This is a genomic window from Comamonas sp. CMM02 (genome assembly GCF_014851485.1).
Taxonomy (GTDB): domain Bacteria; phylum Pseudomonadota; class Gammaproteobacteria; order Burkholderiales; family Burkholderiaceae_C; genus Comamonas; species Comamonas avium.
Window position 1 is genome coordinate 1 of the sequence record NZ_JACUZW010000007.1, and the last position, 56,762, is coordinate 56,762.

Annotated in this window: 51 protein-coding genes, 1 rRNA gene and 1 pseudogene (1 of these 53 running past the window's edge); 25 read left to right on the forward strand and 28 right to left on the reverse strand. The window is 59.9% G+C overall.

Features of this window, described 5'->3' with window-relative positions; genetic code table 11:
- The first annotated feature begins 188 nt into the window (after positions 1–188).
- Positions 189–301: ribosomal RNA gene (gene rrf, locus IB213_RS17200) — 5S ribosomal RNA — on the forward strand.
- 185 nt (positions 302–486) lie between these two features.
- On the opposite strand, the gene IB213_RS17205 is transcribed toward rrf, so the two are convergent.
- From IB213_RS17205 to IB213_RS17260, 12 genes are all read right to left on the reverse strand, one after another.
- Positions 487–624, reverse strand: coding sequence for a hypothetical protein (locus IB213_RS17205; protein ID WP_191724273.1), 138 nt, complete (start codon positions 622–624; stop codon positions 487–489).
- A gap of 141 nt (positions 625–765) precedes the next feature.
- Complete coding sequence (locus IB213_RS17210) at positions 766–1,827, reverse strand: porin (protein ID WP_192408053.1); 1,062 nt, start codon at positions 1,825–1,827, stop codon at positions 766–768.
- A gap of 242 nt (positions 1,828–2,069) precedes the next feature.
- The gene (locus IB213_RS17215; protein WP_191724271.1) at positions 2,070–3,758 is read right to left on the reverse strand and encodes an MFS transporter; all 1,689 of its coding nucleotides are present in this window, start codon (positions 3,756–3,758) and stop codon (positions 2,070–2,072) included.
- A 206-nt stretch (positions 3,759–3,964) separates the two neighbouring features.
- Positions 3,965–4,606, reverse strand: a complete 642-nt coding sequence (locus IB213_RS17220; RefSeq protein ID WP_192408061.1) for a DsbA family protein — start codon at positions 4,604–4,606, stop codon at positions 3,965–3,967.
- A 25-nt stretch (positions 4,607–4,631) separates the two neighbouring features.
- Positions 4,632–4,892 (reverse strand): DUF1289 domain-containing protein, encoded by a 261-nt coding sequence (locus IB213_RS17225; protein WP_318244933.1) that lies wholly within the window; start codon positions 4,890–4,892, stop codon positions 4,632–4,634.
- Positions 4,893–5,405 (reverse strand): YbaK/EbsC family protein, encoded by a 513-nt coding sequence (locus IB213_RS17230; RefSeq protein ID WP_191724269.1) that lies wholly within the window; start codon positions 5,403–5,405, stop codon positions 4,893–4,895. It lies immediately after the preceding gene.
- 1 nt (position 5,406) lies between these two features.
- Complete coding sequence (locus IB213_RS17235) at positions 5,407–6,336, reverse strand: hydroxymethylglutaryl-CoA lyase (RefSeq protein WP_192408063.1); 930 nt, start codon at positions 6,334–6,336, stop codon at positions 5,407–5,409.
- Positions 6,337–6,368: 32 nt separating this feature from the next.
- A complete protein-coding gene (locus tag IB213_RS17240; protein WP_192408065.1) occupies positions 6,369–7,289 on the reverse strand; it encodes a glyoxylate/hydroxypyruvate reductase A in 921 nt (306 codons plus the stop codon).
- Positions 7,290–7,450: 161 nt separating this feature from the next.
- Entirely contained in the window at positions 7,451–9,490 is a 2,040-nt protein-coding gene (locus IB213_RS17245; protein ID WP_192408067.1) for an acetyl/propionyl/methylcrotonyl-CoA carboxylase subunit alpha, read from the reverse strand.
- Positions 9,491–9,551: 61 nt separating this feature from the next.
- Positions 9,552–10,325 (reverse strand): DUF4126 domain-containing protein, encoded by a 774-nt coding sequence (locus IB213_RS17250; RefSeq protein ID WP_191724265.1) that lies wholly within the window; start codon positions 10,323–10,325, stop codon positions 9,552–9,554.
- A gap of 31 nt (positions 10,326–10,356) precedes the next feature.
- Positions 10,357–11,139 carry an enoyl-CoA hydratase/isomerase family protein gene (locus tag IB213_RS17255; RefSeq protein WP_192408069.1) on the reverse strand — a complete coding sequence of 261 codons (783 nt, stop codon included), beginning with the start codon at positions 11,137–11,139 and terminating at the stop codon, positions 10,357–10,359.
- A 26-nt stretch (positions 11,140–11,165) separates the two neighbouring features.
- A complete protein-coding gene (locus IB213_RS17260) occupies positions 11,166–12,773 on the reverse strand; it encodes a carboxyl transferase domain-containing protein (RefSeq protein WP_191724263.1) in 1,608 nt (535 codons plus the stop codon).
- Between the two features lie 97 nt (positions 12,774–12,870).
- Here IB213_RS17260 and IB213_RS17265 point away from each other — a divergent pair, with 97 nt between their 5' ends.
- From IB213_RS17265 to dbpA, 4 genes are all read left to right on the forward strand, one after another.
- Positions 12,871–14,592, forward strand: a complete 1,722-nt coding sequence (locus IB213_RS17265) for a Na+/H+ antiporter (RefSeq protein ID WP_191724262.1) — start codon at positions 12,871–12,873, stop codon at positions 14,590–14,592.
- 155 nt (positions 14,593–14,747) lie between these two features.
- Positions 14,748–15,791 (forward strand): AraC family transcriptional regulator, encoded by a 1,044-nt coding sequence (locus IB213_RS17270; protein WP_192408071.1) that lies wholly within the window; start codon positions 14,748–14,750, stop codon positions 15,789–15,791.
- 125 nt (positions 15,792–15,916) lie between these two features.
- A complete protein-coding gene (locus IB213_RS17275; protein WP_192408073.1) occupies positions 15,917–16,870 on the forward strand; it encodes a cation diffusion facilitator family transporter in 954 nt (317 codons plus the stop codon).
- Positions 16,871–16,914: 44 nt separating this feature from the next.
- Positions 16,915–18,321, forward strand: a complete 1,407-nt coding sequence (dbpA, locus tag IB213_RS17280; RefSeq protein WP_191724259.1) for an ATP-dependent RNA helicase DbpA — start codon at positions 16,915–16,917, stop codon at positions 18,319–18,321.
- A gap of 494 nt (positions 18,322–18,815) precedes the next feature.
- On the opposite strand, the gene IB213_RS17285 is transcribed toward dbpA, so the two are convergent.
- The 6 genes from IB213_RS17285 to IB213_RS17310 form a co-directional block, all read right to left on the reverse strand.
- The gene (locus tag IB213_RS17285) at positions 18,816–19,310 is read right to left on the reverse strand and encodes a heme-binding protein (protein WP_191724258.1); all 495 of its coding nucleotides are present in this window, start codon (positions 19,308–19,310) and stop codon (positions 18,816–18,818) included.
- Positions 19,311–19,401: 91 nt separating this feature from the next.
- The gene (locus tag IB213_RS17290) at positions 19,402–20,085 is read right to left on the reverse strand and encodes a response regulator transcription factor (RefSeq protein ID WP_191724257.1); all 684 of its coding nucleotides are present in this window, start codon (positions 20,083–20,085) and stop codon (positions 19,402–19,404) included.
- On the reverse strand, positions 20,072–21,583 hold the full coding sequence (locus IB213_RS17295) for a sensor histidine kinase (RefSeq protein ID WP_370551234.1): 1,512 nt from the start codon (positions 21,581–21,583) through the stop codon (positions 20,072–20,074). The genes IB213_RS17290 and IB213_RS17295 overlap by 14 nt, the downstream gene beginning before the upstream one ends.
- 204 nt (positions 21,584–21,787) lie before the next feature.
- Positions 21,788–22,567, reverse strand: coding sequence for a sulfite exporter TauE/SafE family protein (locus IB213_RS17300; protein WP_191724256.1), 780 nt, complete (start codon positions 22,565–22,567; stop codon positions 21,788–21,790).
- 237 nt (positions 22,568–22,804) lie between these two features.
- A complete protein-coding gene (locus IB213_RS17305) occupies positions 22,805–23,113 on the reverse strand; it encodes a hypothetical protein (protein WP_191724255.1) in 309 nt (102 codons plus the stop codon).
- A 23-nt stretch (positions 23,114–23,136) separates the two neighbouring features.
- Positions 23,137–24,039, reverse strand: a complete 903-nt coding sequence (locus tag IB213_RS17310; protein WP_192408075.1) for an MBL fold metallo-hydrolase — start codon at positions 24,037–24,039, stop codon at positions 23,137–23,139.
- A gap of 208 nt (positions 24,040–24,247) precedes the next feature.
- Between IB213_RS17310 and IB213_RS17315 the strand changes: the two genes are divergently transcribed.
- The 5 genes from IB213_RS17315 (at position 24,248) to IB213_RS17335 (ending at position 26,471) form a co-directional block, all read left to right on the forward strand.
- Positions 24,248–24,445, forward strand: coding sequence for a DUF2892 domain-containing protein (locus IB213_RS17315; protein WP_192408077.1), 198 nt, complete (start codon positions 24,248–24,250; stop codon positions 24,443–24,445).
- A 120-nt stretch (positions 24,446–24,565) separates the two neighbouring features.
- Positions 24,566–24,913 (forward strand): helix-turn-helix transcriptional regulator, encoded by a 348-nt coding sequence (locus IB213_RS17320; RefSeq protein ID WP_192408079.1) that lies wholly within the window; start codon positions 24,566–24,568, stop codon positions 24,911–24,913.
- Positions 24,910–25,356 carry a YeeE/YedE family protein gene (locus tag IB213_RS17325; RefSeq protein ID WP_192408080.1) on the forward strand — a complete coding sequence of 149 codons (447 nt, stop codon included), beginning with the start codon at positions 24,910–24,912 and terminating at the stop codon, positions 25,354–25,356. Before IB213_RS17320 ends, IB213_RS17325 begins: the two co-directional genes overlap by 4 nt.
- Positions 25,357–25,358: 2 nt before the next feature.
- Entirely contained in the window at positions 25,359–25,784 is a 426-nt protein-coding gene (locus IB213_RS17330) for a YeeE/YedE family protein (RefSeq protein ID WP_192408081.1), read from the forward strand.
- A gap of 90 nt (positions 25,785–25,874) precedes the next feature.
- Positions 25,875–26,471 (forward strand): DUF599 family protein, encoded by a 597-nt coding sequence (locus tag IB213_RS17335; RefSeq protein ID WP_192408082.1) that lies wholly within the window; start codon positions 25,875–25,877, stop codon positions 26,469–26,471.
- 84 nt (positions 26,472–26,555) lie between these two features.
- On the opposite strand, the gene ybeY is transcribed toward IB213_RS17335, so the two are convergent.
- Both ybeY and IB213_RS17345 read right to left on the reverse strand, forming a co-directional pair.
- Complete coding sequence (gene ybeY, locus IB213_RS17340; protein ID WP_191724250.1) at positions 26,556–27,017, reverse strand: rRNA maturation RNase YbeY; 462 nt, start codon at positions 27,015–27,017, stop codon at positions 26,556–26,558.
- A 64-nt stretch (positions 27,018–27,081) separates the two neighbouring features.
- Entirely contained in the window at positions 27,082–28,029 is a 948-nt protein-coding gene (locus tag IB213_RS17345; RefSeq protein ID WP_191724249.1) for a PhoH family protein, read from the reverse strand.
- 51 nt (positions 28,030–28,080) lie between these two features.
- Here IB213_RS17345 and ruvA point away from each other — a divergent pair, with 51 nt between their 5' ends.
- The 5 genes from ruvA to IB213_RS17370 all read left to right on the forward strand — a co-directional run bounded on the left by ruvA (position 28,081) and on the right by IB213_RS17370 (position 33,108).
- Positions 28,081–28,659 (forward strand): Holliday junction branch migration protein RuvA, encoded by a 579-nt coding sequence (gene ruvA / locus IB213_RS17350; RefSeq protein ID WP_191724248.1) that lies wholly within the window; start codon positions 28,081–28,083, stop codon positions 28,657–28,659.
- Between the two features lie 6 nt (positions 28,660–28,665).
- A complete protein-coding gene (ruvB, locus tag IB213_RS17355) occupies positions 28,666–29,811 on the forward strand; it encodes a Holliday junction branch migration DNA helicase RuvB (RefSeq protein ID WP_191724247.1) in 1,146 nt (381 codons plus the stop codon).
- A 66-nt stretch (positions 29,812–29,877) separates the two neighbouring features.
- Positions 29,878–31,134: an efflux RND transporter periplasmic adaptor subunit gene (locus IB213_RS17360; protein ID WP_192408083.1), complete on the forward strand. Its 1,257-nt coding sequence runs from the start codon at positions 29,878–29,880 to the stop codon at positions 31,132–31,134.
- Positions 31,134–32,363, forward strand: a complete 1,230-nt coding sequence (locus IB213_RS17365) for an ABC transporter permease (protein WP_192408084.1) — start codon at positions 31,134–31,136, stop codon at positions 32,361–32,363. Before IB213_RS17360 ends, IB213_RS17365 begins: the two co-directional genes overlap by 1 nt.
- Before the next feature lie 13 nt (positions 32,364–32,376).
- Complete coding sequence (locus tag IB213_RS17370) at positions 32,377–33,108, forward strand: ABC transporter ATP-binding protein (RefSeq protein WP_192408085.1); 732 nt, start codon at positions 32,377–32,379, stop codon at positions 33,106–33,108.
- Positions 33,109–33,149: 41 nt separating this feature from the next.
- Here the strand turns inward: IB213_RS17370 and IB213_RS17375 are convergent, their stop codons facing one another.
- The gene (locus IB213_RS17375) at positions 33,150–33,848 is read right to left on the reverse strand and encodes a lysoplasmalogenase (RefSeq protein ID WP_192408087.1); all 699 of its coding nucleotides are present in this window, start codon (positions 33,846–33,848) and stop codon (positions 33,150–33,152) included.
- Positions 33,849–34,029: 181 nt separating this feature from the next.
- Here IB213_RS17375 and IB213_RS17380 point away from each other — a divergent pair, with 181 nt between their 5' ends.
- Both IB213_RS17380 and IB213_RS17385 read left to right on the forward strand, forming a co-directional pair.
- The gene (locus tag IB213_RS17380; RefSeq protein ID WP_191724242.1) at positions 34,030–35,658 is read left to right on the forward strand and encodes a peptide chain release factor 3; all 1,629 of its coding nucleotides are present in this window, start codon (positions 34,030–34,032) and stop codon (positions 35,656–35,658) included.
- A 150-nt stretch (positions 35,659–35,808) separates the two neighbouring features.
- A complete protein-coding gene (locus IB213_RS17385; protein WP_192408089.1) occupies positions 35,809–36,603 on the forward strand; it encodes an HAD-IIB family hydrolase in 795 nt (264 codons plus the stop codon).
- A gap of 130 nt (positions 36,604–36,733) precedes the next feature.
- Here IB213_RS17385 and IB213_RS17390 read toward each other — a convergent pair whose 3' ends face one another.
- From IB213_RS17390 to IB213_RS17400, 3 genes are all read right to left on the reverse strand, one after another.
- Positions 36,734–37,723: a tripartite tricarboxylate transporter substrate binding protein gene (locus IB213_RS17390; protein WP_192408091.1), complete on the reverse strand. Its 990-nt coding sequence runs from the start codon at positions 37,721–37,723 to the stop codon at positions 36,734–36,736.
- Between the two features lie 573 nt (positions 37,724–38,296).
- Positions 38,297–44,215 carry an excinuclease ABC subunit UvrA gene (gene uvrA / locus IB213_RS17395; protein ID WP_192408093.1) on the reverse strand — a complete coding sequence of 1,973 codons (5,919 nt, stop codon included), beginning with the start codon at positions 44,213–44,215 and terminating at the stop codon, positions 38,297–38,299.
- A 163-nt stretch (positions 44,216–44,378) separates the two neighbouring features.
- The gene (locus IB213_RS17400; protein ID WP_192408095.1) at positions 44,379–45,710 is read right to left on the reverse strand and encodes an MFS transporter; all 1,332 of its coding nucleotides are present in this window, start codon (positions 45,708–45,710) and stop codon (positions 44,379–44,381) included.
- 421 nt (positions 45,711–46,131) lie between these two features.
- Between IB213_RS17400 and cyoA the strand changes: the two genes are divergently transcribed.
- From cyoA to IB213_RS17425, 5 genes and pseudogenes are all read left to right on the forward strand, one after another.
- On the forward strand, positions 46,132–47,166 hold the full coding sequence (gene cyoA, locus IB213_RS17405) for a ubiquinol oxidase subunit II (protein ID WP_191724237.1): 1,035 nt from the start codon (positions 46,132–46,134) through the stop codon (positions 47,164–47,166).
- Positions 47,167–47,230: 64 nt separating this feature from the next.
- Positions 47,231–49,237, forward strand: a complete 2,007-nt coding sequence (cyoB, locus tag IB213_RS17410; protein ID WP_191724236.1) for a cytochrome o ubiquinol oxidase subunit I — start codon at positions 47,231–47,233, stop codon at positions 49,235–49,237.
- Positions 49,230–49,844, forward strand: coding sequence for a cytochrome o ubiquinol oxidase subunit III (cyoC, locus tag IB213_RS17415; RefSeq protein ID WP_191724235.1), 615 nt, complete (start codon positions 49,230–49,232; stop codon positions 49,842–49,844). The genes cyoB and cyoC overlap by 8 nt, the downstream gene beginning before the upstream one ends.
- A pseudogene (cyoD, locus tag IB213_RS17420) lies at positions 49,845–50,267 on the forward strand (cytochrome o ubiquinol oxidase subunit IV); the annotation flags it as partial. It abuts the gene before it with no gap.
- A gap of 83 nt (positions 50,268–50,350) precedes the next feature.
- Positions 50,351–51,136, forward strand: coding sequence for an SURF1 family protein (locus IB213_RS17425; protein WP_192408141.1), 786 nt, complete (start codon positions 50,351–50,353; stop codon positions 51,134–51,136).
- Between the two features lie 124 nt (positions 51,137–51,260).
- On the opposite strand, the gene cyoE is transcribed toward IB213_RS17425, so the two are convergent.
- The 4 genes from cyoE to IB213_RS17445 all read right to left on the reverse strand — a co-directional run bounded on the left by cyoE (position 51,261) and on the right by IB213_RS17445 (position 54,859).
- The gene (gene cyoE / locus IB213_RS17430) at positions 51,261–52,163 is read right to left on the reverse strand and encodes a heme o synthase (RefSeq protein WP_192408099.1); all 903 of its coding nucleotides are present in this window, start codon (positions 52,161–52,163) and stop codon (positions 51,261–51,263) included.
- On the reverse strand, positions 52,160–53,335 hold the full coding sequence (locus IB213_RS17435; RefSeq protein WP_191724231.1) for a heme A synthase: 1,176 nt from the start codon (positions 53,333–53,335) through the stop codon (positions 52,160–52,162). The genes cyoE and IB213_RS17435 overlap by 4 nt, the downstream gene beginning before the upstream one ends.
- A 378-nt stretch (positions 53,336–53,713) precedes the next feature.
- Positions 53,714–54,394 carry an HAD family phosphatase gene (locus tag IB213_RS17440; RefSeq protein WP_192408101.1) on the reverse strand — a complete coding sequence of 227 codons (681 nt, stop codon included), beginning with the start codon at positions 54,392–54,394 and terminating at the stop codon, positions 53,714–53,716.
- Positions 54,395–54,448: 54 nt separating this feature from the next.
- A complete protein-coding gene (locus tag IB213_RS17445; RefSeq protein WP_192408103.1) occupies positions 54,449–54,859 on the reverse strand; it encodes a YchJ family protein in 411 nt (136 codons plus the stop codon).
- Between the two features lie 105 nt (positions 54,860–54,964).
- Between IB213_RS17445 and IB213_RS17450 the strand changes: the two genes are divergently transcribed.
- The 3 genes from IB213_RS17450 to IB213_RS17460 form a co-directional block, all read left to right on the forward strand.
- Positions 54,965–55,384 (forward strand): MerR family DNA-binding transcriptional regulator, encoded by a 420-nt coding sequence (locus IB213_RS17450; protein ID WP_191724228.1) that lies wholly within the window; start codon positions 54,965–54,967, stop codon positions 55,382–55,384.
- Between the two features lie 68 nt (positions 55,385–55,452).
- The gene (locus IB213_RS17455; protein WP_192408105.1) at positions 55,453–55,896 is read left to right on the forward strand and encodes a PaaI family thioesterase; all 444 of its coding nucleotides are present in this window, start codon (positions 55,453–55,455) and stop codon (positions 55,894–55,896) included.
- A 50-nt stretch (positions 55,897–55,946) separates the two neighbouring features.
- Positions 55,947–56,762 carry the 5' portion of an isovaleryl-CoA dehydrogenase gene (locus tag IB213_RS17460; RefSeq protein ID WP_191724226.1) on the forward strand. Its footprint extends 366 nt past the window's final position, so 816 of the gene's 1,182 nt are visible here — the first part of the coding sequence; its start codon is at positions 55,947–55,949; the stop codon falls past the right edge of the window.

Consider the following 56,762-nt stretch of genomic DNA (forward strand, 5'->3'; position numbering starts at 1 on the left):
CCGAACAGGACAGTGAAACGACTTTGCGCCGATGATAGTGCGGGTTCCCGTGTGAAAGTAGGTCATCGCTAGGCTCTTACAGCTGCAACACCCCCTGACCTTGAAAGAGGCAGGGGGTTTTGTTTTTAGTAAAAGCACAATTTTTAGCTGGGCAGCACCGAAGTGTTGCTGCTTGGCAGACAGTTATGCCTGATGACCATAGCAAGTTGGTCCCACGCCTTCCCATCCCGAACAGGACCGTGAAACGACTTTGCGCCGATGATAGTGCGGACTCCCGTGTGAAAGCAGGTCATCGTCAGGCCCTTACCGTGACAAACCCCTGACCTTGGCAAGAGGCAGGGGTTTTTGTTTTAGCGGTGAGGGAAAGCGTACTTAGTGCTCAAAAGCAAAATCACAAGAAATAAGAGCGCACTGCGTGCGCTCTTATTGAAGTTCAGATAGTTATCTATCTAAAACTAAATGCAGGAACGCGTAGAGCGCTCTTTTTTATTTGGTTTCTGCGGGTGCATGAATGGCATCTGCGCCATGTTTCTCACCGCTCATATCTACTTGGTCGCCAAATTGCATGATCATATAAAGAGAAATGGCCGCAAAAATGGCGAAACCTACAGCAATTTTCCACATATCAGTCTCCTAAATATCGTATTTAAAAATTTGCGAGCAGGCCATAAAAAAAGCCCCAACTCGAAAGAGTTGAGGCTTAAACCTTGGAGCAAGCCCTGCTTGAATTAAACCAAGCAGGCATTGCAGAGAGCTTACGCTCGCTTAGAACAGGTGGCGAACACCCACTGCGATAGAGCGGAAGTTGTCGCCGGCAGTGGGCACGCCATAAGCAGCATCATCACCATTGTTGATTTTGGTGAAGTAGCCGTACACCTTGGTGCGCTTGCTCAGGTTGTAGTTGTAGCCCAGTGTCCACTGGGTAGCAGATGTTTTGGCACCAGACAGATCGCCCTTGTAAGCTTGTGCACGACCAACGTTGGCGTGGAATTCAGAAGCACCCAGGGTGTACATTGCAGCCAGACGGTAAGCGTGGCGCTTGGTGTCCAAGTTGATGCCGGTAGCAGATGCATCAGCCTTGTAGTACTGGTAGTAAGCGCCCAGTGTCAGAGCATTGATGGAGTAGCTGGCACGCAGACCCAGTTGCTGCTCTTTCACATCAAAGGCACCGTCAGTCTTGGCACGGGTGTAGCCCAATCCCAGACCCAAGGGGCCGTTGTTGTAGTTCAAAGATGCATCAAAAGCGCCTTTGTGTTCGCCTGCCACTGCGAGCGTGTTTGTGCCATCGCCAGGCAAGGCTGTATTGCGGTTAGCTTTTTCACCAAAGCCGTAGTTGAATTCTGCAGTCATGCCACCGAATTCAGGCGAGCGGTAAGAGATTTGGTTGCCTTCAGGGAAGACATAGGCATACAGCGCATCAGCCGAAGTACCGGTGTCATGGTTGTGCATGCTGATGTAGTCTGCGGTGGCCAAATAAGAGCCAACGTTGAACTTGCCCAAACGCACGGTACCGAAGTTGCCGGACAGATTGATTTCGGAATGGCGTTGGAAGTTGATGCCTGCGCCAGTGCTGCCTGTGCCATCGTCGGAACCGAAGTTGCCTTCCAGTTGGAAGCCTGCCTTCAAACCGTTGCCAAGATCCTCAGTGCCGCGGAAGCCGATGTACGAGGAATTGCTGTTCATGACCGACTTGCTTTCGTCACCAATTTTTTGGTGCTCAACAGTGGTGTTGATACGGCCATACACGTTTACGCTGCTTTGGGCCAGAGCGGCCGATGTGCCGCAGACGGCCAGAACGGCCAACATCAGGCGAGTTGTCTTCGTCATGTTATTTCCTTGGGTGGGTTTGAAGGTAGCCAGTAACTTGGGTGTTAGACACATTCACCGGGCTAGACAAATTCTAGTTTTGTGCGACCTGATAGGGGTAATTCAAGTGAATATTTGATGACATGTGACGCATTGCAACAACAAAGCTGCTTGGCATGCACCATCAAGATTCAGTGCTATCAATAAAACGCCCCGCTAAAGAGCGGGGCGCACCAAAAAGGTTTGGCTTATGAGGTGACTGATTAGTCGTCAGCGTAGATGTCTACATCCTTGGTGTCACGCAAGAAGAGTGTGCCAACGACGACGGTCACGCCGGCGATGATGATGGGGTACCACAAGCCGTTGTACATATTGCCGGTCTGAGCAACGATGGCAAACGACATAGTCGGCAACAAACCACCAAACCAGCCATTACCAATGTGGTAGGGCATGCTCATGGATGTGTAGCGGATGCGAGTGGGGAACATCTCCACCAGGATGGCAGCGATGGGACCGTAGACCATGGTGACCAGCAGTACCAGGTAGAACAAGATGCCGATCATCAGCGGCTTGTTCATCTTGGCAGGGTCGGCCTTGTCTGGGTAGCCAGCAGCTTTGAGGGTTTCAGAGACGGCTTTGCTGAATTCGGCGCTCTTGGCTTTGACTTCGTCAGGGCTCAAACCGACGATGCTGTAGCTTGGAATGGTGACATCACCAACCTTGACGACCGCAGTGCTGCCTGCCGGTGCATCTTCAGCGTCATACGACACAGAACGGCTTGCCAGGGCTTGCTTGGCCACATCGCAAGAGCTGGTGAATTTGGCTGTGCCAGTGGGGTTGAACTGGAACGAGCATTCAGCAGGGTTGGCAATGATCACAACGTGCGAGTTCACTTGCGCAGCCGCCAGGTCAGGGTTGGCTGCGTGGGTCAGCGCCTTGAACACAGGGAAGTAGGTGAATACAGCCAACGCGCAGCCCAGCATGATGATGGGCTTGCGGCCAATTTTGTCAGACAGGGTACCGAAGACTACGAAGAAAGGCGTGCCCAACAGCAGAGCTGCTGCAATCATCAGGTTGGCTGTGACTGCGTCTACTTTCAGTTGCTGTGTCAGGAAGAACAGCGCGTAGAACTGACCGGTGTACCAGACCACGGCTTGACCAGCCGTCAGACCGACCAAAGCCAGCAGCACAATCTTCAGGTTTTTCCATTGGCCGAAAGATTCGGTCAGAGGAGCCTTGGAGGTCTTGCCCTCGGCCTTCATCTTCTGGAAGGCTGGGGACTCATGCAAGGTCATGCGGATCCATACCGAAATCGCCAGCAGCAAGATGGAGACCAGGAAAGGAATGCGCCAGCCCCAGTCAACAAACTTTTCTTCGCCCAGGCCAGTGCGTACACCCAAAATTACCAGCAGCGACAGGAATAGACCCAAGGTTGCTGTGGTTTGGATCCACGATGTGTAGGCGCCGCGCTTGCCTTGAGGGGCGTGCTCTGCCACATAGGTGGCAGCACCGCCGTACTCACCACCGAGCGCCAAACCTTGCAGCATGCGCAGGGCAATCAGAATCACCGGAGCTGCAACGCCAATGCTGGCGTATGTTGGCAAGATGCCCACGATGAACGTGGAGATACCCATGATCAGGATGGTCACCAAGAAGGTGTACTTGCGACCAATCATGTCACCCAGGCGGCCGAACACCAGCGCACCAAAGGGACGAACGATAAAGCCTGCTGCAAATGCCAGCAGCGCAAAAATGAAGGCGGAGCCTGCATCCAAACCGCTGAAGAACTGCTTGGCAATAATGGCTGCGAGCGAGCCGTAGAGGTAGAAGTCATACCACTCGAACACGGTGCCGAGGGATGAAGCAAAGATCACTTTGCGTTCTTCTGGCGTCATGGGCCGGTGGGCGGCTGCGCCCTTCGGTCCTACGCCGTTTGCAGCGTTGATGGCCATGTTGTTGTCTCCTGAATGTGTTTATGTGAGCCGCTATGTGCGGGCAATCACATTTTTGGAGTCAGTACTGACCGGCTTCTGACGCGAATCCAACATGGGCTTGCGTCAAACTGACGCGGCTCTGACAATTTCAGGTCTAACCCGCGCTTGCCATTTCGCCATGTGGCAAACGGTAAATTGCCTAGAAGCAATGGCCGGATCTGAAATCAGGCCAAACCCGAGGAAATGGTGTTGGCGTTTTCCCATGCCTCGGATTGAAACCAGGGGCTGCCGCTTAAAAAATCGCGCAGCATGGGCAAGCTGTCCAAGCCCCAAAAAATCTGGCCTTTCACCTCGAATGCGGGGACCCCAAAGAGGCCCAGTTCGGAGGCTTTTTCGGTATTGCTGCGCAGCCAGAGTTTGGCTTGTTCTACCGCCTCTGGGGTTGGGGGCAATTGCGCTTGAAGCTGCGCTTGCAGTTGTTGCAAGCGTGCAGTGGCGATGGCATCGTTGCCACCTTCCCAGACATGGCGAAAGATGGTTTCAGTAACAAAACGGTTGGTGCTGCCATCGGTGCTGGTTTGCAGTGCTAAACGCAGCAAGGGCAGGGGATTGAATGGGTGTGCAGCAGGCATTTGCAGGGCAATGCCCATCTGCTGGCCCAGCCATGTTGCATGGCGGTAGGTCCATACACGCTTTGCTGGAATTCCTACGGGGCCTGGATTACCGTGTTGCTGCAGTAAGGCTGCCAACAGTACAGGCCGATACTCCACCCGGTAGCTCACACCCGCCAGGGTCTGTGGCAACTGCTGAAAAGCCAGCCAGGCATAGGGCGACACAAAATCCAAGTACATGGTGATGTGGTGCATGTCGGCATTCCTCTCGGGTAATGGTTCAGACGGTTGGATAACAACGCTCTTTGATCTTCAGCCAGATCTGGCGCTGGGCGCTGGCGTCACTGCTGCCCCAGGCGCGCAGCTCTTCAAGCGTGCGCAGGCAACCTTCGCAATACTGCCGTGCAGCGTCCATGCGGCACACAGAGACGCAGGGCGACGGTGGTGCAACCGTTGCATCGGGTGCAAGCAGGCGGTTCAACTCGACCGTGCGTAGCTTGCGCAGCAATGCTTTGGGCGCAGGGGGGATGGCATGGGACACTTATACAGACTCCACCACAGGGGGTTGCACGATATCGACGATGGGCGCTTGGGTCAGTGATTGCAGATCCTGCAAGCTGAGCGCGAATACGGCATGGGGGTGGCCCGCAGCAGCCCACAGCACATCAAAACGCTCCAATGTGCTGTCAATCAAGGTTAAGGGTGGGTGCAGGTGCGCGACAGGACTGACGCCGCCAATCGAAAAACCTGTTCGTGCTTTCACAAACTCGGCGTCTGCACGACCAATCTTTCCGATCAAGGCTGCCAGCTTCTTTTCGTCCACACGGCGATCACCTGCGGCGATGACCAGTACGTGGGCCCCATCTTCCTTGCGTTTGAAGATGACGCTTTTGGCCACTTGCCCAACCAAAATGCCCAGCTGGTCTGCCGCCTCCTGGGCGGTACGTGCCGCGCCATTGAGCATCCGAGGGCTGTGAGGGTGGCTGGCCGTCTGCAGAAAATACGCAACGCGTTGCACACTGTCAGGCAAAGGATGCACTTCAGAGCCGCACATATCAAACGGTCTCGCACACCGCAGCACTGGTGCGCTTGGCCAGCAAGGCCTTGGCGACACGTGACTGGGTCGGGCGGCCCAGTGCCTGGCTGATGAACTCGCCGGCATCTACCAGCTTGTCTAAATCCACTCCGGTTTCGATACCCATGCCATGCAGCATGTAGACCACATCTTCAGTAGCAACGTTCCCTGTGGCACCCTTGGCGTACGGGCAGCCACCCAAACCTGCCACGGCAGTATCAAACTGCCAGACACCCATGGCCAGTGCTGCCAGGGTATTGGCAACAGCCTGGCCATAGGTGTCGTGGAAATGGCCTGACACGTCATTGATATCAAAGTGCTGCAAAGTGGCTTCCAGGGCTTTGCGCACCTTGATGGGGGTGCCCACGCCAATGGTGTCTGCCACGCCAATATGCTGCACACCGATGTCTTTCATGAGCTTGGCCAGATAGCCCACTTGTGCGGGGGCGACATCGCCTTCGTAAGGGCAGCCTACCGTGCAGCTCATGGCGCCACGCACATAAATGCCTGCAGCACGGGCAGCGGCTACCACTGGCGCAAAGCGTTCAATGCTTTCAGCGATAGAGCAGTTGATGTTTTTTTGACTGAATGCCTCGCTGGCAGCGCCAAACACCACGATTTCATCGGGTCGGGACAGCAGCGCAGCTTCAAAGCCTTTCATGTTGGGCGTCAGTACCGAATAGCGCACATCCGCACGGCGTGTGATGCCTGCCATGACCTCGGCGTTGTCTGCCATCTGAGGCACCCATTTGGGCGAGACAAAGCTGGTCACTTCAATCTCTTTGTGCCCAGCTTCTTGCAGGCGGTGCACCAGCTCAATCTTGACCGCCGCAGATACGGGCTGCTTTTCATTTTGCAGACCGTCGCGGGGGCCCACTTCAACCAGTTTGACGCGGGTGGGGTAGGACATGTGTGTTTCCTCCTGGGTATGCAAAAAAGTGATCAATAGCCGCGTTGGGTATCGACCATGCCCTGCACGGTTTCGCCACGGCTCATGGCAGCCACTTTGCCCACAATTTGCGCAATGCTTTCTTCGCGCAGGGTGCGGGCAGAGGTGTGCGGGGTCATGGTGATTTGCGGCACCTTCCAGAAAGCGTGGTCGGCAGGCAAGGGTTCCTGGCGGAACACATCCAGCAGAGCGCCCGCCACGTGGCCTTCTTCAATCAGAGCGATCAGGTCTGCATCGACCAAATGCGCGCCGCGCGCTACGTTGATGACGTAGGCCCCGGGCATCAGTTGCTGCAGCGTGCTGCGATTGATGACATTTTCGGTGTCTGGTGTCAGGGGCAGCAGATTGACCAAAATACGTGTGCCACGCAAAAACTCGGTAAAGCCCGCTTCGCCGCTGAAGGTGTGCACGCCATCGATCTGCTTGGCCGAACGGCTCCAGCCGCGCACGGGAAACTCAAACACGCCCAGTGCCTTGGCCACGCGCTCGCCCAGCACACCCAGACCCATTACGCCGACGGGAAAGTCAGCACGCATCTGGGGCTTGCGAAAGGCCCAGTTGCCCGCTTTCATATCTGCCTCATAGCCATCCAGTTCGCGGAAATGGCGAATGACCGCTTGCGTCACATACTCAGCCATCTGAACCGACATGCCGGCATCGTCTAACCGCACCACCTTGGCATGGGCAGGTAGCTGCAGTTTGAGCAGTCCATCCACCCCGGCACCGATGTTGAACAGGCCTTTGAGGCCCGGCTGTTCATCCATGAATTGCTGGGGCGGTGCCCAGACCACGGCGTAATCTGCCTGTGGTGCGCCGGGCGCCCAAACGTCAACCTCTGCATGCGGCAAGGCCGTACGCAGTCCCTCCAACCAAGGTTCGGCCTTGGTGCCCGTGCAGCAAAAAGTGACTTTCATGGCCGCTGAGGGTACAGGCTGGTGCGCTCGCCGTCTGTCATGCTGGTTATGGTTTTCAAAAAAAGGAGCTGCTAGCGCTTCTGTTTCAAGCATTTCAGATGTATTTGTATTTGAAGATGGCTGTCATCAAGCGCCAGAAGCTCTCATTTTTTTAAGGACTCTCAGGCGGCTGCGGTGGCTTCAATGCGGATCAGCTCCGCTCCTTCGGTGACTTGGTCGCCAGGGGCGTACAGCAGCTCTTGCACCACACCATCGGCTGGGGCGGCAATGGTGTGCTCCATCTTCATGGCTTCCATCACAGCCAGAGGCTGGCCCTTGGTGACCGTGTCGCCAGCCTGCACGGCAAACGACACCACCTTGCCAGGCATGGGCGCTGTCAGGCGACCGCCTTCGCTGTGGCCTTCGCCGGCGTGGGCCAGCGGGTCTTGCAGCTCCAGCATTACCGCGCCACGGGGCGTAAAGATGTGGCGTGCGTCGCCCGCTACATGTACGTGTGCGCTGGTTCGCTCATCGGCAAACATGACTTGCAATCCGCCGCAGGCATTGTCAGTGGCCGCGCGCCACTGCAAATCACCTCGGGTGGTGTTGCCGCCCTCAGTCACCTGTAGTTGCAATGCGCCGTGGCGGCCATACGTCAGTACCGCAGACACGGTGGCGCTGCCATGCAACCATTCAAAGCCGCGCTGCACGGTGGCGTGCGACTGCCAGCCATCGCGGCGGCTGAACGGGTCATGGCCTTGCAGCGCTTGTTCAGCCTGCAACTGGTGTGCCACGGCCACTGCTGCAGCCAGTGGCAGCGGCAAGGCGGTCTGATCGAACAAGGCGGCTTTCTCGCGCTCGATCAAGGCCGTGTCCAGCTTGGCCTGCGCAAAAGCGTTGCTCTTGACGACATGGCGCAAAAACTGCACGTTGGTGGCCAGACCCACGATCTGCGTGTGTGCCAGTGCAGTGTCCAGTCGTGCCAGTGCCTGCTCACGGGTGTCGCCGCGCACGATGAGCTTGGCAATCATGCTGTCGTAAAACGGGCTGATGGCATCGCCTTCGCGCACACCATCGTCCACGCGCACATCGCTGATGGAAAAACTGCTGCACGCCGGCTTGCGGTACACCTGCAGCGTGCCGGTAGCGGGCAAGAAACCGTTGTCCGGGTTTTCGGCACAAATCCGCGCCTCGATGGCGTGGCCGATGATTTTCAGCTCGGACTGCTGCTTGGGCAGGGCTTGCCCTGCGGCCACGCGCAATTGCCACTCCACCAGGTCTTCGCCAGTGATGGCTTCGGTCACGGGGTGTTCTACCTGCAGCCGCGTGTTCATCTCCATGAAATAAAACTGCATGGCATCGGGCTGGTCGTAGCCGCCGGGCTGCTCAACGATGAATTCCACCGTGCCTGCGCCCACATAGTTCACGGCCTTGGCTGCGGCCACTGCAGCGTTGCCCATTTTCTGGCGCAGCGCTGCGGTCATGCCGGGGGCGGGGGCTTCTTCCAGTACTTTCTGGTGGCGGCGCTGTACTGAGCAATCGCGCTCAAACAGGTACACGCAGTTGCCCTGGGTGTCGCCAAACACCTGAATTTCGATGTGGCGTGGGCGCAGCACGTACTTTTCCACCAGCACCGCGTCGTTGCCGAAACTGTTGATGGCTTCGCGCTGGCAACTGGCCAAGGCTGCGGCAAAGTCCTGACTGTGCTCGACCAGTCGCATGCCCTTGCCACCGCCACCAGCGCTGGCCTTGATCAGCACCGGGTAACCCATGCGGTCGGCCTCACGTTGCAGCAGGGCAGGATCCTGATCGGCTCCGTGGTAGCCGGGCACCAGTGGCACGCCGGCTTTTTCCATCAATTGCTTGGATTCGGCCTTCAGACCCATGGCGCGAATGGCGCTGGCTGGAGGGCCAATGAACACCAGCCCTGCGGCCTGGCAGGCGTTGGCAAAGTCTTCGTTTTCGCTCAGAAAGCCATAACCGGGGTGAATGGCCTGTGCGCCGGTTTGCTGGGCCGCCTGCAAAATGCGCTCCCAGCGCAAATAGCTGTCTTTGGGCGCACTGCCGCCAATGTGCACGGCCTCGTCGCAGGCTGCAACGTGTTTGGCCTGGGCATCGGCGTCGGAATACACCGCTACGGTCTGGATACCCAGACGGCGTGCCGTTGCGGCAACCCGGCAGGCGATTTCACCGCGATTGGCAATCAGAATCTTTTTAAACATGCTTTGTCTCCGTGTATCTGTATTTTTGACCTCTAACGCTGATGTAAAAAAGCGCTAGTAGCTATGTTTTGGGAAGGGCAGGAGGTGGGGGCGAATCGTTCGATCCCATCCAAGCTTTGAGCCTGCGAATGGCAGCTTTGAGAAAGCGCCACAGCAACCAAGTGACGATCCACATGGCAATGACGGTCACCACCAGCAGCACGGCGAACACCGCAGGGCTGGTCAGCGCCAGCCACACCGCGCCGACAGCTGCGGTGTCTTCTGCCAAGCTGGCGCCTACGTTGCTGAAGGGTTCGGGGCTGGTGTTGATAAGGGCGCGGGTGGTGGTCTTGGCCGCCTGGCTGGTAGCAGCCAGCGTGCCGCCCATCAGTGCGGCGAAGGTGGCCATGGTGGCGTTGTCGGCGCCAAATACGCCAGCGGCCAGCGCCGCACCGGCGGGTACGCGCAGCACGCTTTGCAGCAAGTCCCACAGCGAATCTACGCCCGGTATCTTGTCGGCGAAAAACTCCACAAACAACATGCCGCCACTGGCCACCAGCATCAGCGGATGCTCCAGCACATGCAGGCCACCGGGCAACACCATCCACCCCGTTGCACCCAGCATGCCAACGACGAACACCACCACATAGAGGCGAAAGCCACTGGCCCAGCCCAAGGCCGCTGCCAAGGCCAGCAGGCTGGCCACATCCATGCCACTGGCCGCCTGGCCAACGGTGGTTGCCACGTCGCTGGCGCTGTTGAGCACTGCCGTGCCCGCTTGCTCTACGGCTTCGCGGTTGGGGTGCAGGCCCACGCTGTGCAGCCATTGGAGGATGGAGTCCCAGACGTTGTTCATGGGGTGGTGCTCTCAGGCAGTTAGAACGCTTTCACGATAACCAGGCCGGCTTGCGTTTGCCCAGAAAAGCTTGCACACCCTCTTTGCCTTCATTGCTGGCGCGGATGTCGGCAATGCTCTCAACGGTCTGGCGTGTGAGCTGGGGGGTGATCTCGCGCTCTGCTGTCTCCAGCACCAGCTGCTTGCAGGCCCGCACAGCGGCTGGCCCGGCTTGCAGCAGGTTTTTGAGCAGGCTGTCCACCGCGTGGTCCAGCTCGTCTGCGCCTACCACCTCATGTACAAAGCCCATGCGCAGCGCCTCGGCGGCGTCAAAGCGCTCGCCGGTCAAAAAGTAGCGGTGCCCGGCACGCGGGCCCATGGCACGCAACACATAGGGGGCGATGGTGGCTGGGATCAGGCCAATCTTCACTTCGCTCAGGCAGAACTGGGCTGTCTCAACCGCCACAGCCATGTCGCACGCGGCCACCAGACCCATGCCGCCGGCATACACATCGCCTTGCACGCGGGCAATCGTGGGGTGGGGGCAGGTGTAGATGGTGTGCATCATGGCGGCCAGCTTGCCGGCGTCCACTACGTTTTCTTCGCGGCTGTAATCCGCCATGCGGCGCATCCAGTTGAGGTTGGCTCCAGCACAAAAGGCCGGGCCTTCAGCGGCCAGTATCACGGCGCGCACATCAGCATGCTGGGCCACGGTTTCAAAGGCGGCGGTGATTTCGGCAATCACTTCGTCGCTGAACGCATTGCGAATTTCAGGCTGGCTCAGCGTGATAGTGGCAGCGCCAGCGTTGATGGTCAGGGTGACGGGGCGGGTCATGGCTTGCTCCTGGTGGCTGAGGTCTATTACATGCGGAACACGCCAAAACGCGTGTCATCGATAGGCGCATTGCGGCTGGCAGACAACCCCAGCGCCAGCACGCGGCGAGTATCGGCAGGGTCGATCACGCCGTCGTCCCACAGGCGGGCGCTGGCAAAGTAGGGGTGGCCCTGATCTTCGTACTGCTGGCGGATAGGGGCTTTGAAGGCTTCTTCTTCAGCGGCTGACCACTGACCGCCTTTGGCTTCAATGCCGTCACGTTTCACAGTAGCCAGCACGCTGGCGGCCTGCTCGCCACCCATCACGCTGATGCGTGCGTTGGGCCACATCCACAGAAAGCGTGGGCTGAAGGCGCGGCCACACATACCGTAGTTGCCTGCGCCAAAGCTGCCACCAATGATGACGGTGAACTTGGGCACCGCCGCAGTCGCCACCGCCGTCACCAGCTTGGCGCCGTGGCGTGCAATGCCTTCGTTTTCGTACTTGCGGCCCACCATGAAGCCGGTGATGTTTTGCAGGAATACCAGCGGAATCTTGCGCTGGCAGCACAGCTCGATGAAGTGCGCTCCCTTTACGGCTGATTCGCTGAACAGAATGCCGTTGTTGGCAATGATGCCCACTTGCATGCCCTCGATACGGGCAAAGCCGCACACCAGCGTGCTGCCAAAACGGGCCTTGAATTCGTCAAACACGCTGCCGTCAACCACGCGGGCGATGATCTCGCGCACATCAAACGGCTTGCGGGTGTCGGTGGGGATGACACCGTACAGCTCTTGCGCGTCAAATAGTGGCGCTGCTGGAGCATGATCTGATGGGTTGGCAGCCTTGTTCTTGTTCAAATTCTTCACGGCAGTGCGGGCCAGTGCCAGTGCATGCACGTCGTTTTCTGCCAGATGGTCGGCCACGCCGGACAGGCGCGTATGTACATCACCACCGCCCAGGTCTTCGGCACTGACGACCTCGCCAGTGGCTGCTTTCACCAGCGGGGGGCCACCCAAGAAGATGGTGCCCTGGTTTTTGACGATGATGGATTCATCGCTCATGGCTGGAACATAGGCACCACCCGCCGTGCACGAACCCATCACTACGGCAATTTGCGCAATGCCTTGCGCACTCATGTTGGCCTGGTTAAAGAAGATGCGACCAAAGTGGTCACGGTCAGGAAAGACATCATCCTGATTAGGCAGGTTGGCGCCGCCGGAGTCCACCAGATAAATGCACGGCAGCTGATTTTGCTGGGCAATCTCTTGGGCGCGCAGGTGTTTTTTGACCGTCATTGGGTAGTAGGTGCCGCCTTTGACGGTGGCGTCGTTGCACACCACCATGCAGTCCACGCCACTGACGCGGCCAATGCCCGCAATCAGGCCTGCACCCGGAGCATCGTTGCTGTACATGTTCAGCGCAGCCAGCGGAGCCAGTTCCAGAAATGGTGTGCCGGGGTCCAGCAGTTGCTGCACGCGGTCGCGCGGCAGCAGCTTGCCGCGTGCCAGGTGCTTGGCGCGTGCGGCTTCACCGCCGCCTTGTGCAATCTGCGTGCAACGTGCGCGCAATTCATCCACAACGGCCTGCATGGCGCGGGCGTTGGACTGAAAGTCCGCCGAGCGCGGATTGAGTTGGCTGGTCAAAATACTCATGCTGTCTCCTGGTGCTTCCTCGGGTTTACCCGATATTTACCCATGGTCTTTGTGCCCGTCTGACACTGGCGCGCGAGTGCACGCCCAAAAATGTTCTATGCATACTGTTGAAACCGTCTTGCTCGTGCTGATGCTGGGTGCCCTTACGGGCATCGCTGCGCGCTATGTCCGAGCCATACCGCTGCCCCTGATTCAGATTGCCATCGGCGCACTGATCGCCTGGCCCCAAAAGGGTTTGCACATTGCGTTTGATCCTGAGCTGTTCATGCTGCTCTTCATTCCGCCGCTGCTGTTTGCCGATGGCTGGCGCATTCCCAAGCGCGAATTCTTTGCTCTGGCCAAGCCCATCTTGCTGCTGGCACTGGTGCTGGTGCTGTTCACGGTACTCGGTCTGGGCTACCTCATCCACTGGATGATTCCCAGCATGCCGCTGCTGGTGGCGTTTGCACTGGCAGCCGTGGTCTCGCCCACCGATGCGGTGGCCGTATCGGCCATCACGCGTAACCTGGGCATGCCGCACAAGACCATGCACATGCTGGAAGGAGAGTCGCTGCTCAACGATGCCTCGGGTCTGGTGGCCGTGAAGTTCGCCGTGGCGGCGGTGCTCACAGGGGTGTTTTCGTGGAGCAATGTTGCCAAGGACTTTATGTGGATGGCCCTGGGCGGCCTGGGCGTGGGCGCTGCCATGGGCTGGGGTTTCAGCTATGCCCGCGACACCATCACCCGCCGGGTGGGTGATGTGGCGGCAACCCAGATGGTGCTGCTGCTGGTGCTGCTGCCCTTTGCCTCGTACATCGTGGGCGAAAAGATTGGCGTATCGGGTATCTTGGCCGCAGTGGCTGCGGGTATTGCTACCAATTTTGCCGATCTGGATCGCTCCAACTTCATCTCGGAGCGGTTGCAGACCGAGGGCACCTGGAGCATGGTGGAATCCGCTTTCAACGGTGCCATCTTCTTGCTGCTGGGCTTGCAGCTGCCTTCCATCATGGGCACGACCATCTTGCATTCCGGTCATGAATGGTGGGCGCTTCTGGGCTATGTGGCGGCCATTTCGTTCGCGCTGCTGTTTGTGCGCTGGCTGTGGATTACCGTTGGCGTGCAGCGCGCACTGCGCAAGGCGCACCAAGAAGGAAAGATGGCCGAGGCCCCCTCCAAATTGCTCAATCTTGCCACCACCATGGCGGGTATTCGCGGTGCGGTCACGCTGGCTGCGGCCTTGTCTATCCCTGTAGCGCTGAGTGACGGCACCCCGTTTCCCGAGCGTGACTTGCTGATCTTTCTGGCCACTGGCGTGATCTTGTTCACGCTGGTGCTGGGTGCCATCAGCCTGCCCCTGATTTTGCGCTGCATGCCCGCGCATGAAGACACCGAAACGCAGCAAGAAGAGCGCTTTGCGCGCACGGCGGCGTGTAAGGCTGCGATTGTCAGCCTGACGATGACCGAAGAAGACTTGCAGCAGCACGACGAGCAATGGGTGGCCCAGTACCAGGAGGTGGTGGGGCGCATCACGCAGGAATACCGCAACCGCATTCACTTGCTGGATGACACGGGCATCGCCAATTCCACCGAGGCCCAGCGCGATACACCGGAAATGGTGCATGAGCGCCGCCATCGCTATGTGAAAGAGATGGAGCTGCGCCTGCACTGCATTCAGGTGGAGCGTGACACGCTGTATGCCGAGCGACAGGCACATCGCATCAACGATGAAACCTTGCGTGGCATGGTCAGTGAGCTGGACATGTCGGAGGTGTCGCTGCGCAAGCGTCTGGCCGTGTCGCGCAAAGCGGCAGGTATCCCTGCCGCAGATGCGGAGCACTGAGGCGGGGGGCGTAGCCATGACGGGGGCGCTGCACATAAACGGCGGTGTCTCCAGAGGATGGGGCGCAGGTTGCAAAACCTGCCGCCTTTTTTATGCCACCAGCTTAGAGCAAGTCAGGGGGCAGAAGGCGTCGCAAAGGTTGCAATAATTGCCATATGAGCACCCCTTTGCTGATTCCGGAAAGTGCCGGTATCCACCCCGCCGTGACGCCCATGGCCTTTGTGCATGCGGTATTACAGGCATATGCACAGCGCGGCATCGTGCCGGACGCCGCCTTGCAGGCGGCACAGATTGCGCCAGCCGCTTTACAAGACCCGCAGGCGCGCATTACCGCGCTGCAGATGGAGCATTTGTGCGGCACGGCAATGCGCGAGCTCGATGACGAGGGGCTGGGCTGGTTCAGCCGTCGTCTGCCCTGGGGCAGCTATGGACTGCTGGCACGGGCCAGCATCAGCAGTCCGTCGCTGGGGCTGGCGATAGCTCGCTGGTGCCGCCACCATGGTCTGCTGGCTGCCGACATCACCCTGCAGCTGCTGGTGGATGGCAGCCAGGCACGCATCACACTGCGTGAGGAGCGCGATCTGGGGGATTTGCGGGAGTTTTGCGTACTTTCGGTGCTGCGCAATCTGCACGGCTTTGCCAGCTGGCTGGTAGACAAGCATCTGCCAGTGCACCAGGCCAGTTTCCCGTACCCAGCCCCGGGACATGCCGATGTGTATAGGCGGCTGTTTGGGGCTCCGGTGCAGTTTGCTGCCCCAATGGCATGCATTGAGCTGGATGCGCAATGGCTGCAACTGCCCGTAGTGCGCGATGAGGCGGCACTCAACACCATGCTGCAGCGTGCCTTGCCACTGCAGGTACGCCCCTACAAGCCTGCACAACCTTTGGTGCAGCAGGTGCGGCAAGTGCTGGCCGCGCACCCGCAGTGTCTGCATACGGCGGCCAGTGTCTGCGCCCAGCTGCACATCGCGCCGCGCAGCCTGCACCGGCAGTTGCAGGCGCAGGGTAGCAGCCTGCAGCAGCTCAAAGACGATGTGCGCCAGCACCGTGCCCTGCATTTGCTGCAGCGCAGCGACATGCCCATCAAGCGCATTGCCCAGTCCTGCGGTTTTGCAGGAGAGAAAAGTTTTATCCGCGCTTTTCATGGGTGGACGGGGCAAGCCCCGGGTGCTTATCGACAGGCGCAGCGCCGGCGCTGAAGCCTAAGGCCGCCGGCGCTATGCCACACTGGAGGCATTGGCCCCAAAAAAAACCATAGCTGGTAGCAGCCGCTGCACCAGCACCAAAGGTCTGCAAGGCTTTCAAAATATTTGTTTGAGGTTGTATGCCCAACGTTGCCCCTGCCAGCGCTTTCTCCCACTGGCTCACACCGCGTAGCTTGCTGCGCATTTCTGTGGTGGTAGCGCTGATCACCATCGTGCTCAAGATGATGGCCTGGCAGCTCACCGGTTCGGTCGGTTTGCTGTCTGATGCGCTGGAGTCATTTGTGAATCTTGCGGGTGCCATGTTTGCGCTGGCCATGGTCACGATTGCCCAGCGCCCAGCCGATGACGAACACCCTTACGGCCACCACAAAGCCGAATACTTTTCTGCAGGCTTTGAGGGTTTGCTGGTGGTGGGGGCCAGCGTTGCCATCATCTGGGCCAGCGTTGACCGCTGGCTGCACCCTCAGCCGCTGGAGCGTCTGGACTGGGGGCTGGGCCTGTCAATGGTCAGCACAGTACTCAATGGTGGGCTGGCGTGGTTCATGTTTCGCAGTGCGCGTGTGCACCGATCCATGGCTTTGCAGGGAGATGCCAAGCACCTGATGACTGACGTTTACACCTCGGTGGGCGTGGTGCTGGGTTTGGGTCTGGCCCATGTCACAGGCTGGGTCTGGCTGGATGCCGCTGTGGGCTTGCTGGTGGGTCTGAATATTTTGTGGCACGGAGGGCAACTGGTGTGGAATTCCTCGCAGGGGTTGATGGATGTAGCGGTGGAACCTGCGCAGTTACAAGCGATTGAAGCCGTGCTGACACAGGAAGCGGCGGCGGCGCAGGCCGAAACCGGTGAGCAAATTGTGTTTGACAGCCTTACCACCCGGCAGGCGGGTGAGCGCAGCTTTGTTGACCTGCACCTGCACGTGCCCGGGGCATGGAGCTTGTCGTTGGCTGCCCGCTGGCGCGACCGCACTGAGGCAGCGCTGATGGCCCGCGTGCCCGGGCTGCGCGCCCGCATTGAGCTGCTGCCGCGTGGCGTAGACACCGTGTATGAGCGCCAGGAAAGTGCTGCCGATTGACCCAGCCCCAACGCGGCAAGGGCTGCCCCCGGATAATTGCACCCATGACTACATCGACCAGCGCCCCTAGCGCAAACTCCGGCGCATTCTCGGCGCTGACGCTGCTGCCCTCGACCCTGCAAAACCTGCAGGATCTGGGCTACGTGCAGATGACCCCCATTCAGGCTGCCAGCCTGCCCCTGACACTGGCTGGCCGCGATTTGATCGCCCAGGCCAGCACTGGCAGCGGCAAGACCGCCGCCTTTGGCTTGCCCTTGCTGGAGCGACTGAACCAGCGCTGGTTTGCCGTGCAAGGCCTGGTGCTGTGCCCCACGCGCGAGCTGGCTGACCAGGTGGCTACTGAAATCCGCCGTCTGGCGCGGGCGCAAGAAAACATCAAGGTTGTCACCGTTTACGGTGGCGTGCCCTCGCGCAACCAGATCGCCAGTCTGGAAAACGGTGCCCACATTGTGGTGGGTACTCCCGGGCGTGTGATGGACTTGATCGACCGGGGCGCACTCGATATCTCCAACCTGCAAACGCTGGTGCTGGATGAAGCCGATCGCATGCTGGACATGGGCTTTTACGCCGACATCGAAACCGTGGTTGAGCAATGCCCTGAGCAGCGCCAGACCCTGCTGTTCTCGGCCACCTACCCTGATGGCATTGCCTCGCTGGCCAAACGCTTCATGCGCGAGCCTGAGATGGTCAAAGTGGCCGCCCAGCACAGCGCGCACAAGATTGCCCAGCGCTGGTACGAAGTACCAGCCAAGCAAAAGATCGACGTGGTGGTGCAAATGCTGGCGCACTTTCGCCCTGAATCCACCATCGCGTTCTGCAACACCAAACAGCAGTGCCGCGATGTGGTCACTGAGCTGCAAGCACAGGGCATCAGCGCCCTGGCACTGTTTGGTGAGCTGGAACAGCGCGAACGCGACGAAGTGCTGGTGCAGTTTTCTAATAAGAGCTGCAGCGTACTGGTTGCCACCGATGTGGCCGCACGCGGGCTGGACATTGCCAACCTGTCTGCCGTCATCAACGTCGATGTGACGCCGGACGCCGAAATTCACATCCACCGCATCGGCCGCACGGGCCGCGGTGATGCCGAAGGTCTGGCACTGAACCTGGTCTCCATGGACGAGATGGTGTTCGTGTCCAAGATCGAGCAGATGCAAGAGCGTGCCTCGGAGTGGTTCCCGGTGCAAGAGCTGACGCCTGCAGAAGGTGGCCCGTTGCTGCCACCCATGAGCACCATCCAGATCATCGGTGGCCGCAAGGAAAAAATCCGTGCTGGCGACGTCATGGGTGCCATGTGCGCGGACTTCGGCTACAGCCGTGACCAGATCGGCAAGATCAGTGTGAATGACTTTTCCACGTATGTGGCGGTGGATCGACGGATTGCTGCTGCTGCTTGCGACAAGCTCAACAATGGGCGGGTGAAGGGCAAGAGCGTACGTGCTCGGGTGCTGTAAAAATCTTTTCAGGTTTCGCTCGAAGGCTCATAACTTAGGTTGTGAGCCTTTTTTGTTTTATGAGTGTCTTTGAGGTCTGGCGCTTATTTGGCTGTCGCTAGTGGCTCTGTTTTTATTGTTGTTGTGGCATTGCTGTTCGAGGCCGGTAGTCGACCGGCAGCGACCCGGGTTCTTTTGTCTTGCCAAAAGAACCCAGGCAAAGAAAAGGCGCGCCTTGCAGACGGCTTGTCCAGCAGAACCCACTGCGCGCTTGCAGCGCTGCGTTCCGGGTAGAGGTGTGCACTGCTTTTGCTGACTTTTCTTGCGCAAGCAAGAAAAGTCAGTTACCGCCGCGCGATAAGCGGTCAGTAAAATTTAAAACCAGCATAAGAGACAAATCAGCCTCTAATGCTGACGCAGAAAGCGCCGGCTGCTCATAAATCCATGAGCGCTGGCGCTAAGTGTGATTGAGCAAAGCCCCGGCCAAAGTCAGCACAGGGCAGGTGCTGAAAAAATTACTTCAGCAAATCCTGAACCTGCCCCAAAGCTGTCTGACCACATTGGTCATCCAGATGACCACCGGGCGCGCCGGCAATGCCTACGGCGCCGATCACTTCATTGCCCACTTTCACGGGCAAGCCACCTCCTAGCAGCAGATAGCCGGGAATGTGTACCAAGTTGGCGGCGCCGGGGTTTTTCTGGCTGCCTTCCATCATGGCCAGGGTGCTGTTCTTGGCGGAGGCTGAGGTGTATGCCTTCAGGCGGCTGCCTTCCAGGGTGTGGGGGCCAGCGTTGTCGGCGCGCTGCACGGCGCGCACGGTGCCGGCGCGGTCGACCACGGTGGCGGTGACGGCGTAGCCGTTGGCGGTGCAGGCGGCCACGCTGCGGGCGGCGAGGTCGTTGGCCAACTCCAGCGACATGTTCTTTTCAGTGCGCACGGCTTGCGCTTGCGCGGCGGTGCCCAGCAGGCACAGGGTGATGGCGATGGCTGTGGTGGAAATGCGTGGCATGGTAAAGCTTTCTACTAAATGGGGACGCGGGCCGGTTGCAGCGCCTGTGGGGTACTGTAGAAACATTGCGTGCCACGCACCATGCGTGCGGCTACGTGCGGGCTTGCGTAGAACTACGGAGTGGCGACGGCGAAGGGCTGGCGCAGCCGTTGTCAGACAGCGGGGCGTAGCGGCGGATGAGCCAGGCCAGCGATGGGGCCTCCAGCTTGGCAAACAGGTTGGCGCGGTGGGTTTCGACGGTGCGAGGAGAAAGGTCCAGCGCACGGCCAATTTCCTTGTTGGTCAGACCTTGCACGATCAGGGCCAGCACTTCGCACTCGCGTGGGGAGAGCTGGGTGTAGCGCTGCAGGGCGTCGCGGTCGGCCTGCGTTTGGGCGCGCAGGCGTACGTGCTGGCGCACGGCGGTCTGCAGGGCTTCGAGCAGAACTTCATCGTCCACGGGCTTTTCCAGAAACTCCGCTGCTCCGCTTTTGAAAGCGCGGCGGCACATGTCCACCGTGCCGTGGCCGGTGAGCATGAGGATGGGCTGGTCCACCCCCTGTTCCATCAATTGACCCAGCAGGGCCAAGCCGCCTACGCCGGGCATGCGCACATCGAGCACGATGGCACCGATGGACTGGCGGTCAAACTCGGCCGAGAAGGCCAGTGGGTCTGCCCAGGTCTGTACGCGCAGGCCCACGGTGCTGATGAGCAGCGAGAGGCTGTCGCGCACGGCCTGGTCGTCGTCCACCAAGTGAATCAAGGGGGACTGTTGCAGGTTTTCAGGGCTGGGCATGGGAGGTAGGTGCTGCGGTGATGCGGGCAGGCAGGGTCAGCTCAAAGCAGGCACCGCGCAGGGCGGCACGTTCTACGAGCCGCAGGTGCCCGCCCATGGATTCGGCCAAGCTTTCGCTGAGTGTCAGCCCCAGACCCAGCCCTTGGCTGCGTGTGGTGGTGAACGGGGTGAACAGACGATCGCGGATCTCGGGCGCAATGCCAGGGCCATTGTCTTGCACGCGCAGGTACACCCACGGGCCTTGCTGGGCTTGCTCAATTTCCAGCCGCCGCTCTGCAGGCGGAATTTTGTCCATGGCCTGCAGGGCGTTGACCAGCAGATTGTGCAGAATTTGCTGCAGTGCTACGGGGTCGATCTGCAGCGGTGGCAGCGGTGCGGGCACCACGTGCTGCACCTGGATTTGGTGCTTGCGCAGCTCGGCCTCCAGCAGGTACAGGGCATCGTTCACGGCATGCTGCAGCGACAGCTGCTGGGTGTGGGCGGTGGTGTTTGGGCGCTCTACCAGACGCCGCAGCCGGCCTACAACGCCTGAGGCACGCTTGGCCTGCTCTGCCGCCTGTGCCATGGCTTGCCGTGCGGCGTCCAGATCGGGTTCGGTGTCGTCCAGCAGGCGGCGCGCTGCTTGGCTGTTGGAGAGAATGGCGGTTAGCGGTTGGTTCAGTTCATGCGCCATGCCTGCCGCCAGTTCGCCCAGTGTGTTCAGGCGTGCGACATGGCCGTGCTGCAGCAGTTGTTCGGCCCGCAGCCGGGCGGTGCGTTGCTGCCACGCCGCGCGCAGCCCGGCCAGCACCAGTGCACACAGCGCGGCCCAGGCCAGCATGGGCCACCACGGCAGCAGACGGGCGTGCAGCTTGTAGCGTTCGTGCAAGTCCAACGCCTGGCTGGGGGAGGCCAGTGTTTTGGTTTGCGTCCATGCCCAGCCATGGGTTGTGGCTTCAGCCTCGCCCGCCTGAAGAATCAGCGTTTGCTCACCTTGGGTGAGCCAGATGCGCACGGGGCTGCGGCTGGCGGGATAAGGCCATTCTTCAGCAGGAACGGTGGCAGGCAGGTGCAGTTGCAGTGCGTAGCTGGAAGGGGCGCCAGCCTGCACGAGAAACAGCGTGCCTTGTGCCAACTGGCTGGTGTCCATGTGGGCATGGCCGCTGGCACGGGATTGCTGCTCCAGCGTGGAAAGTGTCGCAGGCCAGTGCGCAGGCCAAGGCTGGTCAGGGCGGTGCTGGGCTACGCCCAGAATCTGCGGGTACAGGCGCGCCAGTTCGCTGGTGACAGCATTTGCGCTGGCATCGGCAGTCAGTGGGGGCTGCAGCAGTGCCAAGGTGGCCAAGATGGCGTCGTGCTGCACCATTTGCTGGCTGAGCAGGCGGTGGGCCACCCGGGCATTGGTGGTGAAGGCTTCGTGCAGCGCCTGTAGCCGCTGCTGTGCCAGCCAGCCAGCACCGGCAGCTGCGGTCACGATCCAGGCTAGCAGCCAGCCCTGCCAAGGCTTCATCCATGTCATGGCGGCGATTGTGGCATCACCCGTTGCTGCACATACACAGCGTGGAATTTCGATCGATGAAGGCGGCGTGGCGCAGCGTGTTTAGATCAAGGCTCAGACCCTGCGAATCTTCGATTTGCGGCTGAGATGAGACGCCAATCTGCAGGTTGTACGGGTCGCTGAAAGGGCGAGGTAACGATGTATCAAGCGAGGTGCTGACGGCTCTTAGCCCTTGGCAAAGAACAGGGCTGCCATCACCAGGCCGGTCAGCACAATCGCCCAACGCAGGATGTGTGCGGGAATTTTGCGCGCCACTCGTGCGCCGCCATAGCCACCCGCTGTAGCCGCCACCATCATCAGCAATGCGTGTTTCCACTCGACGATGCCGCCTGCGGCGTAGATAGCCACGGCAATCGCGGTGAGCAGGGCCGAGACCAGATTTTTCATGCCATTCATGGCATTGAGCTGGGTTTGCCCCAGCAGGCCAAACAGTGCCAGGCACAAGATGCCCAAACCACCATTGAAGTAACCGCCATAGAAGGCGACGGCCAGCATGCTCAGCGCGGCTTTGGTGGGGCTGGCGGGGGCATGGGTGGCATTTTTACCTGCGGCCCAGGCACGGATCTGGGGGGCGAAAGCGAATAGCGCAGTAGCGGCCAGCAGCAGCCAGGGTACGACCTTGCGGAAGATGTCGTCGGGGGTAAACAGCAGCAAGGCAGCGCCGGCAGCGCCACCCACCAGCGACAGGGCAATGGATTTGCCCATGGTCAAGCCCGGTGGTGCAGCCATGTCTTCTTTAAAGCCCCAGGCGCTGGCGGCGTAGCCGGGCAGCAGGGCAACGGTGCCAGTCGCGTTGGCGGCTACCGGGGGCATACCGGTAAAGACGAGGGCGGGCAGGGTCAGAAAGCTGCCGCCTCCTGCCACAGCATTGAGTGCGCCGGCCACAAAGGCAGCGGCCAGCAGCAAAGCAATGTGGGTCCAGGGGCCGATGCCTAAGATGTCCATGGGGGTGTCTCTCTCATGTTGTTATGTGTTCGTGAGGCTGACGCACCGATGTGGTGCGGCCATGGCGAGATCTTAGTGGTTGGCATGGGGTGTCTGGCACGCACAAAAAAGCAAAGCACCTGAGACATGAAGGTGCTTAGTGCGGGGAGCGCGAGCTGGCTGAAGGCCTGTGCAAGACGCAGACCTGTGCACGATGGGAAAGCAGCTCAGCCGGGGACTGCAGAGTCCTGTGTGCTTTCAGGAGCGGATGTAATTCCAGCCTTGTGTCTGCCAGCGCGCCAGCGCCAGTACGGCGGGCTCATTGAGCAGGAGCAAGGGAGTGCGGCATTCGCGCTGCAGGTTGGCGAGGGTGTTGGGGCAGACATGCGTCAATGCATCGGCCTGCTCGTGCGGTGTATCCAGCGCGACGGCGACGGCAGCTGCATTGGCAATGATGCGGACCTGGCAGCTAGGATCTGCCCGCAGTGCGTTAACAAGGTTCATGCGGGCGCGTTGCAGACCTTCTGCATCTGGGGCGTGAAGCAGGATATGAAGTGGTGTAGGCATGTGTCTTTGTAACCTGAAACAGCTTATGCCGCAGTCGCTTGGAATACCCCGTCAGGCGCGCCTGCTCCGCGCAGGAAGGCGTTGATTGGTGTTTGCATATAGGTGCGGCCATCGTCTGCCGCGGGGGGCAGTTTGCCCGCTCGCACATTCACTTGTACCGCAGGCAATATGAGGGTGGGCATGTCCAGTGTGGCGTCGCGGGCGGTGCGCATGGTGACGAAATCTGGCTCACTCACACCGGTGCGCACGTGAATACTGTGCTGTTTTTGCTCGGCCACGGTTGACACAAAGGCTGGGCCGCGGCTGGCAGGTGGATAGTCATGGCAGATGAACAGGCGGGTGCTCTCCGGCAGCCTGAGCAGGCGCTGGATGGAGCGGTACAGCTGTGCGGCGTCGCCTCCGGGAAAGTCGGCGCGGGCGGTGCCAACGTCGGGCATGAACAGCGTGTCGCCAGTAAATACGGCGTCTTGCACGTGGTAGGCCATATCGGCAGGCGTATGGCCAGGTACGTGCAGGGCGGTCACGGTCAGCTTGCCCAGCTGAAACTGTTCACCGTCGGTAAACAGGTGGTCAAACTGGCTTCCATCGGGCACAAAAGCATGCTCAAAGTGAAAGATGCTGCGAAACATTTTTTGCACTTCCCGGATGTGCACGCCAATGGCAATCTGACCACCCAGATGGTGGCGAATGTGCTGTGCCCCCGAGAGGTGATCGGCGTGGGCATGTGTCTCCAAAATCCACTGCACCTGCCAGCCTTGGGCGCGCACGTAGTCAATGATGCGGTCGGAGGAGGCGCTGGTCAGCGTGCCTGACTTGGGCTCAAAGTCGAGCACCGGGTCAATCACGGCGACTTGTCCGCTGGCAGGGTCGGCCAGCACATAGCTTACGGTGCCGGTGGTTGCATCAAAAAAAGGTTCGATGTGCATGGCGCTGACTTTCTGGCTGAAGGCTGAGGAATGGATAGAGATGGTGTTCAATGCAGCATTAATTTACTTTTTAATATAATATATAAAAACAGATTGTCTGCTGCGCTTTTTTGTTTTTATCAAACGATCAGACGTGGCAGGCGTGCGCATGGGGCGCAAGCCGTATCTGGGTTCTTGAATCTTGCAATCAGCTCCAAAGGAGAAAACCATGAAAGCTAATGTTGGTGGGATTGACCGCGTACTGCGTATTTTGGTTGGACTGGTGCTGTTGGTGCTGGCCGCATCGGGCACCGTGGGCTGGTGGGGCTGGCTGGGGGTGGTGCCGCTGGTCACAGGGCTGTTGCGCTTTTGCCCGTTGTATTCGCTGCTGGGTTTGCGAACCTGCCCGCTGGAGTTGCGCAAATAAAATCGCGCTGCCTTGAAGGCTTCGCTGCCTGGCGTAGTTGAAAGCAGCGATTTCGGATTTCGCTTTCTTGTCATGGGCTAGCGCATTGTTTGTCTGTCACTTTTTTCTGAATCCATTGTCATGACCTTGCACTCCACTCCAGCTGTCCAGTCTGCTGCCGAGATTGATATGGCCGCCATGCGCGCCCATGCGGGCGAAGCGGTTGCCATGCTCAAGGTGCTGGGCAATGAAGACCGTCTGCTGCTGCTGTGCCAGATTGCCCGGCAGCCCCGCACAGTGGGAGAGCTGGAGCAGCTTACGGGTATTGGACAGCCCACACTGTCGCAGCAGCTGGGAGTGCTGCGGCGCGAGGGTTTGGTGAGCACCGAGCGCGAAGGCAAATTTATTCGCTATCAAGCCGCTGATGCGCGTGCACTGCAGTTGATGCAGGTGGTGCACCAGCTATTTTGTGAAGGAGCTCAGTCATGAGCATTGCGTGGGATGCATTTACGCCCGGGACATCGCTGGCCGGCGGTGTTTTGATTGGCCTGTCTGCCGCAGCAATGGTGGTGCTGCTAGGCCGTATTACCGGTATCAGTGGCATGGTGGGCGGTTTGCTGCAAGCGCAGACGTGGCGCAGCGCTTCGCAGTGGGGCTGGCGGGCCGCATTTGTGATCGGCCTGCTGGCCGCGCCTTGGGTGTGGCAGTGGTTTGCGCCGCTGCCAGAGGTCACCATGCCCGGCAATCCTGTGTTGATCATCGCAGCGGGGTTGCTGGTGGGTTTTGGCACCCGGCTGGGCTCCGGCTGCACCAGCGGTCATGGCGTGTGCGGGCTGTCGCGCCTGTCACTGCGTTCGATGGCCGCCACCCTGGTGTTCATGGCCACGGGTGCTGTCACGGTGTTTGTGGTGCGCCACGTGATGGGAGGGTGAACATGACGGCTTTTGTTGCACTGGCGGCAGGCTTGGTATTTGGCCTGGGACTCATCCTTTCGGGAATGGGCAATCCGGCCAAAGTTCAGAATTTTCTGGATTTTTTTGGAGTGTGGGACCCATCACTGGCGCTGGTTATGGGCGGTGCGATTGCGATCGGTTTGATAGCCTTTACCTGGGCCAAAAAACGCACAACCTCGGTGCTGGGTGCCCCCATGCAACTGCCAACATCCACGGCACTGGATGCCAGATTGCTTAGCGGTGCAGCCATGTTTGGTGTGGGCTGGGGTCTGGCAGGCTTTTGTCCCGGGCCCGCAGTGATGAATCTGCTGACAGGGCACAGCGAGGTCTGGTTGTTTGTGGCAGCAATGCTGGTGGGAATGCTGGCACAGCATGGATGGGCGCGTGCCAGAAAGCAGGCTCAGTGAGGGGTGCTGATGCCGTTTGCATCAGGGCGGTGGGCATAAAAATATGCGACGTAATGAATGTTCGCGGGTGTAAGGATGGAGTGGGCGTCTATGTATGAATCTCTCTGGCCCATGTGGGTTACGCTGGGCTTGGTGCTGGTGTATTTTGTCAAACAGTGGCTGCATCCCGCGCGAGCCACGCGCCTGCATGACCAACTGCGACAGGATTGGCTGCAGGCTGTCTCCAACAGCAAAGGCACAGAAGTGCTGGCCGTGCAGACCATTCGCAATTCACTGATGTCCTGCACCATGACGGCCACCACGGCCACCTTGGGGCTGATGGGTGGCCTCACGCTGCTGCACAGCGGCTGGGGTGATGCGGTGGCCGCAGGCCGTGCCGATGTGCTGCAGTTGCACACGCTGGCGGTGCTGGTGCTGCTGGGGCTGTCGTTTATCAGCGCCATGCTTGCGGCGCGGCAGTGGCACCACGCAGGTTTTGTGGCTGGCATGCCGATTGACAGTCCTCAGCGGTTGCAGTGGCTGGACGTCGGGCAGCGCAGCATTCGCCGTGCGGGGCATTACTACGCGTTGTCAGTGCGTCTTTTGATGTGGTGTGTGCCCGTGCTGCTGGTTGGCATCTCGCCATTGGCAGGGCTGATTGCTGCCGTGGTGCTGCTGATTGTGCTGGCAACCGGCATTGATCGGTGAAAAGTTCTTTGCAGAACTGGCCTTCCGACGCCACCAAAAAAGGACTCCATAGGGAGTCCTTTTTGATGAATGAGAAAACGCTTTTCAGTCTTTGGCGTAGGGGTCCGGGTAACCCAGCTCGGCCATGATGTCGGTTTCATACGCTTCCATCTCGTTGGCGTCTTCTTCACTGGTTTCGTGGTCCCAGCCTTGAGCGTGCAGGGTGCCGTGCACCAGCATGTGGGCGTAGTGCTCTTGCAGTGACTTGTTTTGCTCCTTGGCTTCGCGCTCGATCACGGGGCCGCAGATCACCAGATCGGCCATTACGGTAGGTGCTTGCTGATAGTCAAAGGTCAGCACATTGGTGGCGTAGTCCTTTTTGCGAAACTGCGCATTCAGGGCTTGCCCCTCTTCGGTGCCCACAATGCGAACCGTTATTTCGGCGTCCACAGCCAGAGCGTGTTGAATCCATTTGGTGACGGTAGCGCGGCTAAGCAGGGCGCGGTGCTCGGCCACGTTGTCAAAGCTGCCAAACTGCAAAGAGAGTTCAAGCTTGTTAAGTGTCATTTTTGGCTCTGGCGCCTGTTTACTGAGCGCTGATAGCTATAGGTATTGATGATTTGTGCCTGCCTTAGCGTGCAGAGCGGCCGCCGCTGCTGGCGTCGTAGGCATCCACAATGCGCGCCACCATGGGGTGGCGTACCACGTCGACGCTGGTAAAGCGGTTGATGGAGATGCCATTGACACGCTTGAGCACGCGCTCGGCATCAATGAGTCCGCTCATCGCACCCTTGGGCAGGTCAATCTGGCTGACGTCGCCGGTGATTACAGCCTTGGCACCAAAGCCAATGCGGGTGAGAAACATCTTCATCTGCTCGGGCGTTGTGTTCTGTGCTTCGTCCAGAATGACGAACGCATTGTTCAGTGTCCGTCCACGCATGAAGGCCAGCGGTGCAATTTCCAGCGCATTGCGCTCGAAGGCTTTTTGCACTTTCTCGTAGCCCATCAGATCGTAGAGCGCGTCGTACAGGGGGCGCAGGTAGGGGTCCACCTTCTGGGTTAGGTCGCCGGGAAGAAAGCCCAGGCGTTCTCCGGCCTCTACGGCAGGGCGGGTCAGCACAATGCGCTGCACGGCGCTGCGCTCCAGCGCATCAACCGCGCAGGCCACAGCCAGATAGGTTTTGCCTGTGCCCGCGGGGCCAATGCCAAAGGTAATGTCGTGCGCAGCAATGTTCTGCAGATACAGCGCCTGATTGGGCGTGCGTGCGCGCAGGTCTGTACGGCGGGTGGTGAGCTGGATGGCATCGGGGTTGACCTCGATCATCTCGGCATCACCGGCCAGCATCAGTTGCAGCGTTTCTTCTTTGAGTGGGCGGTCGGCCTGCTCATACAAGGCTTGCAGCAGATCCATGGCTTGCTGGGCCTTGGCTTTGGGGCCGTCCACCTTGAACTGTTCATGGCGGTGTGCAATCTTGACTTGCAGGCCCGTTTCGATGGTGCGCAGGTGCGCATCGGCCGAGCCACAAAGGTTGCTCAGACGAAGGTTGTTGTGCGGTGTAAAGGTGTGGCGCAAGATCACGCTGATAATTCCCTTAAGGAAGACTGCCGCTGCTGGCGGCAAAGGATCGCAATGATAGGCAAATTGACTGGCACTCTGCTCGAGAAGAACCCGCCCCAAGTCCTGGTGGACTGCCATGGTGTGGGCTATGAAGTGCAGGTGCCCATGAGCACGTTTTACAACCTGCCCGGGCTGGGTGACAAGATCAGCCTGCTGACGCACTTTATCGTGCGCGAGGATGCCCAGTTGCTGTATGGGTTTGCTACCCCGCAAGAGCGTCAGACATTCCGCGAGCTGATCAAGGTCAGCGGTGTGGGTCCACGCATGGCGCTGTCGTTGCTGTCGGGCATGGGCATTGACGACTTGGTGCAGGCCATTGCGTTGCAGGAAGTGGCTCGTCTGGTCAAAGTGCCGGGCATTGGCAAGAAAACGGCGGAGCGTCTGCTGCTGGAGCTCAAGGGCAAGCTCGGTGATGCCGTGGTGGGTACGGCAGGCGCGCAGGTCAAGAGCGATGCGCAGTCCGACATCCTGCAAGCGCTGCTGGCGCTGGGTTATTCCGACAAGGAGGCCGCCATCAGCCTCAAAGCCCTGCCCGCCGATGTGGGGGTGAGTGACGGTATCAAACTGGCTCTCAAAGCCCTGGCCAAGTAAGCACCCATGAGCATTCACACCGAAGATTTCGGCGAGGGCTTTGCCGCCGCCCCCCAGCGCAAGCCGCGTGCCAAGGCGCAGCCCGCAGCGGCTGCGCATGATGCCCGTGACACGCCTGAAGCGGCCATGCGCAGCCCGACCATCTCCCCAGCACCTGTCAACAAGCACGAAGAAGTGATGGAGCGCGCACTGCGCCCCAAACTACTGGATGAGTATGTGGGGCAGGCCAAGGCGCGTGAGCAGCTGGAGATCTTTATCGGTGCGGCCAAAAAACGTGGCGAAGCGCTGGACCACGTCTTGCTGTTTGGCCCACCTGGGCTGGGCAAGACCACGCTGAGCCACATCATTGCGGCGGAGCTGGGGGTGAACCTGCGCCAGACCAGTGGACCCGTGCTGGAAAAGCCCAAGGATCTGGCGGCACTGCTGACCAATCTGGAAGCCAACGATGTGCTGTTCATTGATGAAATTCACCGCCTGAGCCCCGTGGTGGAGGAGATTCTCTACCCCGCACTGGAAGATTTTCAGATCGACATCATGATTGGCGAAGGCCCGGCGGCGCGCTCCATCAAGCTGGATTTGCAGCCGTTTACGCTGGTGGGAGCCACCACGCGTGCAGGCATGCTGACCAACCCGTTGCGAGATCGATTTGGCATCGTGGCGCGGCTTGAGTTCTACAACACCGAAGAGCTGGCGCGCATTGTCAAGCGCAGCGCGGGCTTGCTGGGTGCGCCCATTGATGCCGAAGGTGCGCAGGAGGTAGCCAACCGTTCCCGCGGTACGCCGCGCATTGCCAACCGTTTGCTGCGCCGTGTGCGTGACTATGCCGACGTCAAGGGGGACGGCACGATCACGCAGGACATTGCGCAAAAAGCCTTGTCCATGCTGGACGTTGATCCGCGTGGCTTTGATGTGATGGACCGCAAGCTGCTGGAGGCCGTGGTGCACCGTTTTGATGGTGGCCCCGTCGGAGTGGACAACATTGCTGCCAGCATTGGTGAGGACGCGGGCACGATCGAAGACGTGATTGAGCCGTATCTGATCCAGCAAGGCTATCTGCAGCGCACCCCGCGTGGCCGTATTGCCACCAAGGCTGCCTACCAGCATCTGGGGCTGGTCGTGCCGCAAACGGAAGGCCATCTGTTTAACGAATAAAGCGCTTGTCTGGCGTGGGCGCAGCGCTGGCCTGTGCCATGCTGGGTGTGACCCCCAAGGATTTTTGTGAATCAGCCTGCATCACCCCCCACCACCTCATCCGTCACTCGCCGTACAGCTCGGTGGTGGCTGGCGTGCGCTGCCGTGGTGGTACTGGTGGGGGCGGTCTGGGGCGTACAAAAGTGGCGTGGCCCGCAGGTGCCTGCAGTGCAGGTGCATGCCCAGTCACTGGTGCGGACACTGCAGTTTTCGGCGCGGGTGGAGACCCGGTCTCGCGTGGGTGTGGGCAGTACGGTGGTGGGGCGTGTTGAGCGTGTGGCTGTGCGTGAAGGTGACACGGTGGAGGCGGGCCAACTGCTGGTGCAACTGGAGCAGACCGAGCTGCAAGCGGCCCTGCTGCAATCGCAGGCCAGTCTGGAGCAAGCCCAGGCGCAGCTGGCCAATGTGCGCACCAATAGCCGCATTGGCAATCAGGCACAGGTGGCGCAATCGCAGGCTTCGCTCATGCAGGCGCAATCAGACTGGACGCGCAATGAAAAGCTAGTGCAGCAAGGCTTTTTGAGCCAGGCCACGCTGGACGAAAAACGCAAGGCACTGCAAATTGCACAGGCGCAGCTGCAGGCAGCGCAGGCACAGGCAGCAGCATCAGCCGATGGTGGCGCAGAACTCAAGGCGGCACAGGCGCAGGCCGGACAGGCCCAGGCTGCGCTGTCGGTGGCCCGTGCAAAACTCGACCAAACCCGCATCACTGCCCCCAGCCAGGGCAAGGTGTTGCTACGCGATGTGGAGCCGGGGCAAATCGTGCAACCCGGAACGGCGCTGCTGCAGCTGGCGCTGGAGGGCCCTGCCCTGATCGTGGCGCAGGTGGATGAGCGTTTTCTGGATCAGCTGCGTGAGGGACAAAGCGCGCAAGTCGTAGCGGATGCGTTTGCTGATCAGCCATTGGCGGCCCGCGTGGTGTCGATTGCCCCCAGCGTGGATGCGCAGCGCGGCGCGGTAGAGGTCAAGCTGGTGCTGGATGCCGCGCCGCCCGCTTTTTTGCGCGAAGACATGACCTTGTCGGTGGCGGTGGAGACAGGGCGGGCTGATCAGGCGCTGGTGCTGCCGCTGCAAGCCTTGCAAGGTGCGCGTGCAGGCAGTCTGCAAGCGCAGGTTTTGCTGCTGGTGAATGGCAAGGCCACCGCCCAGCCCGTGCAGGTGGGCTTGCGCACCTTGGAGGCGGCAGAAGTAACCCAGGGCTTGAAAGAGGGTGACACGGTCTTGCTGCCGCCGGCCCGAGCAGACCAGCGGGTGCGAGCCCAGCTGCAAGGTGGTGTCGATTGATGGCAGCCGTACCCCTTGGTTTTGAGTGGCGCGTGGCTTTGCGTTTTCTGCGTGAAGGGCGCATGCAAAGTCTGCTGATTGTGGCGGGCGTGGCGGCGGGTGTGGCGGTGATTACCTACATCACGGCCCTCATTCACGGCCTGCAGGCCAACACAATTGCCAAAACGCTGGGCACGCAGGCACACATCAGCTTGCGTGCTCCGGATGACGTGGTCACGCCCATTGCAGCAGACGCCAACTTTGCCGTGGTGCTGAGCGACACCCAGCCCCGTGCACAGCGTCTGCGTTCGGTGGCCAACTGGCAGCTGCTGCTGCCGGTGCTAGAGCGCATGTCCGATGTGGTGGCTGTGTCGCCCATGGTGTCGGGCTCGGGCCTGGCGCTGCGGGGCGAGGCATCGCAGTCCGTGGCATTGATGGGGGTGGAGCTAGAGCGCTACGCGAAAATCGTGAACCTGCGGGACAAGCTGGTCTCGGGTGCATGGAGTCTGGCACCGGGTGAGGCCATGATTGGCATGGAGCTGGCGTCTGACCTGGGAGTGCGTGCAGGCGACCGCTTCACGCTGGATACAGGCCGAACCACCGAAACCTTGCGGGTGAGCGCCTTGCTAGACATGGGGGTGAAAGATTTGAACCGCCGCACAGTGATTGTGCCGCTGCGCAGCGGCCAGAGTCTGCTGGGCGTACCCGGAGGGGCGACGGTGCTGGACATGCAGGTGCGCGATGTCTGGCAGGCCGATGCCCTGACGCAGCAATTGCGTGCCCGCTACGACTACAAGGTGGAAAGCTGGCAGGACAACAATGCCCAACTGGTGTCCGCACTGAAGGCGCAAACCATCAGTACCACCGTGATTCGTGCGGTGGTGCTGGTCGTGGTGATACTGGGTATTGCCAGCGTACTGGTGGTCAGCGTGGTGCAAAAACGCCGTGAGATTGGCATTTTGCGAGCCATGGGTACCACGCGCGGACAGGTGATGCGCGTGTTCCTGCTGCAAGGCGCGGTGGTGGGTGCAGTCGGCTCGGTGATGGGGGTCTTGCTGTCGTGGGTGCTGGTTGCGGTGTTAACGGCGTTTGCCCGCAGCGTACAAGGCGGTGCATTGTTTGAAATTGCCCTGACATGGCAAGACGCACTGACTGCCGCACTGACCGCAACCTGCTGCGGGGTGCTGGCGGCGGTGATCCCCTCGCGCAGTGCGGCAGCGATGGACCCGGCGCAAGCCATTCGGATGTAAGGGCCGCAGCACCATGGCCACGACTTCCCCTGTTTCATCAATCACTCCCAGCTTGCTGGCGCTGCAAAGTGCGCGCAAGTCGTACAACGTGGGGCTGGCAAGCGAGGTAGAAGTGCTGCATGGCATCGATCTGCAATTGCAGGCCGGGGAGTTTGTGGCACTGGTGGGGCCATCTGGTTCGGGCAAAAGTACCTTGCTCAATATTCTGGGTTTGCTGGAGCCGATGACCGCAGGCCGCTACTGCCTGCAAGGCCAAGAAACCAGCCAGCTCAGCGATGAAGGTTTGACGCTGCTGCGCCGTCAGGCGCTGGGTTTTGTGTTCCAGTTCCACCATTTGCTACCGGCATTCACAGCGCTGGAAAACGTTACGCTGCCAGCCTTGATGGCCCATGGAGTGGTTACGGGGCAGGACAAGGCGCGGGCCACTGAGCTGCTCAAAGCCGTAGGCTTGGCGCAAGCGCTGCACAAAAAACCGTCTGAGTTGTCTGGCGGTATGCAGCAGCGTGTGGCGATTGCACGGGCCTTGGTGCATCAGCCACCCTTGGTACTGGCCGATGAGCCTACGGGCAATCTGGATACGCAAGCTTCTCAGGAGGTGTTCACGCTGCTGCGTGACATACACGCCAGCCAAGGCACCGCATTCTTGATCGTGACCCATGACCCGCGCATGGCCGAGCGCTGTGACCGGCTGGTGGAGGTGGTGGACGGGCTGATTGCCCGGGATACGCACACGCCGCATCCCTAGTGTTTGGGGCTGCTAACGCTGACCTGTAAAGCGCTGGCAGCTCATTGCTTGAGTGAAGCTGCGCGCAGGGTTTGCAGCATGCCATGCAAAATCAGGCACTGCGCCAGGTAGTACGTGCCCAGCACCCAGAGGTAGGCGCCCGCAATGGGCTGCACAAACCTGTCCAAGGCCAGAACGGTGTCGCTGACCATGAAACTGACCGCGCCCCACGCTACCGTGCGGGCCGCTGCGGTGTGCAGCACGGTGGCGCGCCCCAGTGCCTGGGCCGCCATCAGGCCAATCACCAGCACGTAGATGGCCACAGGGATGCGCATTGCCGTGGGCAGGCCATGCGTCCACAAATACCCATAGGCAACAGCCCCGGCAGCGATGCATGCGGCAAGGCCCAACCGGCTGGCCAGCCATGGCGCATCGCGCTGAAACAGGGCGATGTAGCAAACGTGGGCCAGTAAAAATGCCACCAGTCCTGCCAGAAAGCCTTGTGGCATGAGCAGGCAGACATCGCCCACCATGCTCAGTGCCAGCCCTGCCAGCAGCAGGTACATGCTTTTCTTCAGCGGGCTGCGGCCTGCGACGACCCCCACGCAGATCAGTGCCAGCACCATGGTCAGCGGTTTGAACAATGCGTAGGCCGAGAAGTAGCCCCAGTGCGCACTGAACATGGCCAGCACGCCGCATGCGGCCATGGCCCATTGCAGGGGATGAATACGGTGGGGGCTGAGCGTTGAGGAGCTGGGCATGTTCTCAGTGTGTGATGACTGTGCTGACATGGGCATTGGTGCCGACCCTGCCCGTTCTGGCAAAGACACTGCACATCGCATTCTCTGGCGCCGGTGCGCTTTCGTGGTTTCCCTTAAAATTGCAGCCCTTCACCCTCTTGCAACGCGCGGCAGCAGTCGCGCCAGAACCGTCCCCCATCCAGTGTCATACGCACCAGAAACACGGCGTCGCCGCACCTTTGCCATCATTTCCCACCCTGACGCGGGTAAGACCACGCTGACGGAAAAGCTGTTGCTGTTCTCGGGAGCGATCCAGATCGCCGGGGCGGTGAAGGGGCGCAAGGCATCGCGCCACGCCACCTCTGACTGGATGGAGATTGAAAAGCAGCGCGGTATCTCGGTGGCCTCATCGGTGATGCAGATGAGCTACCGCGACCACGTGATCAACCTGCTGGACACGCCCGGTCACAAGGACTTCTCGGAAGACACCTACCGTGTGCTGACGGCCGTGGATTCGGCGTTGATGGTGATTGATGCGGCCAACGGTGTGGAATCGCAGACCCGTCGCCTGATTGAGGTGTGCCGCCAGCGCGACACGCCCATCATTACCTTCGTCAACAAGTTTGACCGGGAAGTGCGCGACCCGCTGGACATTCTGGACGAGGTGGAGCGCGAGCTGGGCATGCCTTGCTGCCCTATCACCTGGCCTGTTGGTCAGGGCAAAAGCTTCGGCGGCATCATCAACCTGCGCACGCAGAGCATGACGGTGTTCACCCCTGGCAGCGACCGTGGCCCCAAGGACTTTGAAGTCATTGCTCTGAGCGAAGCCGACCGTCTGCGCGCCCGATTTGGCAAGGCTTTTGACGATGCGCTGGAGTCCATGGAGTTGGCCGTGGGCGCATCGGCAGAGTGGAGCCATGAAGACTTTCTGGCTGGCAGGCTCACGCCCGTGTTCTTCGGCTCCGGTGTGAACAACTTTGGTGTGATGGAAGTGCTGGATGCCGTGGTCGACATGTCGCCCCCGCCTGGCCCGCGCGTGGCTTTCACGGAAGTGAACCGCAACCGCGAAGAAAAAATCATTCACCCTGAAGACAAGAACTTCTCGGGCGTGGTGTTCAAGGTGCAGGCCAATATGGACAGCAACCACCGCGACCGCATTGCCTTTGTGCGCGTGGCCTCGGGCAAGTACACACCGGGCATGAAGATGAAGGTGCAGCGCACCGGCAAGGAATTGCGTCCCACCAGCGTGGTGACCTTCATGAGCCAGCGCCGCGAAGCCGTCGATGAGGCCTACGCAGGCGACATCATTGGTTTCACCATTCACGGCGGTGTGCAGCTGGGCGACTCGATCACCGACGGGCCCAACCTGCAATTTACCGGCCTGCCTTTCTTTGCCCCGGAAATGTTCATGACCGTGGTGCTCAAGAACCCGCTGCGTACCAAGCAGCTGCAGCAAGGTCTGATGCAGCTGGGCGAAGAGGGTGCGATTCAGGTGTTCAAGCCCGACGTTGGCGGCAACATGCTGCTGGGCGCTATCGGCCAGCTGCAGTTTGAAGTGGTGCAGCACCGCCTGAAGACCGAGTACGACTGCGACGTGCGTCTGGAAGGCTGCCAGTACACCAGCGCACGCTGGATTACGGCCGACAGCGCCGCCGATCTGCGCGAGTTCGAGAACGCCTATCCGCTGCGTCTGGCGCACGATGCGGCCGACACACTGGCTTATCTGTGCACCAGCCCTTACGACGTGCGTCTGGCGCAAGAGCGTTTTCCCAAGATTCATTTCCACCCCCTGCGCGAACACGCCGGCCTGGCGCTGGGTAGCGCCAACTAAAGCACCCCCTGAGCGGCTTTGCCGCTTCCCCCTGTCTCGCTGCGCGGGAGGGGGGCGACGCCCTCACTGCGGGGCGGCCCTTGCTCGGCATCCCGCCGATGGGCTGCGCCCAGTGCAAGTGTCATCTGCCCTGTACTTTGAGAGTTTGCTGTGAGCCAAGAATTTCTGCGTCCTTTGTCTGAGCTGCCCGTTCCTGCCAACTTGCTGGGCGTGCTGACCGATATTGATGACACGCTGACCACCGATGGTGTGGTGCCCGAGCACGTGGTGGCTGCGATTGCGCGCCTCAAGGATGCGGGGCTGAAAGTGGTGCCGATTACAGGCCGCCCTGTGGGCTGGAGCGTACCGTTTGCGCGTGCCTGGCCTGTGGAGTCCATCGTGGCCGAAAACGGTGCGGTGGCGCTGCGCCGCAATGCCGAAGGCGGGCTGGACAAGCTGTACCAGCAAGACGACGACACGCGTGTGCACAACTTTGCCAAGATGCAGGAAGTGCTGGCGCAGATCGAAGCCACTGTGCCCGGTGCGCAGCGTGCTACCGACTCGCATGGCCGTGAGTGCGACATTGCGGTGGACCACAGCGAGTTCACCACCATGTCGCAAGCCCATATCGATGCCTGCGTGGCCATCATGAAGGCTGCGGGCATGAATGCCACGGTCAGCTCGATTCACATCAACGGCTGGTTTGGCGAGCACAACAAGCTTGAAGGTGCGCGCTGGATCGTGCGTGAGCTGTTCGACCTGGATCTGGACGCTACGCTGGGCCAGTGGGTGTATATCGGCGACTCCACCAACGACCAGTTGATGTTCCAGAACGTGCCGCTGTCTGTGGGTGTGGCCAATATTGCGCGCTTTGTGCCGCACCTGCAGCACCTGCCCCGCTATGTGACCGAGGCCGAGCGGGGCGACGGTTTTGTACAGCTGGCAGACCATTTGCTAAATAAATAATAGCTGTTAGCGCTTATGCAGCAATGTTCTTAGATATATTTATATCTGAAAACATTGCTGGGTAAGCGATGGTAGCTATTAAAAAAGCCAGCAGGCATCGCACTGCTGGCTTTTTTTGTGGGCGCAAAGATCAATCCAGGCTGACGTTGGCCTTGGTGATCACGCCTTTGTACATGGCAGAGTCCTGGTCAATCAGCTTCTGGAAATCAGCCGGCGTGCTGCCAACGCCGCCAAAGCCCAGCTGGGTGAGCTTGGTTTTCACTTCGGGCGATTGCACGGCCTGGGCAATGGTTTTGGACAGCTTGTCCACGATGGGCTGGGGCGTGCCCTTGGGGGCCAGAATGCCCACCCACGAATTCATGATGAAGCCGGGAAAGCCCGCTTCTTCCATGGTGGGCACATCGGGCTCGTTGGGCCAGCGCTGCTTGGAGGCCACGGCCAGCACCTTGATCTTGCCGGTCTTGGCATGGGGCATGGGCACCAGCAAGGGGTCAAACAGCATGTCCACCTGGCCCGACATCAAGTCCGCCAAGATGGGCGCGCTGCCGTTGTAGGGCACGTGCTGGGCGTTGAGCTGGTTTTCCTGCGCAAAGCGCGCACCAATCATGTGGGCGCTGGCACCAGTGCCGCTGGAGGCGTAGTTGAGCGGGTTTTTCTTGCCGTATTCGGCCAGTTCCTTGGCATTTTTCACCGGCAGCTTGTTGGAGGTGAACAGGAACATGGGCAGATCCGCCACATGACTGACCGCCACAAAGTCGCTGGGCTGGTAGGGCAGCTTTTTGTACAGCGACATGTTCACGGTGTAGGCCGCCAGCACGCTCACAAAGTTGTAGCCATCAGCGGGTGCGCGAGATGTCTGTGCCACACCAATGGTGCTGTTGGCACCGGGCTTGTTTTCAATCACCACGGGCTGGCCCAGACGCTTGCTCACGGCCTCAAACACCGTGCGGCTGACGATGTCGGTAGAGCCACCGGGCGTGTAAGGCACGATCAGGCGGATGGGTTTGGTGGGCCAGCTGGCAGCGTCTTGTGCCACGCTGTGGCTGGCGAATGCCAAGGTGGACAGAGCCAGTGCAGCAGCGAAGGTGGTGCGGCGACCAAGGTGTGTGACGAAAGCCATGGGAATGTCTCCAGTTCTTGTGTTGTGCAGGCAGTCTGTGCTGCCTCTCCCAAAATGTCTTCTTGAATTAATCAAGGCGACATTTGCACCACTGTAGGAACGAAGTGCAAGCAGGGGGGTGGGGGCAATCCCTTGGGTGTTGTCGCTAGGGCGTCAGCGCCACGGGTTCTGGCGATGTGGCCCTTGCCGAGTGGAAGGCGCTGGAGCTTGTCTTTTCACGTGGCAGTGACAGCTGCGGTATGGCTGCATATATCTGCTTAGCTGCTTAGCTGTTTAGCTGCTTCGGTAGATTGGCCGCGCCTTTGTGCTGCGTGAAGCCAGATGTCCATCCCCACAGCCAGTTCATCGAAAACTGGTGGTGCAGACGCTGCACCAAGCCGCGCAGGCAGCGCAGGCCGTGAGTAACGAGGCCGCGCGCAGTGGCGCTGAGAGCGGGCGCCAGCACCTCGCGGAGGTGAAGGGGAAAGGCAAAAAGAACAGGACAAGTCCTGCACAGATAGGTGCGGGTGGCCCGGGCTGCATCGTTGCAGCAAGGCCCTGCACTCCCGGCCTTGTGCAGGGCTTGCCTCAGATTCAGGTATTGCGCGCAAGCACCGGCTGGATGGCGCTGCCCGTGTGTGTGCCCAAGGCCACCACTTCTTCTGGCGTGCCTGCCGCCACAATCTGTCCGCCACCGGTGCCGCCTTCGGGGCCCAGGTCAATGATCCAGTCGGCTTCGGCAATCACGTCCAGATCGTGCTCAATCACGATCACGCTGTGGCCGGCGTCCACCAGACGGTGCAGTACACGGATGAGCTTGTCCACGTCGGCCATGTGCAGGCCCACGGTGGGCTCGTCCAGCACGTACAGCGTGTGGGGAGCCTTGTTGCCGCGTTTGGTGACATCGTCGCGTACCTTGGTCAGCTCCGTCACCAGCTTGATGCGCTGCGCCTCGCCGCCGGACAAAGTGGGTGAGGGCTGGCCCAGGGTGAGGTAGCCCAGCCCCACGTCTTTGAGCAGTTGCAGCGGGTGCGCAATGTTTTGCATGCTGGCGAAGAACTCGACCGCCTCGTCCACTTCCATTTGCAGTACGTCGCCAATGCTCTTTCCGCGCCAGCTGACAGCCAGCGTCTCGGGGTTAAAGCGCGCACCACGGCAGGTTTCGCAGGGCACTTTCACATCGGGCAGGAAGCTCATCTCGATGGTGCGCATGCCCTGGCCTTCACAGGCTGGGCAGCGGCCTTCGCCGGTGTTAAAGCTGAAGCGCCCTGCGCCGTAACCACGGGCTTTGGCCTCCAGCGTGTCGGCAAACAGCTTGCGGATCGTGTCCCAGAAACCGATATAGGTAGCGGGGCAGCTGCGTGGTGTTTTGCCAATCGGCGTCTGATCCACTTCCAGCACACGGTCGATACCTTCGGTGCCCCATACGGCTTCGCAACCTACCAGCGCTGGGGTGTTGCCTGAGGCCATGGCTTCACGGCCTGCCTTGGTGCTGCGCTGGCTGACGATGCTGGCCACATTGGCCAGCAGCACATCGCGTGCCAGGGTGGATTTGCCGGAACCCGATACGCCGGTGACGGCCACCAGCCGCTTGAGCGGCACGCTGGCCTCAATGTCCTGCAGGTTATGCAGGTTGGCGCCGTTGACGATCAACCAGTGCAGCGGGCCGGTGTCTTTGACCGGGTTTTGCAGCTCTGCATTCAGCGCTGCGCTGTCGGCTGCCAGTGCAGCGGCGGCATCGGCCGCGATTTGTTTTTTGGTGCGCTTTTTGGGCTTGGGGGCATCTTCCTGTACGGGGATCGATGCCGCATCTGCCACGCCATGCACCGGGCGGCGGGGCTGGAAGGGGTGGCGCATGGCATGCAGCAAGTAGCGGCCAGTCTGCGAATCTGGGGCCACCATGATGTCTTCGGGTTTGCCCTGAGCCACCAGCATGCCGCCGCGTTTGCCTGCGCTGGGGCCAATGTCGATCACGTGATCGGCACGGCGGATGGTGTCTTCATCGTGCTCCACCACCACCAGCGTGTTGCCCTTCTCGCCCAGCTTGTGCAGGGCATTGAGCAGGATGTGGTTGTCGCGTGCGTGCAGGCCAATCGTGGGTTCATCCAGTACGTAGCACACGCCTTGCAGATTGCTGCCCAGCTGTGCCGCCAGACGAATGCGCTGGGCCTCACCACCGGACAGCGTGGGTGCACCACGTTCGAGGGTGAGGTAGTTCAGTCCGACTTCTTCCAGAAACTCCAGACGCCCCAGAATTTCTGGCAGCAGATCACGTGCGATATCGGTTTCGCGCCCTGTGGTTGACAGGTTCTGGAACCAGTGGCGCAGATCAGTGACCGACATTTGTGCCAGTTGCGTGATGGCCTTGCCGTGGAACTGCACGGCCCGCGCACGTGCGTTCAGGCGCGTGCCCTGGCAGGTAGGGCAGGTGCATTCTTCCAGGTCTTCGACCTCGTTGGCGGTCAGCGTCAGCTCGCGCCCCCGGTTGTCTTCTGCCAGCGTGCTGTCGTCGTAGACCTTGCGCTGATCCTTGGTCAGTTTGACGCCAGTGCCTACGCAATCCGGGCACCAGCCGTGCTTGCTGTTGTATGAGAACAGGCTGGGCTCCAGCTCTGCGTAGCTGGTGGCACAAATGGGGCAGGCGCGCTGGGTGGAGTACACCTGCAGCGTGCCCACGCCTTTGCCCTGTTCGGGGGCCGCGATGGCGGCTTCCAGCGTGGCAATGCCTGACAGCACGTGCACCACGCCTTTGCCAATCTCCAGTGCCTTGGCAAGTTGCGCACGCAACTCTTTTTCGTTGGCAGCGCTGACCTTGAAGCTGGCCACGGGCAGCTCGATCGTGTGTTCCTTGAAGCGGTCCAGACGCGGAAAGCCGGTGGTCGGCAAGAAAGCGCCGTCCACGCGCAAATGCGTGTAGCCCCTGGGGCGGGCCCAGTCGGCCAGCTCGGTGTACACGCCCTTGCGGTGCACCACCAGTGGCGACAGCAGGCCGATGTGCTGGCCCTTGAATTGCGTGAGCAGCTGCGCAGCAATACGCTCGGGCGTCTGGGGCTCGACGGCTGCGCCGTCGTGCACGCAGTGCTGGGTGCCCAGCTTGACGTACAGCAGGCGCAGAAAGTGCCAGACCTCGGTGGTTGTGCCCACGGTGGATTTGCGCCCGCCGCGTGACAGGCGCTGCTCAATCGCCACTGTGGGGGGGATGCCCCACACGGCATCCACTTCGGGGCGGCCCGCCGGTTGCACGATGGAGCGGGCATAGGCGTTCAGCGATTCGAGGTAGCGGCGCTGGCCCTCGTTGAACAGAATGTCGAACGCCAGCGTGGACTTGCCGGAGCCAGAAACACCAGTCACCACATTGAATTTGCCGCGTGGAATTTCCACGCTCAGGCCCTTCAAATTGTGTTCACGTGCATTGACAATCTCAATCGCATTTTTGCCTTCCTTCACTTTGCGCGCGGGCGCTGACAGCTCTTTTTTGTAGAGCATGGGGGCTACTTCTTCCACCAGCTGACCACCCACACCCATGGCCAGGTCGTACTCACGCAGCGCCTGTGCCGTGTGTGAGCCGGGCACCTGGCGTACGTCTTCGGGCGTGCCCTGGGCAATGATCTGGCCTCCGGCGTCACCGCCTTCGGGGCCCAGGTCAATGAGCCAGTCGCTGGCGCGAATGACGTCCAGGTTGTGCTCAATGACGATCAGGCTGTTGCCCGCCTCCAGCAGCTTGCGCAGTGCGCGCATCAGCTTGGCAATGTCTTCAAAGTGCAGGCCCGTGGTGGGTTCGTCAAACAGGAACAGCGTGCCTTTGCGGGCAATTTTCTGTTTGGATTTGGATGCGGTTTTGGCGGCCTCGGCCAAGAAACCTGCCAGCTTCAGGCGCTGTGCTTCGCCACCCGACAGTGTCGGCACGGGCTGGCCCAGCTTGACGTACTCCAGACCCACATCCACGATGGGCTGCAGCGCGCGGATCACGTCAGCATCGTGTGCAAACAGCATGGCGGCTTCAGCCACGGTCAGCTCCAGCACATCGCTGACGTTGAAGGCGCGTTCGCCGCGTTCGATGGTGACTTCCAGAATCTCGTCGCGATAACGACTGCCATTGCAATCGGGGCAACGCAGGTACACGTCGGAGAGAAACTGCATCTCCACATGTTCAAAGCCCGAGCCCCCGCAGGTGGGGCAGCGGCCATCGCCACTGTTAAAGCTGAACTTGCTGGCGGTGTAGCCGCGCTGTGCAGCCAGAGGCGCCAGTGCAAACAGCTCACGCAGGCTGTCCCACGCGCCCACATAGCTGACGGGGTTGGAGCGTGCGGTTTTGCCAATGGGCGACTGGTCCACAAACACCACATCGGCCAGGTGATCGGCGCCCAGCAGGCGGTCGTACAGACCCGGGCTGTCCGTGGGTTTGCCAAAGTGGCGCATGAGCGCTGGGGCGAGGATGTCCTGAATCAGCGAAGATTTTCCGGAACCCGAAACCCCTGTGATCGTGACCAGACGCTGCAAGGGAAAGTTCACTTGCAGGTTTTGCAGGTTGTGCTCGCGAGCACCTTCCAAAATCAGGCGTGGCGTGGCGTCGGTCACCATGCGCTTGACGCCAAAGCCCACTTGCTTGCGGCCACCCAGATAGGCGCCGGTCAGCGTGTCGGCATGGCGCAGTGCCTGCGGCGTGCCATCAAACACAATCTGTCCACCCCGTGCGCCGGGACCCGGGCCCATGTCGATCATGCGGTCTGCGGCAAACATGACGGCAGGGTCATGCTCCACGACCACCAGGGTGTTGCCTGCATCACGCAGGCGGTGCATGGCCTGCGTGATGCGCTCCATATCGCGCGGGTGCAAGCCAATGCTGGGTTCATCCAGCACAAACAAGGTGTTCACCAGCGACGTGCCCAGAGCCGTGGTCAGGTTGATGCGCTGCACCTCCCCGCCGGACAGGGTGCGGCTTTGGCGATCCAGCGTGAGGTAGCCAATGCCGACATCGACAAGGTATTTCAGGCGGGTGCCAATTTCTTCGTTAAGCAGTTTGAGGGCTTGCAGCTCACCGTCTGGCAAACCCGTCTGATTGGCCAGGTGCAGGCTTTCAAAAAAGCTGCGCAGCCGGGTGATGGGCAGGCGCATCAGGTCATGCAGGCACAGGCCGGGCAGGGCCTCCAGCTGGGCACGGCTCCATGCCACGCCCGCAGGCATAAAACGCTGCTCGGGCGGCAGCACGGCATCAGCCTGTGCTTTGCTGCCCATGCGCCACAGCAGGCTTTCGGTTTTCAGGCGCGCTCCTGAGCACGTCGGGCATTGTGTGTAGCTGCGGTATTTGGACAGCAGCACACGGATGTGCATCTTGTAGGTTTTGGTTTCGAGGTATTCAAAAAAGCGGCGAATGCCGTACCACTGCTTGTTCCAGGTGCCCTTCCACAGTGGCGAGCCGTGAATCACCCAGTGCTTGTGCTCGGCAGACAGCTTGCTCCAGGCAATATCACGCGGAATCCCTTCTGCCTCTGCGTGGCGCAAAAGGTCATCCTGTATCTCCTGCCAGGCCGGGGTCTGGATGGGTTTGATGGCACCCGTGCGCAGCGTGAGCTTGTCGTTGGGAATAACCAGCCCCCAGTCCACGCCAATGACCCGGCCAAAACCACGGCAGGCGTCGCAGGCGCCAACCGCAGAGTTGAACGAGAACAGCGAAGGCATGGGCGCGGTGTAGCTGAGGTTGCTCTCAGGGCAGTGCAGGCCCTGAGAGAAGCGCCAGGTGTATGCATCGCCCTCTTCGGGCATGACATACACGGTCAGGTGACCGTTGCCGCGCTTCAGAGCCACCTCAATGGCTTCCATGGCGCGCGCACGTTCCACGCGGCTGAAGCGGAAGCGGTCGGCCACCACATCCAGCACCTTGATTTTTTCAGGCGGCGCAGCCTTTGGCTTTTTGCCCTTGACGGGCTCTTCAGTGGGCGCAGCACGTTCCACTTCGCGCTCGGCCTGTACTTTGGTAAAGCCGCTGGCGGACAGCCATTGCTCAACTTCTTGCTGAGATGTGTTGGCGGGCAGCTCGACCGGGAAGGTCAGTGCAATGCGCGGATCACCGGCCTGCTCTGCGCGTTTTTGCAGCGCTGCAAAAATCGATTCGGCCGTGTCATGCTGCACCGGCAGTGTGGTCTGGCTGTCGAACAGGTGAGACGCGCGGGCAAAGAGCAGCTTGAGGTGGTCATTGAGCTCGGTCATCGTGCCCACGGTGGAGCGTGAATTGCGCACCGGATTGGTCTGGTCGATCGCAATCGCGGGCGGAACGCCTTCCACACGGTCTACTGCGGGTTTGTCCATGCGATCGAGGAACTGGCGCGCATAGGCACTGAAGGTTTCGACATAGCGGCGCTGGCCTTCGGCGAACAGCGTGTCGAATACCAGACTCGACTTACCCGAACCACTGGGGCCTGTGACCACAGTTAATTCGCCGGTGCGAATGTCCAGGTCCAGGTTTTGCAGGTTGTGCTGGCGGGCGCCACGGATGCGAATCAGGCCTTGGGTCATGGTGTGCGGTGTTGGGTGCAAAAACAAAGCGGCCAATCATTCTAGGCAGGCGCACCCCGTTTGTCGGTCACCGCAGGGAATGTGCCTGCAGATATGCCGGTAAGCAAAAAAGGGCTTGCCAGCGTGGCAAGCCCTTTGGGGGAACTCGTGGCGCTGCGGATGGCTACTTGCGCGCTGTCTCCAGGGCGCGGTTAATGCCCAAAGCCACCAGCGTACAGACAGCGCCAGACAGTAAGTACCCGCCCACGGCGATAGGGCCAAAATGCGAAGACAGGTACAAGGCCACCAATGGTGCCATGGCCGCACCCAGCAGCCATGCCAGATCGGCTGAATAGGCCGCTCCCACGTAGCGGAAACGGCGAGAGAAGTTGGCCGTGACGGTGCCTGAGGACTGCCCATAGGACAGCCCCAGCAGTGCAAAGCCCACCAGGATGAAGACGTTCTGGCCCGCTGTGCCGCCACTGAGCAGCATGGGCGCAGCAAAACTGAACAGGCCAATCAGTACCGCCATGGCCCCCAGCGTGTTGCGGCGCCCAAACCTGTCAGCCATCCAGCCAGACAGCACCATGGCGGCGCAGGCGATCAGTGCCCCTAGCACTTGCACCCACAAAATGGCGGTTACCGAGGCATCGCCATACAGCGTCATCCAGGACAGGGGAAACACGGTGACCAGGTGGAACAGGGCAAAGCTGGCCAGAGCTGCCAGGGCACCCAGAAATACGTTTTTCCCTTCACCGCTGTGGATCATTTCAAAAGTGCGTGAAGGGGTCAGCTCCATGGTCTTGAACATGTTGGCGTAGGTGTCATCGGCCACCAGGCGCAAACGTGCAAACAGCGCGACGACGTTGATAGCAAAAGCGACACAGAAGGGGTAGCGCCAGCCCCATGTGGTGAACTCTTCAATGGACAGCTGGTTGTAGATGAAGGCAAATATGGAGGCTGCAACCACAAAGCCGATGGGTGCACCCAGCTGGCCAATCATGGCGTACCAGCCCCGTTTTTCTTTGGGGGCACTCATTGCCAGCAAAGACGGCAGTCCCTCCCAGGAGCCGCCCACGGCAAGGCCCTGGGCAATACGCAGCCCGATGAGCCACCAGATTGCTATGGTCCCGAGGCTGTCATACCCCGGCAGCAACGCAATACCTACTGTGGCGCTGCCCAGCAGGAACAGCGCAATGGTCAGCTTGGGTGCCATGCCCCAGCGCCGCTGTATGACCATGCCCAGGGCAGTGCCCACAGGGCGGGCAATAAACGCCAGAGCAAACACCGCAAAGGCGGCGAGCATGCCGTCGAGCGTGGACAGGAACGGGAAGAAGACGTGCGGAAATACCAGCACGCAGGCGATGCCAAAGACGAAGAAATCAAAGTACTCTGATGCGCGGCCAATGATCACGCCCGCTGCAATTTCACCTGGGGTGACTTCTTCGTCACGATGGACAGTCGGGAGCAGGGGGGCGGCACCCGATACGGGGCCAGAGTGTGCAAGTCCTGTCATGGTGCAAATCTCCTCGAAGCGATGCACCACTTGTACGCGGCTTGATTCGTGTCAACAAGCGAGTTTTATCTGTCAGACTTGTAGGAAAAGGGTTTGTGGGGATGCTGAAGCTACACAAAAGTAGCAAAGACCACGGATCAAGCAGGGTGTTGTGCTGTTGTTTAGCTGCCCCAATTTGGGGAGCTCTTGACATTTATCAAGAGGTTTCTCTTATTTCAGTATGTCCTGAAAAATCAAGGATTTAGGGGTTGTTTGACGGGTGTCAATTGACATGGGTGCGCGTTGAATGCCTACATAAAGACAGCACACGGCACTGTGTTGAGCTTTGATAGACAAGAAGAAGATGGGCGAGAAGAGTAAATTCGGCTGGTTTTGTAATCCGCGTTTACACCTAACAACGCGCGTTTTTCGCGTTAACAGCATGCCTACATCCACGGAAACCCGCGGGCCAGCCTGGCTCGCTGCGGCTGCTTTACTTGCGACCCTGACGGGCTGCAGTAAAGCTGTCGTACTCAATCCCGCAGGGGACGTTGCTGCTCAGCAAGGCGACTTGGTGGTGACAGCCACCTTGTTGATGCTGGTCATCATTGTTCCTGTGATCCTACTGACCTTGTTGTTCGCCTGGAAGTATCGCCAGTCCAACAACGAAGCTGAATACGATCCTGAGTGGCACCACTCGACCGCTCTGGAGCTGGTCATCTGGAGTGTCCCTCTGATCATCATCATTGCGCTGGGCACACTGACTTGGATCACGACCCATAAGCTCGATCCCTACCGTCCCCTGGACCGTATTTCTGAGACCAAGCCGTTGGATCCCAACGTGAAGCCTCTGGAAGTGCAGGTCGTTGCCATGGACTGGAAGTGGATGTTCATTTATCCAGAGCAAGGTATTGCGACGGTCAATGAGCTGGCAGCACCCGTGGATCGCCCGATCCTCTTCAAGCTGACTGCCACCAACACCATGAGTGCTTTCTACGTGCCTGATCTGGCCGGCATGATCTATGCAATGCCTGGCATGCAGACACAGTTGAATGCGGTGATCAACCGCGAAGGCGTGTTCCGTGGCCTGAACTCGCACTACAGCGGTGCAGGTTTTTCTGGCATGACATTCAAGTTCCATGGCCTGAGCAACGAAGGCTTTGACGCCTGGGTGCAAAAGGCCAAGGACGAAAACACTGTGCTCGATCGCGACAGTTATTTGAACCTGGTCAAGCCTAGTGAGCGTCACCCTGTGACCCGTTTCTCCTCTGTGCAAGAAGGCTTGTACGACCGCGTACTGAACATGTGCGTGGAAGAAGGAAAGATGTGCATGCACCACATGATGGCCATCGACGCTGCTGGCGGCGCGGCCTACATGAAGGCGGCGGGTTTGAACCTGCCTGACGATGTGTGCTCTGTCGAAAACGCTGACCAAGTCGTGGCCCTGATGGACCAACGCGCTTTGGCACAGCAGTAAGCAGTTTTGACGGAAGGAAGGCTGGCTGCGGCCGGTCTTTCGGCCATTTAGCAAGAGACTCGATATGTCTGAACCAACAACAATGCCCCACGATCCGCTCCTCGGGCGGATTACCTGGGACTCCATACCGATGGTGCATGAGCCCATCGTGCTGTGGACCTTTATTGCCGTGGTGCTTGGCGGTCTGGTGATGCTCGCAGCACTGACCAAATTCAAGCTCTGGGGCCCGCTGTGGCGTGACTGGATCTGCTCGATCGACCACAAGAAGATCGGCATCATGTACATCATCCTCGGTATCGTCATGCTGCTGCGTGGCTTTGCCGACGCAGTGATGATGCGTATCCAGCAGGCGATGGCCTTTGGTGACAACCTGGGCTACCTGCCGCCTCACCACTACGACCAGATTTTCACGGCGCACGGCGTGATCATGATTTTCTTTGTGGCCATGCCTTTGGTCACGGGTTTCATGAACTACCTGATTCCGCTGCAGATCGGTGCGCGTGACGTTTCCTTCCCCTTCCTGAACAACTTCTCCTTCTGGATGACCACCACCGGTGCCATCTTGGTGATGGTGTCCCTGTTCCTGGGTGAGTTCTCGACATCGGGCTGGCTGGCACTGTCTAACCTGGGCAATCAAAATCCCGGGGTGGGGCTGGATTACTACATCTGGGCGCTGCAGTTATCGGGTGTGGGTACGACGCTTTCGGGTATTAACCTGATCGTCACCATCATCAAGATGCGCGCTCCAGGCATGAATCTGATGAAGATGCCTGTCTTCGTATGGACTTCGCTGTGTACCAATGCACTGATCGTGGCTTCGTTCCCGATCTTGACTGCAGCTTTGGTGCTGATGTCCATGGACCGCTACTTTGGCACCAACTTCTTCACGAACGAGCTGGGCGGCAACCCCATGCTGTACGTGAATCTGATCTGGATCTGGGGCCACCCTGAGGTCTACATCCTGATCTTGCCTGTGTTCGGTATCTTCTCCGAGATCGTTGCTACGTACTCCAAGAAGCGCCTGTTCGGCTACACCTCCATGGTGTATGCGACCGTGTGTATCACTGTGCTGTCGTGGTTGGTGTGGCTGCACCACTTCTTCACCATGGGCTCGGGGGCGGCGGTCAATACCTTCTTTGGTATCACCACGATGATCATCTCGATTCCTACGGGCGCGAAGATCTTCAACTGGCTGTTCACCATGTACAAGGGCCGCATCGAGTTCAAGCCGCCCATGCTGTGGACCATCGGTTTCATGTGTACCTTTGCCATTGGCGGTATGACTGGCGTGCTGCTGGCTGTGCCTCCTGCTGACTTTGTGCTGCACAACTCGCTGTTCCTGATCGCTCACTTCCACAACGTGATCATTGGTGGCGTGGTGTTTGGTCTGCTGGCTGGTATCAACTACTGGTTCCCCAAGGCGTTTGGCTACCGACTCAATGAGTTCTGGGGCAAGGTGTCCTTCTGGTGCTGGCTGGTGGGTTTCTGGGTTGCGTTCACACCCTTGTACATCCTGGGTCTGATGGGCGTGACACGCCGTGCCAATCACTTTGATGACCAATCCCTGCAAATCTGGTTCGTGATTGCTGCCGTGGGTGTGGCCATCATTGCTGCCGGTATCGGTGCTTTCTTGCTGCAACTGGTGGTGTCTTACTTCCAGCGCGACAAGCTGCGCGACAACAATGGCGACACATGGGGCTCTGGCCGTACGCTGGAGTGGGCAACTTCCTCGCCACCTCCCGTGTACAACTTCGCCAAGACACCTGTGGTTCACGATGTGGACGCCTGGTGGGACATGAAAAAGCACGGCTATCAGCGTCCTACAAAGGGCTTTGAAGACCTGCACATGCCCTCGAACACAGGCGCTGGCTTCGTTATCTCGATGATCGCCATGGTGCTGGGCTTCGCGCTGATCTGGCACGTCTGGTGGCTGGCCATCGTGTCGTTCATTGGCGTGGTCGTGTCTTCGATCATCCACACCTTCAACTACAACCGCGACTACTACATTCCTGCAGCTGAAGTGCAGGCAACAGAAGACGCACGTACTGAACAGCTCGCACGCCATGTCTAATACATCTATTCAAGCGGGTCAGCGCGAGTACCATCCCGCGCACGAACCCCATCCAGAAAACGGCACCTCGCTGGGCTTCTGGCTGTACCTGATGAGCGACTGCCTCATCTTTGCAGCACTGTTTGCTACATGGGGTGTATTGGGCCGCAGCTACGCCGGTGGCCCCACTGGCGCTGAGCTTTTCAGCCTGGAGCTGGTGGCCATCAACACGGCCTTCTTGCTGTTGTCTTCGCTGACCTTTGGTCTGGCGATGCTGCAAAAGCAAAAGAAGAATGTGAATGGCACTTTGGGCTGGCTGGCCGTGACTGGCTTGCTGGGTCTGGCCTTCGTGGGCGTGGAAGTGTATGAGTTCATGCACATCTACCACACCGGTGCGACGATCCAGACCAGCGCTTTCCTGTCGTCCTTCTTCACACTCGTGGGCACCCACGGTCTGCACGTGTCTTTCGGCTTGATCTGGTTGGTCGTGCTGATGGTGCAAATCAAGCAAAAGGGCCTGATCCATGCCAACGTTCGTCGCCTGAACTGCTTGTCCATGTTCTGGCACTTCTTGGATGTGGTCTGGATTGGTGTGTTCACCTTTGTGTATCTGATGGGGGTGCTGTAAATGAGCGCACACGATATTCACGCTGGTCATGGTGACCACCACGAAGAGCATGACGACCTGCACGTCACTTCGGGTGACTACATCAAGGGCTTTATCCTGGCCGTTATCCTGACGGTCATTCCTTTCTGGCTGGTGATGGCCGATGTGATCCAGAACCGCACGACTGTGGTGATGGTGCTGGGCCTGTTCGCTGTGGTTCAGGTGGTGGTGCACATGGTGTACTTCCTGCACATGAACGGCAAGATCCAGGGCGGCTGGACCATGATGTCCACGATCTTTGCGATCGTATTCGTGATCATTACCTTGGCGGGAACGCTCTGGGTGATGTTCCACATGAACGCCAACATGATGCCGGCGCACAAGGACATTCCTGCACTGAGCCAGCCCGCAGCCCCTGTGGCCGCGCCTGTAGCACCCGCAGCGCAAGAAGCGGTGGCACCTGAGGCTGTGCAAGAGCAGGCTGCTCCAGCAGCACCTGCTGAGCACGGCGGCCACGCCAAGTAATGATGGTTGACACCCCGAGGGCGCGAGAGCGCTCTCGCTCCACCTTCGTGAAGGCGGTGCTCGCAATAGCGGGCATCGCCCTTTTTTTTGCCTTCATCAGTCTGGGGACCTGGCAGGTGCAACGCCGCGCCTGGAAGCTGGACCTGATTGAACGTGTCAACGAGCGGGTGCACAGCCAGCCCGTGGCCGTACCGGCGCAGGCTTTATGGCCGCAACTGACACCTGACACCCACGAATACCTGGCCGTGCAGGCACAGGGCCAGTGGATGGAAGGGCGCAGTGTGCTGACGCAGGCCGTAACGGAGCTGGGTGCCGGATTTTGGCTGCTCACACCGCTGCAGCAGGCCGATGGCACGCAATTGCTGGTCAACCGAGGCTTCATCCCTGCGCAGGAGCGCAAAGCCGTGACAGAGCGTATAGCTGCAGCATCACCAGATGCTGCGGGTGATACCGTGACCGTGACGGGCTTGCTGCGTTTGAGCGAGCCCAAGGGGGGCTTCATGCGCGAGAACGCACCCAGTGAAGACCGCTGGCATTCACGCGATGTGCAAGCCATTGCACAGGCCAAGGGGCTGGACCGTGTAGCCCCGTTCTTTGTTGACCAGGGCGTGCCCGGCCAGCCGGTGGCGACCACCTGGCCCAGGGCGGGCTTGACGGTGATTCAGTTCACCAACACCCACGCAGTCTATGCACTGACCTGGTATGGCCTGGCGCTGATGGTGCTGGGTGCTGCGTGGCTGGTGGTGCGCCATGAAAAGCGCAAGCAGGCTCGGCACGCTGAGGCTTGACCGCTGGTGCCGTGCAGCACATGCACGCAACAAAAAAGGCCACATCTGTGGCCTTTTCTATAGCTGATCACGCTTGCTGAATCTGGGTTGGAATCAGCGTGACGGTCTCTTGGCTGCTGCGGCGTTAGCCCACGATGTAGTGGTCAATCAGCAGGGCAGCGAACACGCCGCTCAGGTGGATCAGTGAGAAGCGGAAGGTCTTGCGGGCCAGAGCGTCTGAATAATTCATCCACAGGCGCAGCGCATACCAGCTAAAGCCCAGACACAGCACCGAGGCTACGGCCAGATACAGCCAGCCGCTCATGCCAAAAATGACGGGCAGCAGGCAGCCCGCGAACAGCACCAGGGTGTACAGCAAGATTTGCAGCTGCGTGTACTTGGGGCCGTGGGTGACGGGCAGCATGGGCAGGCCGGACTGGCGGTAATCCTCGACGCGGTACAGCGCCAGCGCCCAGAAGTGGGGAGGTGTCCACAGGAAGATGATCAAGAACAGAATCAGCGCTTCAGGGCCGACATTGCCGGTCATGGCGGCCCAGCCCAGTACGGGGGGCATGGCACCCGAGGCTCCGCCAATGACGATGTTCTGGGGCGTGGCGGGCTTGAGGATGACGGTGTAGATCACCGCATAGCCAATGAAGGTGGCCAGCGTCAGCCACATGGTCAGCGGATTGGTGAAGGCCAGCAAGATGGTGGCACCCGTCAGGCACAGGATGGCGGAGAACGCCAGCGCTTGCTGTGGCGACAGCTCGCCCTTGGCCGTGGGGCGCCAGCTGGTGCGCTTCATCTTGGCATCAATATGGCGCTCGACCAGACAGTTGAACGCTGCAGCTGCCGCCGAGACGAACCAGATGCCCAGACAGGCCACGGCCATATGGCCCAGCTGCGCCAGCGTTGGCAGGCCGGGCACGGCCAGCACCATGCCAATCAGGGCGCAAAACACAATCAGCTGTACCACGCGGGGCTTGGTCAGTGCGTAAAACTGGCTCCAGCGGGAGCTGGAAGACTCGCTCAAAGCTTGTGCATTCATGCAGCAACTCTCCGTGCGCCGTGGGGCGCTTTTTTATCTTCTTGCAGCGTGGGGACGCTGTCGGTGCGGGTGGCAGCCAGCGCCCAGGTCATCACGGTGACCAGGGCAGCAGCGCCGCCGGTATGTAAAACCGCAGCCACCAAAGGCCAGTCCAATACAACGTTGGACAGGCCGGTGATGAACTGCAGCGTGATCAGGCCCAGCAGCCACTGGCGCTGGCTGTGCAAAGCAGGCTGGCGGCGCATGGCATACACCAGGGCCAGCATGGCAGCGACCACCACGTAGGCAGCCAGACGGTGCACGTAGTGGATGGCAGTTAACGCAGCAAAGCTGATGTGGCTGCCATCAGACAGCATGCCCAGAGGGCGCCACAGCTCAAAAGCCTGCGCAAAATTCATGTCTGGCCAGTAGCTGCCTTGGCAGCTGGGGAAGCTGGAGCAGGCCAGGACGGCGTAGTTGGTGCTGACCCAGCCGCCCAGTGCCACTTGTACAAAAAGCAGCGCAAAACAGGCCCACAGTCCCGCGCGCAGCCGGGCAGAGATGGGGGCCGGCGGCTGGCGCAGCACGGCTTGCTGATGGCCCACCGCCTGCATGCACAGCAGCACCAGCAGGAACAGGCCGCCCAGCAGGTGCAGGGTGACGATGGCAGGGAACAGCTTCATGGTCACGGTCAGCGCACCAAAAGCGCCTTGCACCAGGACCCAGAACAGCGTGAATGTGGCTAGGGCGGGGTGGCGCATGCCCTGCAAGGGTGTTTTCCGATGTTCACGCCATGCCAGCACCATCAGGGCAATGATGAGTACGCCCACCATGGTGGCCAGATAGCGGTGAATCATCTCTACCCAGGCTTTGCTGAGCGTGACGGGGCCTGTGGGCATGGCTGCCTCGGCCATGGCGATTTCGTGGGTGGCTCCAAAGGGGCTGGAGTTGCCGTAGCAGCCCGGCCAGTCAGGGCAGCCCAGGCCGGAATCCGTCAGGCGCGTGAAGGCGCCAAACATCACCAGATCAAAGGTGAGAAACAAGGTCAGCAGGCCCAGTGCCTGCAGGCGACGCGCAGAGCCTGCTCCACGGTTGCGCCTCCACACCCACAGCAAGGGTGCCAGCGCAATGACAGCGCCCAGCGCCATCAATTCAAGCAGCGGCGCTAAATCGTAAAGAGGCTGTTCGCCCATCAGCACTCCTCAAGCAATGGCTGAAACATGGTCCGACGAAAATCTGGCAGCCCTGTGCGGTGCTGTCAGGCAAAGTGTCTCCGAATGACCCGCGCTGCGGGCTAGGCGCTTTATCTGCTGCAAAGCGGCCGGATGGCGATCATTCAGCCGGAACAGGCTACAGATTTGCACGACGCCCTCTAAGCGCCTATTGGGCAAAACCTTGATCTTGCGCAGATTCTATATTTCGTGAGTGTGTTGTGCAGGCGAGGGGCGCAAAGCTGGCATGGCGCTATGAGGTCTTATCTATAAAAAAGGAGCTGCTAGCGTATATCAGTCAACGTTTTCGATATGAAAACACTTTGAAAACATTGCTGGGTAAGCCCGGGCAGCTCCCTTTTAAGATGCTGTGTTGGCTGCGGCCAGCAGGCGCGGCAGATCAGCCATGTTGTCGAAGACAAACGTTGCCCCCGCTGCCCGCAATTGCTCGGGTGTGGAGTGGGCGCTGACCCGGGGGCAGTAGCCCCAGACAGTGGAGCCGGCGCGCACACCTGCGGTAAGGCCGGGTACCGAGTCTTCAATCACCAGGCACTTTTGGGGCGCAATGCCAACGGCCGCTGCGGCTGCCAGATACACGTCGGGCCAGGGCTTGGTGCGCGGCAGGTCGTGTCCGCTGAAAACAAGTTCACCAAAATAAGGCAGCATGCCCACCTTCTCCAGCTGCATGAGCACCTTGGGCTTGTCAGCCCCAGAAGCCACGGCGATGTTGCCGCGCAGCTGCGTGTGTACCTGGCGCACGGCGTCGAGCGCGCCGTTCACGGCTACCAGCTCGGCACGCAGGCGTACATTGCGCCGCTCATAAAACTCGGCCATCCAGGCATCGCTCAACGGCTTGCCGGTTTGCGCCTCTATGCGGGCGGTTTCGCTGCGTACGGTTTTGCCAATGAAGATGCGCATGCAGTCGTCTTCTGACAGTACCCAGCCGGCCTCGTTGAGCATGGCGTGCAGCACGCGGTTGGTGATGAGTTCGCTGTCGACCAGAACGCCGTCACAGTCGAACAAGATGGCTTCAAATGGCATGGCTGTTCGTGCAGGGGGTGCCTGCGCAAAAAAGAGTAAAAGGGAGCGATAAATTCAAAACTGATCGCCGTCGACGTAGAACCAGCGGTTTGCTTCGCAGACAAAGCGGCTGCGCTCATGCAGACGAACGGCGCGGCCCGCCGCGCGATAGCGGGCCACAAATTCAACTTCGGCAGTGCTGGCACCCGTGGTTTTGAAGTCTTTGACCTGCAGACCCAGCCATTTGGCACCCGCTTCAAAGTCCAGCTCTGCAGGGCGCTGGCTGCTGTGCCAGGTGGCCAGCAGGTAAGCCGCGTTTTCCAGCACAAAAGCGCTGTAGCGCGAGCGCATCAGTTGCTCGGCATCCGGGGCGGGCGTGGTGTCAAAGTGCTCTACAAAGCGGCCACAGCAGTCTGTGTAAGCCACGGCTTTGCCCTTGGCAGTGGTGCGCCCGCAGGGGCAGGCGGCGCGGGGCTGCAAATCCATAGGTCAGAAATGAAAATCGGTGATGGGGCAATTTTGGGTCAAAAAATGCGGACGTGCTGCGACTGGGTTTGTTCGACGTTGACGTTCACGTCAATAATGCTGCGCATGAGTAAACCCATTCCCGCATCCACCACCTATTCGATCAGCGATCTGGCTCAGGAGTTTGACCTGACCACGCGCGCCATCCGCTTTTACGAAGACATGGGCTTGCTGCAACCTGAGCGGCAAGGCGCTGGAGGCCGCACCCGCGTGTACAGCCCGCGTGATCGAACGCGCTTGCGCCTGACGCTGCGTGCCAAGCGCCTGGGCCTGTCGCTGGTAGAGGCCAAAGAAATCATTGAGCTGTACGACAGCCCGCGCGACACGGGTGTGCAGCTGGAGCGTTTTCTGCAAGTGCTGGGTCATCACCGCCAGCAGCTGGAAGAGCGGATGGAAGACTTGCAAGTCACGCTCGATGAGGTGCGAGCCCATGAAAAAGAAGCGAAGTCACTTTTGCGCAAGCTTGCCAAACCAAAAGCTGCATAATTGACGTTAACGTAAAAGGAATCAAAGAATTCCACTTGAATGCAATGCAGGCAGGCAAAGGAGACAGCATGGCGGACCAACAAGCGCTGCAACGTGTGCGCGAAAGTTTTGTGTTGCAAGGGGCCATGACCACCTTGGGCGCGCAACTGACACATGTGGCACCGGGTGAGGTGGATATCAGTTTCGACTGGGCTGCGGCGTTGACGCAGCAGCACGGCTTTATCCACGCAGGCATGCTGTCTACGGCGCTCGATTCGGCCTGTGGCTATGCCGGTTTTAGTCTGATGCCCGCCGATGCGGGAGTGCTGACCATTGAGTTCAAGATCAATCTGCTGGCACCGGCCAGGGGGCAGCGCTTTCGCTGTGAAGGGCGGGTGCTGAAACCAGGGCGCACCATTGTGGTGGCCGAAGGGCGTGCATATGCCATCAACGATGGCCAGGAAAAACTCTGCGCCACCATGCAATGCACGCTGATGGCGGTGCAGGGGCGCGAAAGTATTGCGGGAAAGTAAGGCTGCACAAAGACAGCTGGCCAATTCATAACTAACAAGGAGACAACAGCATGAACAATCTGCCAGGTTTGAACTTTCAACTGGGTGAAGACATTGATGCACTGCGCGATGCTGTGCGAGAGTTTGCGCAAACCGAAATCGCGCCGCGCGCTGCCGAGATTGACCGCACCGACCAGTTTCCGATGGATGTGTGGCAAAAGTTTGGTGAACTGGGGGTGCTGGGCATTACGGTGCCCGAGCAGTACGGTGGTGCCAATATGGGCTATTTGGCGCATATGGTGGCCATGGAAGAAATCTCGCGTGCCAGCGCCTCTGTGGGGCTGAGCTATGGCGCGCACAGCAATCTGTGCGTCAACCAGATCAACCGCAACGGCACCGAAGCACAAAAGGCCAGATACCTGCCCAAGCTGATCAGTGGCGAACATGTGGGCGCGCTGGCGATGAGTGAGCCGGGTGCAGGCTCTGACGTCATCAGCATGAAGCTCAAGGCCGAAGACAAGGGTGGCTACTACCTGCTCAACGGCAACAAGATGTGGATCACCAATGGCCCGGATGCGGACACGCTGGTGGTCTATGCCAAGTCAGAGCCTGAAATGGGCGCGCGCGGTGTGACGGCGTTCTTGATTGAAAAAGGCATGCCAGGCTTTTCGATTGCGCAAAAACTAGACAAGCTGGGCATGCGCGGCAGCCATACGGGGGAACTGGTTTTTAACAACGTAGAAGTGCCGGCGGAAAATATTCTCGGCGGCCTCAACAATGGTGCCAAGGTGCTGATGAGTGGCCTGGACTACGAGCGCGCCGTGCTCACCGGTGGCCCGCTGGGCATCATGCAAAGCGTGATGGACAACGTGGTGCCCTACATTCAT

Excerpts from the sequence above, each read along its gene's own strand:
- IB213_RS17250 (WP_191724265.1), bottom strand. The coding sequence starts at position 10,325 with ATGAACAACGTCTGGGACTCCATCCTCCAATGGCTGCACAGCGTGGGC.
- IB213_RS17335 (WP_192408082.1), top strand. The coding sequence starts at position 25,875 with ATGTATGAATCTCTCTGGCCCATGTGGGTTACGCTGGGCTTGGTGCTG.
- ruvA (WP_191724248.1), top strand. The coding sequence starts at position 28,081 with ATGATAGGCAAATTGACTGGCACTCTGCTCGAGAAGAACCCGCCCCAA.
- IB213_RS17370 (WP_192408085.1), top strand. The coding sequence starts at position 32,377 with ATGGCCACGACTTCCCCTGTTTCATCAATCACTCCCAGCTTGCTGGCG.
- IB213_RS17375 (WP_192408087.1), bottom strand. The coding sequence starts at position 33,848 with ATGCCCAGCTCCTCAACGCTCAGCCCCCACCGTATTCATCCCCTGCAA.
- IB213_RS17450 (WP_191724228.1), top strand. The coding sequence starts at position 54,965 with ATGAGTAAACCCATTCCCGCATCCACCACCTATTCGATCAGCGATCTG.
- cyoA (WP_191724237.1), top strand. The coding sequence starts at position 46,132 with ATGCCTACATCCACGGAAACCCGCGGGCCAGCCTGGCTCGCTGCGGCT.
- IB213_RS17260 (WP_191724263.1), bottom strand. The coding sequence starts at position 12,773 with ATGAGTATTTTGACCAGCCAACTCAATCCGCGCTCGGCGGACTTTCAG.
- IB213_RS17320 (WP_192408079.1), top strand. The coding sequence starts at position 24,566 with ATGACCTTGCACTCCACTCCAGCTGTCCAGTCTGCTGCCGAGATTGAT.
- IB213_RS17425 (WP_192408141.1), top strand. The coding sequence starts at position 50,351 with ATGGTTGACACCCCGAGGGCGCGAGAGCGCTCTCGCTCCACCTTCGTG.
- IB213_RS17210 (WP_192408053.1), bottom strand. The coding sequence starts at position 1,827 with ATGACGAAGACAACTCGCCTGATGTTGGCCGTTCTGGCCGTCTGCGGC.
- dbpA (WP_191724259.1), top strand. The coding sequence starts at position 16,915 with ATGACTACATCGACCAGCGCCCCTAGCGCAAACTCCGGCGCATTCTCG.
- IB213_RS17265 (WP_191724262.1), top strand. The coding sequence starts at position 12,871 with ATGCATACTGTTGAAACCGTCTTGCTCGTGCTGATGCTGGGTGCCCTT.
- IB213_RS17215 (WP_191724271.1), bottom strand. The coding sequence starts at position 3,758 with ATGGCCATCAACGCTGCAAACGGCGTAGGACCGAAGGGCGCAGCCGCC.
- IB213_RS17445 (WP_192408103.1), bottom strand. The coding sequence starts at position 54,859 with ATGGATTTGCAGCCCCGCGCCGCCTGCCCCTGCGGGCGCACCACTGCC.
- IB213_RS17285 (WP_191724258.1), bottom strand. The coding sequence starts at position 19,310 with ATGCCACGCATTTCCACCACAGCCATCGCCATCACCCTGTGCCTGCTG.
- IB213_RS17305 (WP_191724255.1), bottom strand. The coding sequence starts at position 23,113 with ATGCCTACACCACTTCATATCCTGCTTCACGCCCCAGATGCAGAAGGT.
- IB213_RS17440 (WP_192408101.1), bottom strand. The coding sequence starts at position 54,394 with ATGCCATTTGAAGCCATCTTGTTCGACTGTGACGGCGTTCTGGTCGAC.
- IB213_RS17400 (WP_192408095.1), bottom strand. The coding sequence starts at position 45,710 with ATGACAGGACTTGCACACTCTGGCCCCGTATCGGGTGCCGCCCCCCTG.
- IB213_RS17290 (WP_191724257.1), bottom strand. The coding sequence starts at position 20,085 with ATGCCCAGCCCTGAAAACCTGCAACAGTCCCCCTTGATTCACTTGGTG.
- cyoE (WP_192408099.1), bottom strand. The coding sequence starts at position 52,163 with ATGAATGCACAAGCTTTGAGCGAGTCTTCCAGCTCCCGCTGGAGCCAG.
- IB213_RS17255 (WP_192408069.1), bottom strand. The coding sequence starts at position 11,139 with ATGACCCGCCCCGTCACCCTGACCATCAACGCTGGCGCTGCCACTATC.
- cyoB (WP_191724236.1), top strand. The coding sequence starts at position 47,231 with ATGTCTGAACCAACAACAATGCCCCACGATCCGCTCCTCGGGCGGATT.
- ruvB (WP_191724247.1), top strand. The coding sequence starts at position 28,666 with ATGAGCATTCACACCGAAGATTTCGGCGAGGGCTTTGCCGCCGCCCCC.
- IB213_RS17390 (WP_192408091.1), bottom strand. The coding sequence starts at position 37,723 with ATGGCTTTCGTCACACACCTTGGTCGCCGCACCACCTTCGCTGCTGCA.
- IB213_RS17230 (WP_191724269.1), bottom strand. The coding sequence starts at position 5,405 with ATGTGCGGCTCTGAAGTGCATCCTTTGCCTGACAGTGTGCAACGCGTT.
- IB213_RS17315 (WP_192408077.1), top strand. The coding sequence starts at position 24,248 with ATGAAAGCTAATGTTGGTGGGATTGACCGCGTACTGCGTATTTTGGTT.
- ybeY (WP_191724250.1), bottom strand. The coding sequence starts at position 27,017 with ATGACACTTAACAAGCTTGAACTCTCTTTGCAGTTTGGCAGCTTTGAC.
- IB213_RS17270 (WP_192408071.1), top strand. The coding sequence starts at position 14,748 with ATGAGCACCCCTTTGCTGATTCCGGAAAGTGCCGGTATCCACCCCGCC.
- IB213_RS17245 (WP_192408067.1), bottom strand. The coding sequence starts at position 9,490 with ATGTTTAAAAAGATTCTGATTGCCAATCGCGGTGAAATCGCCTGCCGG.
- IB213_RS17325 (WP_192408080.1), top strand. The coding sequence starts at position 24,910 with ATGAGCATTGCGTGGGATGCATTTACGCCCGGGACATCGCTGGCCGGC.
- IB213_RS17240 (WP_192408065.1), bottom strand. The coding sequence starts at position 7,289 with ATGAAAGTCACTTTTTGCTGCACGGGCACCAAGGCCGAACCTTGGTTG.
- IB213_RS17455 (WP_192408105.1), top strand. The coding sequence starts at position 55,453 with ATGGCGGACCAACAAGCGCTGCAACGTGTGCGCGAAAGTTTTGTGTTG.
- IB213_RS17365 (WP_192408084.1), top strand. The coding sequence starts at position 31,134 with ATGGCAGCCGTACCCCTTGGTTTTGAGTGGCGCGTGGCTTTGCGTTTT.
- IB213_RS17310 (WP_192408075.1), bottom strand. The coding sequence starts at position 24,039 with ATGCACATCGAACCTTTTTTTGATGCAACCACCGGCACCGTAAGCTAT.
- IB213_RS17435 (WP_191724231.1), bottom strand. The coding sequence starts at position 53,335 with ATGGGCGAACAGCCTCTTTACGATTTAGCGCCGCTGCTTGAATTGATG.
- IB213_RS17275 (WP_192408073.1), top strand. The coding sequence starts at position 15,917 with ATGCCCAACGTTGCCCCTGCCAGCGCTTTCTCCCACTGGCTCACACCG.
- IB213_RS17235 (WP_192408063.1), bottom strand. The coding sequence starts at position 6,336 with ATGTCCTACCCCACCCGCGTCAAACTGGTTGAAGTGGGCCCCCGCGAC.
- IB213_RS17330 (WP_192408081.1), top strand. The coding sequence starts at position 25,359 with ATGACGGCTTTTGTTGCACTGGCGGCAGGCTTGGTATTTGGCCTGGGA.
- IB213_RS17205 (WP_191724273.1), bottom strand. The coding sequence starts at position 624 with ATGTGGAAAATTGCTGTAGGTTTCGCCATTTTTGCGGCCATTTCTCTT.
- uvrA (WP_192408093.1), bottom strand. The coding sequence starts at position 44,215 with ATGACCCAAGGCCTGATTCGCATCCGTGGCGCCCGCCAGCACAACCTG.
- IB213_RS17220 (WP_192408061.1), bottom strand. The coding sequence starts at position 4,606 with ATGCACCACATCACCATGTACTTGGATTTTGTGTCGCCCTATGCCTGG.
- cyoC (WP_191724235.1), top strand. The coding sequence starts at position 49,230 with ATGTCTAATACATCTATTCAAGCGGGTCAGCGCGAGTACCATCCCGCG.
- IB213_RS17300 (WP_191724256.1), bottom strand. The coding sequence starts at position 22,567 with ATGGACATCTTAGGCATCGGCCCCTGGACCCACATTGCTTTGCTGCTG.
- IB213_RS17295 (WP_370551234.1), bottom strand. The coding sequence starts at position 21,583 with ATGACATGGATGAAGCCTTGGCAGGGCTGGCTGCTAGCCTGGATCGTG.